The organism is Clostridium sp. OM05-5BH (assembly GCF_003481505.1).
In the GTDB taxonomy this organism is placed as follows: domain Bacteria; phylum Bacillota; class Clostridia; order Lachnospirales; family Lachnospiraceae; genus Otoolea; species Otoolea fessa.
The window spans coordinates 115,343-173,013 of the sequence record NZ_QULJ01000006.1 but is presented as its reverse complement, the minus strand read 5'-3'; the positions used below and the strand labels follow the sequence as shown (position 1 = coordinate 173,013).

Annotated in this window: 53 protein-coding genes and 2 riboswitches (2 of these 55 running past the window's edge); of the genes, 6 read left to right on the top strand and 47 right to left on the bottom strand. The window is 49.5% G+C overall.

Features of this window, described 5'->3' with window-relative positions; genetic code table 11:
- From DXB70_RS09640 to DXB70_RS09600, 9 genes are all read right to left on the bottom strand, one after another.
- Window positions 1-430, bottom strand: partial view of an RNA degradosome polyphosphate kinase gene (locus DXB70_RS09640; protein ID WP_117796048.1) — the 5' portion only. The gene continues 1,700 nt to the left of window position 1, outside the view; only the first 430 of its 2,130 coding nucleotides appear in the window; it begins with the start codon at window positions 428-430; its stop codon lies beyond the left edge, outside the window.
- A 2-nt stretch (window positions 431-432) separates the two neighbouring features.
- A complete protein-coding gene (locus DXB70_RS09635; RefSeq protein ID WP_118673199.1) occupies window positions 433-1,998 on the bottom strand; it encodes an HD domain-containing protein in 1,566 nt (521 codons plus the stop codon).
- A 1-nt stretch (window position 1,999) separates the two neighbouring features.
- Window positions 2,000-3,298 (bottom strand): ATP-binding protein, encoded by a 1,299-nt coding sequence (locus tag DXB70_RS09630; RefSeq protein WP_182426646.1) that lies wholly within the window; start codon window positions 3,296-3,298, stop codon window positions 2,000-2,002.
- A gap of 106 nt (window positions 3,299-3,404) precedes the next feature.
- Entirely contained in the window at window positions 3,405-4,529 is a 1,125-nt protein-coding gene (locus DXB70_RS09625) for a bifunctional chorismate mutase/prephenate dehydratase (protein ID WP_118468371.1), read from the bottom strand.
- 3 nt (window positions 4,530-4,532) lie between these two features.
- A complete protein-coding gene (locus DXB70_RS09620; protein ID WP_107001428.1) occupies window positions 4,533-5,276 on the bottom strand; it encodes a lysophospholipid acyltransferase family protein in 744 nt (247 codons plus the stop codon).
- A 296-nt stretch (window positions 5,277-5,572) separates the two neighbouring features.
- Window positions 5,573-6,016, bottom strand: coding sequence for a type II secretion system protein (locus tag DXB70_RS09615; protein ID WP_182427983.1), 444 nt, complete (start codon window positions 6,014-6,016; stop codon window positions 5,573-5,575).
- On the bottom strand, window positions 5,988-6,170 hold the full coding sequence (locus DXB70_RS09610; RefSeq protein WP_022360303.1) for a DUF4250 domain-containing protein: 183 nt from the start codon (window positions 6,168-6,170) through the stop codon (window positions 5,988-5,990). Before DXB70_RS09610 ends, DXB70_RS09615 begins: the two co-directional genes overlap by 29 nt.
- A gap of 20 nt (window positions 6,171-6,190) precedes the next feature.
- Window positions 6,191-6,478, bottom strand: a complete 288-nt coding sequence (locus DXB70_RS09605) for a hypothetical protein (RefSeq protein WP_243098996.1) — start codon at window positions 6,476-6,478, stop codon at window positions 6,191-6,193.
- Window positions 6,479-6,591: 113 nt separating this feature from the next.
- A complete protein-coding gene (locus DXB70_RS09600) occupies window positions 6,592-7,545 on the bottom strand; it encodes a hypothetical protein (protein WP_118673198.1) in 954 nt (317 codons plus the stop codon).
- Between the two features lie 697 nt (window positions 7,546-8,242).
- On the opposite strand from DXB70_RS09600, the gene DXB70_RS09595 reads away from it, so the two are divergent.
- Window positions 8,243-9,187: a D-2-hydroxyacid dehydrogenase gene (locus DXB70_RS09595; RefSeq protein WP_022360306.1), complete on the top strand. Its 945-nt coding sequence runs from the start codon at window positions 8,243-8,245 to the stop codon at window positions 9,185-9,187.
- Window positions 9,188-9,307: 120 nt separating this feature from the next.
- On the opposite strand, the gene DXB70_RS09590 is transcribed toward DXB70_RS09595, so the two are convergent.
- The 9 genes from DXB70_RS09590 to DXB70_RS09550 form a co-directional block, all read right to left on the bottom strand.
- Window positions 9,308-9,742: a protease complex subunit PrcB family protein gene (locus tag DXB70_RS09590; protein ID WP_022360307.1), complete on the bottom strand. Its 435-nt coding sequence runs from the start codon at window positions 9,740-9,742 to the stop codon at window positions 9,308-9,310.
- Between the two features lie 55 nt (window positions 9,743-9,797).
- Complete coding sequence (locus tag DXB70_RS09585) at window positions 9,798-10,940, bottom strand: ABC transporter ATP-binding protein (RefSeq protein ID WP_118673197.1); 1,143 nt, start codon at window positions 10,938-10,940, stop codon at window positions 9,798-9,800.
- A 28-nt stretch (window positions 10,941-10,968) separates the two neighbouring features.
- Complete coding sequence (locus tag DXB70_RS09580) at window positions 10,969-12,045, bottom strand: iron ABC transporter permease (protein WP_182448444.1); 1,077 nt, start codon at window positions 12,043-12,045, stop codon at window positions 10,969-10,971.
- Window positions 12,046-12,081: 36 nt separating this feature from the next.
- Window positions 12,082-13,410, bottom strand: a complete 1,329-nt coding sequence (locus tag DXB70_RS09575) for an ABC transporter substrate-binding protein (protein ID WP_243099940.1) — start codon at window positions 13,408-13,410, stop codon at window positions 12,082-12,084.
- Window positions 13,411-13,427: 17 nt separating this feature from the next.
- Complete coding sequence (locus tag DXB70_RS09570; protein ID WP_118673195.1) at window positions 13,428-14,222, bottom strand: sirohydrochlorin cobaltochelatase; 795 nt, start codon at window positions 14,220-14,222, stop codon at window positions 13,428-13,430.
- A 219-nt stretch (window positions 14,223-14,441) separates the two neighbouring features.
- Window positions 14,442-14,723 (bottom strand): sporulation transcriptional regulator SpoIIID, encoded by a 282-nt coding sequence (gene spoIIID, locus DXB70_RS09565; protein WP_117796058.1) that lies wholly within the window; start codon window positions 14,721-14,723, stop codon window positions 14,442-14,444.
- A gap of 88 nt (window positions 14,724-14,811) precedes the next feature.
- A complete protein-coding gene (locus DXB70_RS09560) occupies window positions 14,812-15,291 on the bottom strand; it encodes an acyl-CoA thioesterase (protein WP_107001412.1) in 480 nt (159 codons plus the stop codon).
- Window positions 15,292-15,535: 244 nt separating this feature from the next.
- Complete coding sequence (locus DXB70_RS09555; RefSeq protein WP_022360314.1) at window positions 15,536-16,750, bottom strand: cytidylate kinase-like family protein; 1,215 nt, start codon at window positions 16,748-16,750, stop codon at window positions 15,536-15,538.
- Window positions 16,751-16,763: 13 nt separating this feature from the next.
- Window positions 16,764-18,209: a sodium:proton antiporter gene (locus tag DXB70_RS09550; protein ID WP_243099939.1), complete on the bottom strand. Its 1,446-nt coding sequence runs from the start codon at window positions 18,207-18,209 to the stop codon at window positions 16,764-16,766.
- Window positions 18,210-19,030: 821 nt separating this feature from the next.
- Between DXB70_RS09550 and DXB70_RS09540 the strand changes: the two genes are divergently transcribed.
- The 3 genes from DXB70_RS09540 to DXB70_RS09530 all read left to right on the top strand — a co-directional run bounded on the left by DXB70_RS09540 (window position 19,031) and on the right by DXB70_RS09530 (window position 22,113).
- Complete coding sequence (locus DXB70_RS09540; RefSeq protein WP_107001410.1) at window positions 19,031-19,924, top strand: glycyl-radical enzyme activating protein; 894 nt, start codon at window positions 19,031-19,033, stop codon at window positions 19,922-19,924.
- 347 nt (window positions 19,925-20,271) lie between these two features.
- A complete protein-coding gene (locus DXB70_RS09535) occupies window positions 20,272-21,807 on the top strand; it encodes a BCCT family transporter (protein WP_118673193.1) in 1,536 nt (511 codons plus the stop codon).
- Between the two features lie 48 nt (window positions 21,808-21,855).
- On the top strand, window positions 21,856-22,113 hold the full coding sequence (locus DXB70_RS09530; protein WP_022360320.1) for a DUF4177 domain-containing protein: 258 nt from the start codon (window positions 21,856-21,858) through the stop codon (window positions 22,111-22,113).
- A gap of 58 nt (window positions 22,114-22,171) precedes the next feature.
- Here DXB70_RS09530 and DXB70_RS09525 read toward each other — a convergent pair whose 3' ends face one another.
- The 12 genes from DXB70_RS09525 to DXB70_RS09470 form a co-directional block, all read right to left on the bottom strand.
- Entirely contained in the window at window positions 22,172-24,430 is a 2,259-nt protein-coding gene (locus DXB70_RS09525) for an excinuclease ABC subunit UvrA (RefSeq protein WP_118673192.1), read from the bottom strand.
- A 146-nt stretch (window positions 24,431-24,576) separates the two neighbouring features.
- On the bottom strand, window positions 24,577-25,170 hold the full coding sequence (locus tag DXB70_RS09520; RefSeq protein ID WP_107001407.1) for a TetR/AcrR family transcriptional regulator: 594 nt from the start codon (window positions 25,168-25,170) through the stop codon (window positions 24,577-24,579).
- Window positions 25,171-25,374: 204 nt separating this feature from the next.
- On the bottom strand, window positions 25,375-26,130 hold the full coding sequence (locus tag DXB70_RS09515; protein ID WP_022360323.1) for a HesA/MoeB/ThiF family protein: 756 nt from the start codon (window positions 26,128-26,130) through the stop codon (window positions 25,375-25,377).
- 20 nt (window positions 26,131-26,150) lie between these two features.
- Complete coding sequence (gene thiS / locus DXB70_RS09510; RefSeq protein ID WP_022360324.1) at window positions 26,151-26,348, bottom strand: sulfur carrier protein ThiS; 198 nt, start codon at window positions 26,346-26,348, stop codon at window positions 26,151-26,153.
- 39 nt (window positions 26,349-26,387) lie between these two features.
- Window positions 26,388-28,598, bottom strand: coding sequence for an aldehyde ferredoxin oxidoreductase C-terminal domain-containing protein (locus tag DXB70_RS09505; protein ID WP_207663956.1), 2,211 nt, complete (start codon window positions 28,596-28,598; stop codon window positions 26,388-26,390).
- A gap of 15 nt (window positions 28,599-28,613) precedes the next feature.
- Window positions 28,614-29,000, bottom strand: a complete 387-nt coding sequence (locus DXB70_RS09500) for a 4Fe-4S binding protein (protein WP_022360326.1) — start codon at window positions 28,998-29,000, stop codon at window positions 28,614-28,616.
- Complete coding sequence (locus tag DXB70_RS09495) at window positions 29,000-29,452, bottom strand: rhodanese/MoeB/ThiF domain protein (protein ID WP_022360327.1); 453 nt, start codon at window positions 29,450-29,452, stop codon at window positions 29,000-29,002. The genes DXB70_RS09500 and DXB70_RS09495 overlap by 1 nt, the downstream gene beginning before the upstream one ends.
- Before the next feature lie 13 nt (window positions 29,453-29,465).
- Window positions 29,466-31,373, bottom strand: a complete 1,908-nt coding sequence (locus tag DXB70_RS09490; protein WP_118673191.1) for a molybdopterin biosynthesis protein — start codon at window positions 31,371-31,373, stop codon at window positions 29,466-29,468.
- A 74-nt stretch (window positions 31,374-31,447) separates the two neighbouring features.
- Window positions 31,448-32,677, bottom strand: a complete 1,230-nt coding sequence (gene glp, locus DXB70_RS09485; protein WP_118673190.1) for a gephyrin-like molybdotransferase Glp — start codon at window positions 32,675-32,677, stop codon at window positions 31,448-31,450.
- 249 nt (window positions 32,678-32,926) lie between these two features.
- Window positions 32,927-33,067, bottom strand: a riboswitch (molybdenum cofactor riboswitch).
- Window positions 33,068-33,209: 142 nt separating this feature from the next.
- On the bottom strand, window positions 33,210-33,920 hold the full coding sequence (locus DXB70_RS09480; protein ID WP_107001403.1) for an ABC transporter ATP-binding protein: 711 nt from the start codon (window positions 33,918-33,920) through the stop codon (window positions 33,210-33,212).
- Window positions 33,907-34,590, bottom strand: a complete 684-nt coding sequence (locus DXB70_RS09475) for an ABC transporter permease (RefSeq protein WP_022360331.1) — start codon at window positions 34,588-34,590, stop codon at window positions 33,907-33,909. The genes DXB70_RS09480 and DXB70_RS09475 overlap by 14 nt, the downstream gene beginning before the upstream one ends.
- A 210-nt stretch (window positions 34,591-34,800) precedes the next feature.
- Window positions 34,801-35,721, bottom strand: a complete 921-nt coding sequence (locus tag DXB70_RS09470) for a substrate-binding domain-containing protein (protein ID WP_117796145.1) — start codon at window positions 35,719-35,721, stop codon at window positions 34,801-34,803.
- A 127-nt stretch (window positions 35,722-35,848) separates the two neighbouring features.
- A riboswitch (molybdenum cofactor riboswitch) is annotated at window positions 35,849-35,970 on the bottom strand.
- Window positions 35,971-36,694: 724 nt separating this feature from the next.
- On the opposite strand from DXB70_RS09470, the gene DXB70_RS09465 reads away from it, so the two are divergent.
- Together DXB70_RS09465 and hypD are read left to right on the top strand one after the other, a co-directional pair.
- Window positions 36,695-37,615 carry a trans-4-hydroxy-L-proline dehydratase activase gene (locus DXB70_RS09465; protein ID WP_118293375.1) on the top strand — a complete coding sequence of 307 codons (921 nt, stop codon included), beginning with the start codon at window positions 36,695-36,697 and terminating at the stop codon, window positions 37,613-37,615.
- Between the two features lie 5 nt (window positions 37,616-37,620).
- Window positions 37,621-40,068: a trans-4-hydroxy-L-proline dehydratase gene (gene hypD, locus DXB70_RS09460; protein ID WP_117796067.1), complete on the top strand. Its 2,448-nt coding sequence runs from the start codon at window positions 37,621-37,623 to the stop codon at window positions 40,066-40,068.
- Between the two features lie 210 nt (window positions 40,069-40,278).
- On the opposite strand, the gene eutH is transcribed toward hypD, so the two are convergent.
- The 17 genes from eutH to DXB70_RS09375 form a co-directional block, all read right to left on the bottom strand.
- Window positions 40,279-41,364 carry an ethanolamine utilization protein EutH gene (gene eutH, locus DXB70_RS09455; protein ID WP_118673189.1) on the bottom strand — a complete coding sequence of 362 codons (1,086 nt, stop codon included), beginning with the start codon at window positions 41,362-41,364 and terminating at the stop codon, window positions 40,279-40,281.
- A gap of 90 nt (window positions 41,365-41,454) precedes the next feature.
- Complete coding sequence (locus tag DXB70_RS09450) at window positions 41,455-42,747, bottom strand: 2-hydroxycarboxylate transporter family protein (protein ID WP_118673188.1); 1,293 nt, start codon at window positions 42,745-42,747, stop codon at window positions 41,455-41,457.
- Window positions 42,748-42,768: 21 nt separating this feature from the next.
- Window positions 42,769-43,914, bottom strand: a complete 1,146-nt coding sequence (locus DXB70_RS09445) for an SEC-C metal-binding domain-containing protein (RefSeq protein WP_182448443.1) — start codon at window positions 43,912-43,914, stop codon at window positions 42,769-42,771.
- A 360-nt stretch (window positions 43,915-44,274) separates the two neighbouring features.
- Entirely contained in the window at window positions 44,275-44,787 is a 513-nt protein-coding gene (locus DXB70_RS09440) for a nitroreductase family protein (RefSeq protein WP_118673186.1), read from the bottom strand.
- 29 nt (window positions 44,788-44,816) lie between these two features.
- Window positions 44,817-45,320, bottom strand: coding sequence for a transcription elongation factor GreA (gene greA / locus DXB70_RS09435; RefSeq protein WP_022360596.1), 504 nt, complete (start codon window positions 45,318-45,320; stop codon window positions 44,817-44,819).
- 3 nt (window positions 45,321-45,323) lie between these two features.
- Complete coding sequence (gene glmM, locus DXB70_RS09430) at window positions 45,324-46,676, bottom strand: phosphoglucosamine mutase (protein ID WP_118673185.1); 1,353 nt, start codon at window positions 46,674-46,676, stop codon at window positions 45,324-45,326.
- A gap of 179 nt (window positions 46,677-46,855) precedes the next feature.
- A complete protein-coding gene (rfbD, locus tag DXB70_RS09425; protein ID WP_107001395.1) occupies window positions 46,856-47,710 on the bottom strand; it encodes a dTDP-4-dehydrorhamnose reductase in 855 nt (284 codons plus the stop codon).
- Entirely contained in the window at window positions 47,710-48,732 is a 1,023-nt protein-coding gene (gene rfbB, locus DXB70_RS09420; RefSeq protein WP_107001394.1) for a dTDP-glucose 4,6-dehydratase, read from the bottom strand. The genes rfbD and rfbB overlap by 1 nt, the downstream gene beginning before the upstream one ends.
- 14 nt (window positions 48,733-48,746) lie before the next feature.
- Window positions 48,747-49,640: a glucose-1-phosphate thymidylyltransferase RfbA gene (gene rfbA, locus DXB70_RS09415; RefSeq protein ID WP_107001393.1), complete on the bottom strand. Its 894-nt coding sequence runs from the start codon at window positions 49,638-49,640 to the stop codon at window positions 48,747-48,749.
- A gap of 178 nt (window positions 49,641-49,818) precedes the next feature.
- Window positions 49,819-50,577, bottom strand: coding sequence for a class B sortase (locus tag DXB70_RS09410; protein WP_182448442.1), 759 nt, complete (start codon window positions 50,575-50,577; stop codon window positions 49,819-49,821).
- Window positions 50,567-51,055, bottom strand: a complete 489-nt coding sequence (locus DXB70_RS09405; protein WP_022360603.1) for a deaminase — start codon at window positions 51,053-51,055, stop codon at window positions 50,567-50,569. Before DXB70_RS09405 ends, DXB70_RS09410 begins: the two co-directional genes overlap by 11 nt.
- Before the next feature lie 31 nt (window positions 51,056-51,086).
- Window positions 51,087-52,163 carry a peptide chain release factor 1 gene (gene prfA, locus DXB70_RS09400; protein WP_118472590.1) on the bottom strand — a complete coding sequence of 359 codons (1,077 nt, stop codon included), beginning with the start codon at window positions 52,161-52,163 and terminating at the stop codon, window positions 51,087-51,089.
- Between the two features lie 18 nt (window positions 52,164-52,181).
- On the bottom strand, window positions 52,182-53,180 hold the full coding sequence (locus tag DXB70_RS09395; protein ID WP_118673183.1) for a HemK/PrmC family methyltransferase: 999 nt from the start codon (window positions 53,178-53,180) through the stop codon (window positions 52,182-52,184).
- Window positions 53,181-53,212: 32 nt separating this feature from the next.
- Window positions 53,213-54,169 (bottom strand): DUF1385 domain-containing protein, encoded by a 957-nt coding sequence (locus tag DXB70_RS09390; protein WP_118673182.1) that lies wholly within the window; start codon window positions 54,167-54,169, stop codon window positions 53,213-53,215.
- Between the two features lie 232 nt (window positions 54,170-54,401).
- A complete protein-coding gene (gene rpmE / locus DXB70_RS09385; RefSeq protein ID WP_022360607.1) occupies window positions 54,402-54,611 on the bottom strand; it encodes a 50S ribosomal protein L31 in 210 nt (69 codons plus the stop codon).
- A gap of 316 nt (window positions 54,612-54,927) precedes the next feature.
- A complete protein-coding gene (rho, locus tag DXB70_RS09380) occupies window positions 54,928-56,739 on the bottom strand; it encodes a transcription termination factor Rho (protein WP_118638294.1) in 1,812 nt (603 codons plus the stop codon).
- A gap of 373 nt (window positions 56,740-57,112) precedes the next feature.
- On the bottom strand, window positions 57,113-57,671 hold the 3' end of the coding sequence (locus DXB70_RS09375; RefSeq protein ID WP_118492413.1) for a replication-associated recombination protein A. Its footprint extends 764 nt past the window's final position; 559 of the gene's 1,323 nt are visible here — the last part of the coding sequence; its start codon lies beyond the right edge, outside the window; the stop codon is at window positions 57,113-57,115.

Below are 57,671 nucleotides of genomic sequence, written 5' to 3'. Positions count from 1 at the left end.
GATAGACCGATTCCTCAAAATACCGATCAACGTACACCGCTTCTTCCTTCGTAAGCTTCTCATGCTCGGTGACCACGCGCAGACCGTGCTGTTTTAAGAGCGGCAGGAGCATCCGGTTGTAGGTCCGGTACTGATTCTCGACCAGCTCATGCGTTTTTCCATCGATCGCATCCAGCTGTTCCTGTGCCGTCATACCCGCAATATCCCGCTTCGTATAATTGGCGTGAACCATGTCCTTGAGGGATGCCACGCGGACCATGAAAAACTCATCCAGGTTCGACGCCGTGATGCTTAAAAATTTCAGGCGTTCAAACAGTGGGGTCGTCTTATCGCGCGCCTCACCCAGAATCCGGTAGTTAAATTCCAGCCAGCTCAGTTCACGGTTTACATAATTTTCAGGTTCTCCGTATTTCAACACTGCATCCGACATCCTTATACCCCTCTTTTCTGCCTGAGTACAGGCCGTATTCCAAAGACTTCCTCAAAGAAATCTGCCTTCTGGTCAAATGAATACTGCTCCAGCACGATACTCTCCGGACAGTCCGTCGTAATCACCAGACTGCCGTTCCGCACAGCGATGCGGCTGTCGCTCAGTTTCTGGCGGTGGCTGCGGTCCATCGAATTGGCCAGACGCAAAATTGCCGTCAGCTTCGCAATCAGAATCGTCAGCTCTCTCCGGGAGGTTCCAAGCCCCGCATACTGGGACAGATCCGACTCCAGAATGACCTCATCGTAGGCATATTCCTGAATGTTGTAGCGCACGATATTGGCTACAATCTCGCGCTCCAGATGGGAAATTCCGATGATCTCCGTATCCATGATAATTTGGTACGAGCTTTCCGAACCGCGCGTGATGCTGACAAACTTGCCGCAGTCATGCAGGGTCGCCGCGATCTTTAAAAGCAGGCGTTCCCGCGCTCCCAGACCATGGTATTTCTTCGTTGAATCAAAGATCATCTCCGCCGACCGCTCTACCTCGCGCACATGTGCGCCGTGGCAGCGGTAGCGCTTCGCCATCTGGCGCGCCGTTGAGAGAATATCTGCCTCAAAATCATGATGGAAGCGGACCAGACGGTTTTCCTGTGCGTACTCTGCCGCGATACCATCGCAGAGTGTCGTCCCCGGTGCCCAGATATAGGAAGCACCCGTCATGTCTAATATCTTCCGGTAGAGAATCGCACTTGGAATCAGCACTTCTGCGTAATCCTGCGGCAGTTCATAGCGCTCCTGAATCTCCTCCGAGGACATTCCGATCAGCTTCTCGCAGAACACGCCAAATTCCTTTGCCGTGAACCGCGCCCCGCCTTTTTCATGCATGCCGCGGCTGATCATATAGTTCATTGTCTCGCCGGTCGCAATCAGCGTCTCAATCTGATGCTCTTTTAAAAATATCTTCCGAAATGTGTATAATTCATTTTCTACCAGCTCATCGATGATCGCCGGAATCTTCCGGTAATCGACGCGCCAGTGTGCTGACATTTCACTTAAGCGCAGCACGCCGAGCAGAAGGTTCTGCGTTGATACCAGTACCTCCTCATCAAAAAGGGAGATCTGGGTGCTTCCGAATCCGACATCCATCAGCGCCGCGCCATTTTTCACGGTGCGCTGGAATTCTTCCTCCCTGGCTGCAACAGCTTTATAACTCTTAAAACGCAGCTCCGAGTTGTTCATCGTGCGGACCCGGAGTCCGGTACGCACCAGAATCCGGTCCAGTACCATCTGGCTGTTCCGCGCCTCCCGAAGCGCACTGCTCGCAAATGCCCGGTAATCCGATACCCGGTATGTTTTCATCACTTCCCGGAACTTATTCAGGACCTCGCACATTTCCTCCACGATCTCGTGGCTCAAACGTCCGTCATTGTACGTGTCTTTGCCAAGCGCCAGCGCATGGCGCACATGATCAATCTCGCGGATTCCGGCGGAAGCAGAAATCTCGAAAATTCCCAGCTCCAGTTCGAAGGAACCCACATCAATAGCGGCAAAGGTTTTAACGGTCATATTACTTGATCTCTCCTTTCAGCTTGCTGCGTAAGTTTGCAATAAACTGGGTGGCAGTACGTCCGGACAGCCCGCCGTGGCTTAACTCCCACTTGTTGGCTTCCAGAAGCAGATCTGCCTCCGGCATATGGATGTGGTATTTATCTGCCAGTACGCGGACGATGTTCTGGAACTCTTTCTTGTCCGGTGAGCCGTAGTAGATCGTGACGCCAAAACGCGCAACCAGGGACAGTTTTTCCTGCACCGTATCGTTGGAGTGCAGATCGTCGTCCAGCTCGCGCTTATCGCTGAATTTCTCGCGGATTAAGTGACGGCGGTTCGATGTCGCATAGATCAGGACATTCTGCGGCTTAATGCCGAGACCACCCTCTATGATTGCTTTCAGATATTTATATTCCAGCTCATATTCCTCAAAGGAAAGATCGTCCATATAAATGATAAATTTGTAGTTGCGGTCTTTGATCTGCTCCAGGACATCTGACAGTCCGCGAAACTGGTGCTTGTACACCTCGATCATGCGGAGTCCGCGGTCATAATACTGATTTAAGATCGCCTTGATACTGGATGATTTACCAGTACCGCTGTCACCGAAAAGCAGGCAGTTGTTTGCCGCGCGCCCCTCGATAAATGCCTCGGTATTCTCAATCAGCTTGGCTTTCTGCAGCTCATAGCCGACCAGATCGCTCAGCTCAATATGTTCCACGCGCGTGATCGGCTCGATATCGACCTGTTTTGCCTCCTCATCCATGATAATATGGAATGCTTTGTTAAGGCCAAACTTGCCAACACCAAATTCTTTATAAAATTCGGTCACGATATCCTGAAATTCCTGATCACTCTCCGCATGCTCCAGGGAAACCGATAATTCAACGATCCGATCGCGGATGCGGTGGTTGAACGCCTTGCTGTTTTCCAGCGCATTTTCGTAATGCTTCATCTCCGACCAGATGCCGTTCTCAGTCTCGTCCAGACAGGCAATATCCAGGGAAAAAAGCTCTCTGACCTGTGCAAAATCGTGACGTGCAAGCTCGCTCAAGCTGCCGCCGACCGGTCCGATGATCTCACAGGATGTGCTGTAGGCATTTTCATTGTTTGCCATGCAGAACGCCAGGAAACAATGCCACAGGTTTCCGCGGAATCCATAGGTCACTGCCAGATCGATGAGCTGACTCGCGCATGCATATGCATCCGGGCGTGCCTCGCCTTCTTCTGGTTTTAAGAGGCTGCACATGTCGTCAAATAACTGCTGATACCGCAGGTTGCGGTATAAAATCATCGTATTTTTTCTTTTTTCTTCCATTATTCTGCCTTTCCGGTTACCATCACATGCTTTTACGGCACTTTCAGTGTCAAAAATGCCTGCCCGTGGACAGCACCCCATTCTGTCTTGTCCTAAGCTAAAGAGTCTAGTAATTTCCTAATATTTTTACATTTTTCGCTTCGCGCATGATTCCGTACAGTGCATTCTGCACACCGGCATCCTCCAGGTTTCCCTCGATGTCCACGAAGAAGCGGTACTGCCAACTCTCCTCCGGGATCGGGCGGGACTCGATCATCCGCATATTGACGTCATTGAAAATAAAATTGCCGAGCATGCTGTACAGCGTACCGCTGCGGTGCGGCAGCTCGAAACAGAGGCTGATTTTCTCTGCGCCCGCCTGATAGACGCGATCCTTCGCCAAAATCAGGAAACGGGTCGTGTTGTCCGGACAGTTGTTGATCGGACCTGCCAGCTTTTTGAGCCTGTAAATCTCACCTGCCACCTCACCTGCCACTGCCGCCTGTGACGGATCCTTCTCATCGCGTACCTTCTGTGCCGCCACAGCATTATTTTCCATGCTGAGCTGCTGCCAGTCGTGCTGGTTTAAGAAGTCGCTGCTCTGCATCAGCGCCTGCGGATGTGCATAAACACGCTTCACATCGGAAAGTTCCGCATCCGGTGTGCCAAGCAGGTAGTGGTGTACCGGCAGAAATGTTTCCGCCACAATCACATTGTCGTATTTTAAAAGCAAATCATAGTTGTCCGTCACAGCACCGGCGGAAGAATTTTCAATCGGAAGCACCGCAAAATCAGATTTTCCCTCCTGAATCTCCACCATCATATCCTCGAACCGGCGTACATGATGGATATCCGCGTCTTTTCCAAAGAACTGCAGCGCCGCCGCATGACCGTAAGCGCCCTCTAATCCCTGGAACACCACGCGTTTTCCGGCTGTTTCAAGCTTCTCCACCTTATGGAAGCCCAGATCCGGACCGCCGACGCGCCCTGCGATCGTCTGATACTGATACCGGCGGCTCAGCGTCATCATCTGCAAAAACAGCTCGGCAACCGCCTGCTTGTTGAACTCGCCCTCTGCCATCGCCTGAACTGACTCGATCTTCTGTTTCTCACGCTCGGCATCGTAAACCGCCTTTCCGGTCGCGATCTTATACTCTGCCACCTCGCTGCAAAGGCGCATTCTCTCCTCAAATAACTTTTCTATCTGGGTGTCAATCTGATCCAGACGCCCTCTTATCTCCAGCAAATCCATCTCTTAGCTGTTCTCCTTTTCCATCTCTGAAAGCATCCCTGCGATCTTTTCTCTCGTATATGCGCCGACAAACTTCCGGTTCTCCGGATCCAGCTCTTTCACGATGAACGGCTCGCCGAACTCAATCACGACATGGCTCGGACAAATAAGTGGAATATGCTTCTCAAAGACCTCCGCTGTTCCCTTGATCGCCACTGGAACAACCGGACAGCCAGATTTCTCTGCAATCTTCAAGCTTCCCTCTTTAAATGGAAGCAGATCTGAAAGCTGTTCATTTTTATTGCGGGTTCCCTCCGGAAAAATCCAGACAGAAACGCCGCGGCGCACCTTCTCGATCCCCGCCAGAATCGTTTTTAAACCTTCTTTTATATTGTTCCGATCTAAAAACAGACAGTTGACATTGAGCATCCATTTTGACAAGAGCGGAATCTTCTCCATCTCTTTCTTTGCCACAAATCCCATCAGTCCCGGAACCGTCGTATAGCCAACCAGGATATCAAAATAGCTCCGGTGGTTTCCCACATAGAGCACCGGGCGATCCTGCGGAATATTTTCATATCCGCGCACCTCTACCGTCACACCTGCCATTTTGAGCAGTTTTTCAAAAATATTACGCACCATCTGGGTGCTTTCTTCCTCCACTGCGACCGGATCTACCTGTCCCTGTTTATCCATACGGTGCAATGTGCCGATGGAACCAACAAGGAAGCTGACGATCGTTCCTACTATCTTTATCGCGCGAAACATACTGATACCTCTCTTTTCTCTTGTATCTGTCCGAAACCGTCTGGTTTTTATCCTGCTATTTTCATTTCCAGACAGACTGCTTTACTGTCTCATTATATAGAAAGAAGCAGGGTTTTACAAGACTTTCCTTGTAAGACATCCTGCCTCTGTTACTGTTCACGCATACGTGCCCAGTATCGGAATTTGCCGTGGCTTCGCATTTAAATACGGCAAATTCCTGCTGCCACCACGTTTTCTTACGGCACTTTCGGTTCCAAAAGTGCCTACCTGTGAACAGTAACCTGCCTCTCTATTTTTTATGGATTCACAATCTCCGTCTTTCCGCTGATCAGCGCTTCCACCTCGATTCCACCTATCTCGCACAAGATTCCCTCATAGCTTTCCAGTGTATCGCTGTAATACACGCTGTAGATAGACACATCCTCAGAAATCTCTCCATCCAGATAGTTTTCCAGCGGATTTTCTCCCAGATCCCGGAAAGAACCACCCAGATCCATCATCAGCTCCCAGCTTTCCGGATGAATGTCCTGCTCATCCAAATCATGCAGATACATCCAGAGCGCCATGCATAGAATCCTCGCCTCGGCTTTCGCCCGCACTTCCTTCGCTTTCTGTACCTGTCCGGACATGATCGGGATCGAAACTGCAACGAGAATCGACACAATCCCGGTCACAATCAGCAGCTCTGCCAGCGTAAAGCCTGACCGTGCCCTAGCGGAACTGGTTCTTTTCTCTGTCATAGGTATATCCCACCGCCTGCAGCTTCTTCTCAAGCTCCGACCGTTCTGTATCAAACGCACTGCATAATTCATCTAAATCCGGGTAAAAATCTCTGAGCTGTGTGTTCACAAAGCTCAGGCACATAATCGGATCGTTCGGTATTTTTCCTGCCATCTTTTTCCCTTTCTGTCCTTTTATTCATACTCAAACGTAACTGTCACATAGTAACCGCGATCATTTTCCTCGATCGCCTTTACCACGCCGTGATCGGCGGGAATCCGGTCATTCAGCTTAAAAAGCCCCGACATCGCCACCGCCGGTTCAATCATATAATTGACATTAAACGGCGTCACCGACTCCGTCACCTCTACTGTCTGTCCGACTTCTACCAGTCCCGGACGTTCCATTTTAAATACAACATCTCTTGTCACGCCGTTTTCCCTCTTCTTTCTGGTCTGATCCCCGATTCTGGCTGCCGGCATATCCTCACGCCGTGCCTCTGATTTCAAATTTTTTTACACGAACCATAACCGCCAGCTTACCAGTTTTCTAGTATACGGCACTTTTTTCCTTTTATCAACTGCGCCCACATAACCTACCGTTCGTTTTTTTCACGCGCCATCCGCCGCAGCTGCCGAAATCCAAGCCATGCCAGTAAAAGCAGCAGCAGACTTACACTGATCGTCAGTCCGTAGTGAATCCACCGTCTCCAGCACGGAAGCGGGAGGTTTTCCACCGGCGCAGTCTCTGTTTCCACCAGAGTTCCCGGATCCGCTTCTATTTCTGTCATCTCTTCCACATCCGATTCCGCTTTTTCATACTCCATCCGCCTCCGGTAACGCTCATATGCCGGAAGTCTGACCGTTCCCCCGTACACTGCCCGGCAGTCCCATACGCGGCGTTTTGCCTGTACCGCCGCATTGCGACACCAGATGCCAGCCTCATCCTGATAAGCATCTCCCTCCCAGCTTGCCGACTCAATCTGCACCTCATCCTCCGATAGCCCTGCACTTGCAAGCAGTTCTTCCCTGCACGCCTCCAACGGCGGCACTTTTTCATCATGCATCACGACAGTTCCACCCAGCCGGTATGTGTCCGCCCCGTATTCGTGAAATACGACCGAAATCTCAAATCCATCCTGCCAGTGTTCGTTCTCATAAGAGGTTCTTTTCAGATCCAACATAACCGATACCGTCTTCCGGCTCTCCCGATCCTCCACCTCCATCGGCGCTCTCGCCGGGATCTCCTGTTCCCGCGTCACGGATGGATAGACCATCTCCCCCGAAACCTCCCGCGTTCTGCCGCGCACCGGCACCGCCTCTATCTCTGTCCCCACAAGCCGGTAGGTAATTTCCCCCTCTTCCAGATATTCTTCCGGCGCTTCTGGTATCTCAGCCTCTTTCAAATAGGAAGAAGAATAACGGATCCGCCGTTCTCCCGCCTTATCTTCCTGTGCGTAAGCCTGTCCGCCGGTGCCCTGCAGGCACAGCAGCACAAATGTCAGCACTGCCAGCCTCCCGCCATATCTTCTGTCTTCTCTTTTCCCCATACATTCTCCCTTTCTGCCATTCCCCGGCAAATGTCTCCTGCCAGCCGAACCGCATTCTTTCGTAAGCACGTTCTAAATTTCCGTACTCCTCTCTCAACCTTCTCCATCCTTTCTAAAATTGTTATTGTTCACGCATACGTGCCCCGTAACGGAATTTGTCGTGGCTTCGCATTAAATGAACAGTAACCTGAAATTTTCTGTGCTGAGTTTAAATCGGCATAAAATACCACATCACACACAAATATCATTCAAGATATAAGATGCCATGTTTTCTAAATGCCGATATGATACTTATATTCAGCACCACGAAATCATATGACTGCTTTTTTGTTTCATAGGACGCAGTTTCCCCTGAAACAAAAAATGCATTATGAAATTTCATAAATACCCGGATATTTCTGTGAATCACAGATGCCCTCTTTGCGGGCAGAATCATCGAATGCCGTCCGGAACCGGACTTTGAACTGCATCGTACCTTTATTATAGTCTGCCCTATCTCAAAATACAATTTATAAATCGCTCCCGCGGCATTTTCTACAAAAACACCTTTTTATCCAGCATTTACTTATAAGTGTTATATAAAAAATCGAATACGAGTTTCTTTTTGGTACGGCAAAATGACTTGACTGAACAGCAGATTTTAGGTATACTTGCATATAGGTACATTTTACAAAATAAGAGCGGAGGAAATTAAACTATGAAGTGTCTTATCATTGACAAAGTATACGCTGGTATTGCTGAAGAACTCAGCAAATACATGGAAGTTAAAACTGCAGAGAATCTGCCGTCCACCAAGGATCAGTTATTAGCTGAAATCGGTGACGTAGACGTTCTGATCATGCGTGTAGATCCGAAGATCGATCAGGAGATCATCGACGCTGCTAAGAACCTGAAGGTTATCGGCGTTTGCTCCGTTGGTCTGAACCACATTGATATGGACTATGCAAAATCCAAAGGAATCCAGATCTTCAACGCACCGGGCTTAAACGCTAACGCAGTTGCAGAGCTGACCATTTCCAAGATGTTAGATATCTCCCGTGGTACTTTCACAGCTAACTACGATGTAAAAGTAAAACACGAGTGGAACAAATATAAATTCGAAGGTCGTGAGCTTCGCGGCAAGACTCTGGGTGTTATGGGCTTCGGTCGTATCGGTAAGAGAGTCGGCGAACTTGGTCGTGCATTTGGTATGACTGTCGTTGCTTACGATCCATTCCTGAAACCGGAAGATTTCGAGAAAGAGCATGCAACTGGCATGTCCGTAGACGAGATGTTAAAGGTAGCTGATTTCGTATCTATCCACGTACCGCTGACACCAGAGACAAAGGATCTGTTCAACGCTAAGTCCATCGCTGAGATGAAGGATGATGCAGTTGTTCTGAACATGAGCCGTGGTGGTATCGTAAACGAGAAAGACATGTACGAGGCTCTGAAAGCTGGCAAGATCGGCGGCTACGCAGCAGACGTTATGGAGAACGAGCTGGCTGGCAGCGGTCTGACAGGTGATGATACATTCGCAAGCCCGCTGTTTGAGTGCGATAACTTCATCGTTTCCCCGCACATCGGTGCTCAGTCCGTAGATGCTTCCAGAGACATCGGACTTCACATCATTTCCAAGGTAAAAGAGGCTCTTTCCCTGTAATCAGGAAACCAGTCTTATACTCATATAGGAAATCCTGCGGAAATCGTTCTGCAGAAACTGCATAAAGACAGGAACCGGATGATACTCTCGCCGGTTCCTGTTTTTTTGTTTCATAGGAAACTACTGGAATACCACTGGCTCCTCCAGCAGTTCCGTCCGCAGCACAATATACGGATACGACGGCTCTTCCCCGGTCGGCTCGCTTCTCTCCGGTCCTTTTAACTCGGTCTTGACGATGATCGAATTGTCCGTCAGGTACAACTCCGGAACCGTAATGCTGTAGCCGCCGGTCTCCTGCTTGCCGTACCCGGCAGCTATGTAGAGGTCATTTCCGCTTGTGTAAGTCAGGCGGAAGGAATCGTTCTTCTTTTCTTCTATGATCTGCGCCAGCTCCTGCGGCGTCTCATCGGGACCTATGACGGCAAATTCCAGATCTCGCAATTTTTCTGCCTGTTTTTCACCGCCGCATGCAACCGCATAGACCCCCGCCAGAAAGATTCCCATCACAGCCATAAGGCTTAGAAGCCATTTTTTCCTGCTTTTCTTACTTTTCATCAAATAAAAAACCTCCCGCTCCCCTGCACGCAGCCACGCGGCAAAATGCTTTGATTTACTGCATTTTATGAAGCGGAAGGTTGTGATATTCAATCTTTTTTCCTTTTTCTCTGGCATACGCCAGCAGCCGGTCGTTCGCCGCCGCCCAGCCCCCATACTGCCTGCGGCACGCAATCACGCACTGGCACGCATCCAGACATTCTCTGGCTTCTTGTTCCTTTTCCTCTGATATTTCTTCAAATGCGGGGACTGCAATCAATCTGGACGCCAATGTACAAGCCGCCGGATAATCTAAGTCGGCTTCCGATACGATCCCTGCCGCAAACGTAGTTCCAGCTCTCTGAAGCTGCCAGAAGACAGCGCGCCCGCTTCCTCCTCCTGCCAGCACAAACACCTCTGGTGCCCCCTCCGGACGTGGAAGCTCCATACTGCCGCCTGTCTGACGGAAGCGCCCTTCCTCGACCTGGAACAGCTCGGAAAGATGTTCCGGAGTCAGCATCTCTTCCGGGCGTCCAAACCGGCTTTCCTGCCCCGGGCTGACGCACAGCACCCAGTCAGAGACGCGCTCCGCCAGATCAAGTTCATGAATGGATAAAATGACTGCCACCTTCTTGCGGCGCGCCAGCTCCTGCAAGACCGACATAAATTCCAGCTTATAACGGATATCCAGATAGGAAGTCGGCTCATCGAGAAGCAGCAGTTCCGGCTCCTGACAGAGCGCCCGCGCCAGCATCACCCGCTGCCGCTGACCGTCGCTGAGCGTCTGGAAGTCCCGCTCCCGAAGCTCTGATACCTGCACTGCCTCCATCGCCTCATCAACTGCCTTCCAGTCCTCCTCCGAGAGGACACCAAACCGCCCCGTGTACGGATAACGCCCGGCTGCCACAACATCCCGGCAGGTCATCCACTCTGCATGGACCTTTTCCGTAAACATGACCGCCATCCGCCGTGCGCGCTCCGTTCCCTTCATTCCCAGAAGGTCCGCGCCGTCCAGGTAAACCGCGCCTCCCAGAGGGGGAAGCTGCGCGGCGACACTCTTTAAAATGGTCGATTTTCCGGCTCCATTCGGTCCGACTAAAGTCAGGATCTCACCCTTCCTTATCCCGATCCGGACTGGATTTAAGATCTGTTTTCCACCGTATCCAACCTGTAAGTCCTCTGTATAAAAGTAGATCTTCTCCTCAGTTTCTGGATTCATGGTATTTTCTCCTCTGCTTCTCTATGCTTCAGGTACTCTTTCGATGTTTCCGCATCATCACAAAAATCACGACCGGCGCACCGAAGACAGCTGTTACCGTGCTGATACTCAATTCCGTCGGGGCAAAGACCGTCCGCGCCAGCCAGTCGCTGAACAGGCAGAACACGCTTCCGCCCAGGAAACAGCCCGGAATCAGCACCAGCGGTCTTGTATCGGCAAACAGCCAGCGTATCAGATGCGGAACCGCGATTCCAACAAAGGAAACCGGACCGGCAAATGCCGCTACGCAGCCAGATAAGATGCTGGACAAAATCACCATAAAGAAACGCAGATGTGCGACATTGACTCCCATGCTTTTCGCATACGTCTCCCCCATCTGGTATGCGCCGATCGGCTTGGATAACAGAAACACCGCTGCCGCTGAGACAAAGGTCACGCCCGCCATGACTGCCACATTTTCCCATGTCATACCAGAAAAACTTCCGCGCGACCAGTTATGCAGGTTGACAATATCCGCATCGCTGGCGAAGGTCACAACAAAATCCGTGATTGCCGAGCAAATATAGCCGATCATCACGCCCCCGACGATCAGCATCGCCATCTGTTCCATCTTCCGCGCGACCAGGAGCACAAACAGCATAGAGAGAAGCGCTCCGGCAAATGCCGCTGCCACCAGCATCCCCGAATTGATCGTAATATTCCATTCCAGAAATCCGACCATCACAAGTGCTACCAAAAGCTTTGAACCAGAAGAAATTCCCAGCACAAAGGGACCCGCGATCGGATTGTGGAAAAAGGTCTGTAACAGATACCCTGACAGTGCCAGCGCCCCACCAAGGATCAGCGCCGCCAGCGCGCGCGGCAGACGGATCTCCCAGATGATCGTCCACGCCATTCCACGCAGCTTAGGCTCCCGCAATTCCTGTAAAAATTCCATGATCGGAACCGATACACTGCCTGAACAGGCACTCCAGATAAGCGACAGGAGCAGCAGCATAATCAGAAGCAGAAATGCGCCTGCGATCCGCACCTGTCTGCCTGCCTGCGCCAGGTTTCTTTGTCCTTTTTCCTGTTTTTGTCTGTTTGCTTCTGGTACTGAACGCATCGTTTCTCCTATCTATCTTTATTACACTTTCCATCCTCACGACTGCAATTTATACAGATATGTCCCATCTTCCTGGCTTCCGCTGAAAATCGCATGGATATCTTCCAGCATCGCTCCAACTGACATGGATTCCTGATAGAGATTCTTCGTCGTGCACCAGACATTTCCCGCCTGTACCGCCTTGAAATCCTTGAGAACCGGCGCTTTTGCCAAAAGCTCCGAAATTGAGTGAATCTCCCCATCGATTGTACTGTTATAAATCAGATAATCGGATTCTTTCGCGGCTGCATAAAATTCTTCCATCTGCATATTGACGGTCGAAGACCGCTTTCCGTCATCCCCCAGATGACCGAATATGTATCTGCCGCCCGCTAATTCTATCATTTTCGGTATATAATCAGAGGAACGGCGCACGTTCACGCTGCCCTGGTTCGTAATATAGAAAAATGCCGCCGACGGCTTTTCCGCCTGTGCCGTCTGCTCTGTTTTTACGCTCCCGCCTGCGTTCTCCGCATCCGAACCTTCTTCTGTAACACGCTGCAAAGCCGCTTCCTGCTTTGCAAATGCCGCTTCCGCCTCTTTTTCTTTTCCGGTCAGCACTCCATACAGGCGGATCCATTCCGTCCGCCCCAGCGGATGTGCTTCGTAGCTGGAATGATCCACAAGCACCGGGATTCCGAAACTTTCCAACTTTTCTTTTACCTCCGGCGAATGGAGAATCATCGTATTTTCTATTGCCAGACCGCAGCCCTCCGAGACGATCCGCTCATAATCCGGTTCGCTGTACTTGCCTGCGTAGAGAATTGACCCATTCTCCATCGCCTCCTTTGCCTCCGGGATGTACCAGCCCGACGCATCGGTTCCCGAAAACCGGATATCCGGGAGCGCTCCCAGCATCCGGAACATATCCATGGTCGCGGTCGCTACCAGATAAATCTGTTTGACCGGGCGCTTAAGCACCTGGATCGAATCCGGAAGATCTTCCGGCACCTTTCCGCCCTCTGGAATCAGAAGAAAACGGCTTCCATCCGCAACCGAAACTGCTTCGTACTGCATCCCGTTCGCATCCTCATAGGTATCGACCGCAAACTGGGTCGCATAGGCAAGCTCCATCCGCGATTTCCAGGTCAGGGACGCACTGATCGCCTCACCCGGCTGTGGAAGTGATGCCTCCGCCACCTGTGCATCCACGTTTTCTGCCGGCTGGGACACTTTCGTACCTTTACCCGCCTCATTGGATGTCTCACTGGCGGATGTAGACGACGCTGCCGCCACCGCACTCTTTCCCGTATTTCCACAGCCGCTCAAGAGCAGCACCCCCATAAGCGACAGCCCTGCCATCCTAAGTAACCTTTTCTTTCCCATTATCCATCCTATTTTCTTCATTTTTCCCACTCTGCCTCTCTCACGTGCGCCACATACAGCTTCCGGATCGCCTCAACCTCTCCCAGTCCCCGGATGCGGCATTCCACCTGGTATCCGGCGCGTTCCAGGCGGCTCTTCCAGGAATCCTCCTCTTCACCTGCCATATCCTGATTCGCATGGTCGCCTGCAACCACCATGAGCGGCTGCAGTACTGCCCTCTGATAGTGTTTCTGCGCGCCCAATTTCTCGATCACCGCCTGTAAATCCGGCTGCGCCTCCACGGTTCCGATGTAATAATTTGCATAGCCGCCCGCGATCATCCTATCCTGCATCTTCTGATACACCTGATTGGAAGCCGCGTTCGTCCCATGCCCCATCAGACAGAGTGCCGTTTTTCCATCGTCATATCCGCCCAATTCTCCTGCCATCGCCCGGATCACCGCATCCAGATCCGCTTCACTGGCAAGAAGCGGTGCTCCCAGCGCCAGCCGTTCAAAACGCCCCTGATTCGCTTCCACTTCCGCTTTTACATCCATGTATTCAAATCCATCCATCAAATGGGTCGGCTGCACAATCAGATTTTTAATCCCATCGGCTACCGCCCGGTCAAGTGCCTCCTTCAAATTGTCGATCGACCGTTGATCCCGCTTTTTCAATTTATCAATGATCCTCTGGCTGGTAAATGCCCGGCGCACCTCATATGCCGGAAATGCCTCCGCCACTGCACGCTCAACCGCTCCGATCGTCTTTTCTCGGCTGTCATTGTAGCTTGTCCCGAAGCTGACTACCAGGATTGCCTGTCTTGGTTCCATCTATCCATTCTTCCTCTTTGTTTTTTATCTTTCAATTCAGAATTTTCCCGTTCCTCCTACGCTGCCATATGCCTGAATCTGGCTGACATATAGCTTTATGAATCGAAGCTACTATAGCATATTTTGAAATAGTTTGCAATGAAGCAGAAAAAATGGCACTCCGCCCGTCCAGGCGGAATGCCCCTTTTTCTGCTTTCAGCTCCAATTTTACCAGCTTTTCTATTTCTCGTCCCGGCTGCACGCGCGCAGCTGGTGCTCATGCTCATATTTTTCTTTCGTCGCCATCCCGCCCCGGATATGGCGTTCCGCTTTGTTGATGTCCAGTACTACACGCGCCCGGGATGCAAGCGGCGGATTGATATGGGAAAGGCGCTCGGCCACATCTTTATGCACGGTAGATTTACTGATCCCAAATTTCCGGGCCGCCTGCCGCACTGTCGCATTGTAGTCTATGATGTAATTAGCGATCGCAACCGCCCGTTCCTCGATATATTCCTTCATGGGAGTTCCCCTGAGAACGTTTTTTACATCTTATTACATCTGTTTCCGGTTTATGCAAATTCCCTTTCCCAAACAAAAACACTGCCGATTAGTAGTTCTCCGCACGGCGGTGTTTCCGCAAGTCGTTTCTCTTCACGCCAGCTTCCCACTCTGCCTTCTCCTCATCGGTCTCGACAAGCAGTCCCGGAACTTCCATCGGATGCTCGTTTTCATCCAGCGCTACCATAACCACATAAGCGGTATTAACCAGTTTACGCGCGCCGCTTAAAGACTCTACGAATGTATCGACACGCACTTCCATGGAGGTTCTTCCAACGTAAGTCAGCTTACCCTCGATAATCAGGGTATTGTTCAGATGGACTGCCTCTTTGAACTGCAGGTTATCAACCGATGCAGTTGTCGGATTGCAGTGCGCGTGGCGGCGCGCAACAACGGTCGCTACAACGTCGATCCATTCCATCAGCTGACCGCCAAACAAACGACCAGCACCATTTAAGTGACTATTTAATACAAGCTGTGTCTGGATAACAGCTGAATCCGCTACGCGGCGCATAATTCTTTCTTCCATAATTTATTTCTCCTTTCGAGAAGGATGCCTCTTCCAATCTCCCGCTTTCGAAGGACTTCCCTGTGATATGGTACCTAGTATACTGGCTTTCCCTCAAATTTGCAAGTATTCCGCTGTAAAAATTCTGAATCTTTTTAGTTATACATCCTATTGGCAGTAAACTATAAATGTAAAAAAACGACCGAAGAATCTGGGAGCAGCGTCTGTTGTCTTTCGCTGACTCCCATCATCTTCAGCCGTTCTCTTATTTATCCTCTTCCCGTGCCGTGATCATCCGATAGATGAAATCCACGGTTCCATCGATACCGTAGCTGGCACTGTTGATACAGAGATCATAGTTGTTGGAATGTCCCCAGTTTCGGTTTGTATAGTAATGATAGTACTGGCTGTGGACATGATCCAGATGCTTTAACATATGGCGTGCCTGCTTGACCGTCAGGGAGCTGTCAATCTCCATCGCACGTTTGATACGCTGCTCAAACGGCGCCGTGATGTAGATACTGATATGCGGGATGTTGTTATTTGCCATGATGGCATCTCCGCATCGTCCCAGAATAACAAAATCTTCCTTCTTCGCCATGTCAACCAGAAGGTCGCTCTCGTTGAAGAAGACCGCATCACGCTTCGGCAGTCCGTGGAAACGGCTGAACTCGCGCATGCGCTGGCGCAGGGTCAGATGGCGCTCCGGGATGAATGCCTCACTCGGGTTTACATTGGCATCCTGATCGTGCGCCGGCTCTTTCTTGATTCCCGGCTTGATTCCGTAGCTGACAGAATCCTGTATAGAATCCTTCTGAGCCTCGAGACGTTTCAGAACCGCTTCAAAGATCTCCGCGTCGTAGAAATTGATTTTCAGCTTATCTGCCAGCTTAAATCCGATATTTACACCGCCGCTTCCGTAGGTCCAGCTGATACATACGATCAGGTGATCATTTTCGGAAAAACGGTTTTTCAGGTTAAATGTATTCAGCTTCGCCAGCTCTGCGTTGATAACGTCGCCGCTCGCGAAACTGGTCGGCAGACTCATGACTTCGGTCAGAATCCGGTTGTACTCGGTCATGACGAGCTTCCGCTCTTCCTTATTCTCGATGGTACGCGCCATGTTTCCGATCAGGGCAATCTCACTTCGAACCAGGTTACCCTGCGGGCGTGTCAGCATCAGATGAGTCAGCTCATCCACGCAGCGCTTCCGGTCACGGTTGAAAACACGTCCCAGAGAAGAACCTAACTGTGCATAAACCTCCGCATCCAGATCGTAAATACTCTCCGCCAGTTCACGGATTCGTTTTTCATCTCTTCCAGGCACCGTGCTGCCCGGCTTCTTCCCTGCTGAATCCTTTTCGGCTGCATTTTCCGCACCCGTTACTTCATTCGCATACTGGGCGCTGTCCTTTTCAAGCGCCTGCTGCGTCTGATTTTCCATATTATCTGTATTGGTATGTTCCTGATTGTTGCTCATCGTCACTCACCCCCTATAAAAAGAATAACAGCATATCAAGTGCAAAGACCGGAACCAGAATACCGAACGACCAGAGCAGATATCCGAAGAAGGACGGCATACGCACACCGTTTTCATCCGCAATCGACTTAACCATGAAGTTCGGTGCATTTCCGATGTAGGTGTTCGCACCCATAAATACCGCACCACAGGAGATCGCCATCAGCATCTTGATCGGAACCATTCCTAACGTCGTCACCATGCCCTCCGTAAATCCAAGCGCACCTGCCGTTGTTAAAAATACCAGATAGGTCGGCGTGTTATCCAGGAAGCTGGACAGCAGACCGGTCGCCCAGAACATTTCAAACGGCTCGGAGATGCCCAGATTCGCGCCATTTGCTTTCAGAATCATCAGGGCTGGCTGCATCGTGATGAAAATACCGATAAACAGAACCGCAACCTCCTGAATCGCGCCCCAGGTAAAGTGGTTCTCACGGCGGATCTCAACCTTCGTGGTCTTGAAGGACAGGAAGGCCGCCACCAGAATGATCACAATCTCAATGATGGCCGGATAGCTTAATTCTACCTCTCCAAACAGATGGATGCCAAGCACCTTTCCGGCTGCATCCTGGAACTGCGGCATGGACGGTAAGGTACCGCTTAAAATAACGGCTGCCACGATCATAACCAGGAAAATCAGGTTGTGCGCGCCGCGCAGCTTTACTTCGGTACCCGGTTTGCTGATATCCGGTTTCAGACCGCTCGCGATATCCTGACGATATGCCCTCTTATCAATAAAATAGAAGATTGTCAGCAGCACCAGCATATTGAAGAATAAGATCGGCGCCAGATGTAAGCTCCAGAAGAACGGTACGCCGCGCATGAAGCCCATCAGCAGAGGCGGGTCACCGATCGGGGTCAGACATCCGCCGATGTTGGATACAAGGAAAATAAAGAAGATAATGATATGACGTTTCTTCTTTCTCCATGCATTCATCTTGACAACCGGACGAATCATCAGCATACTGGCACCGGTCGTACCGATCCAGCTTGAAAGCAGGGTTCCCAGTGCCAGTAGTCCCACATTGACACGCGGAGAACCTGCCAGGTCACCGGACATCGTGATATTACCGGCAACGCAGAAAAGTCCAAATAACAAAATAATAAAGGTCAAATAGTCATTGACCAGGCATTCCAGAACCGTTTCCAGTGCTGTCCCCGCACTGTAACGCATCGCAAACGGAATGATAAAAAGAATTGACCAAAGAGCAACCGCATGAGGCTGGTGCTCTTCCCACCATTCTGCCTTCACAAGCGGCAGAATCGCAATACAGAGAAGCAGTCCCGCAAATGGAATACACATCCAGAGCGGCACAGAGGATGCCGATGCACCGCCTTCCTGTTCTGCTGCCAGAGCCGTCATCGGATTTGCCATCAAAAATAATCCCAGGCTCGCGCAAAACGCACTCAATCTTTTCACCTTCGTAACCTCCCAACTTTTTTCTTTTTTGTTTTACATTTTTCCATTTCAGCCACCCATTATAACAAGTTTATTTCCTAATTACAACCGTGTTTTTCACGTTGTAAGCGTGATTTTCCGTAAATTTTTCGTTAAAAGTACCTTATATTAATTCTTACTAATAAGTGTTGTAAGTCTGTGCTCATAACATAAACAAATACCTCTTTTGTGTATAGAAATTATGTATAATACTGTAATTTCACGTTAGTGCCTTTTTGTGTAATAGGGGATTCCAAGGAATTTCCTATTACACAAAAAACCGCCCGCCGATATCCCGACAGACGCTTCCTACATTCATATATAACTTTCTCTTGAAATATACTCTCTTTCCAGAGTTCATATTTCAATTCCATATCTTCCCCGCTATCTTCCATCTTTTTCCTGCAGCTGTTTTCGCGCTTCATTTTAAGCCAGCCGCCCGATCTCTCGCGGTATTCCTTCGTGGTTTTTTTTTCGATATGTGCCAGTTGTCAAATCTGCCGCTGTATAACCTGCTCTTTCGCAGCGTTCACACATATTCTCTCTCGAACCTGTTTTATTATAACGCTTATTTGTAAAATTTATTCCCGTTTTTTTGTCAAATCTTTGTAAAAAAATCAAGCAGCAAATTGGAGAAACTGTCTCATTTACTTTTTATCTTCTTTATGCTATAGTTAGCCTGTATTTTGCATTCAGATGTATTACGAATCCATTCGGAAATTCCGGTGCCATCCCGTGCTGGAATACTCAATGTCTTATCGTGTTTTATAAATATCAGAAGGATTTTCAGGAGTATTGTATTCATGCAGGCGAATATATTTAAAATCAAACGAAATGAATTGGCTGACGGTTCCGGGCTGCGAACTACGATTTATTTTAAAGGATGCCCCCTGCGCTGTGTCTGGTGTTCAACACCGCAGGCGCATGAGCGCCCGACCCGGATTCTCTGGGACAGCAAGCACTGTCTCTACTGCAATCTCTGTGTCAGCGAATGTCCCACCGGAAGTCTGGCATTTTCAGACAACCGTCTCACCTTTACCCCGGACACCTGTACATTCTGCCGTGCCTGTACGGATCACTGTCCGTCCCGAATGCTTCATTTCGTCGGTCAGATGATGGATATGGATGAAATCATGGAAAAAATTCTTGCCGACCGGGAGCTCTATGGAAATGGCGGCGTCATTCTCTCCGGCGGCGATCCGCTGATGCAGCCGGAAGCAGCCACCGCTGTCCTGAAAAAATGTAAAGAACACGGCATCCGCACCGCGATTGAGACGACCGCTTTCGCCAAACCGCTGGCTTTCTCCCGCTTCATCGCCAACGCGGACATGATTATCATCGATTTAAAACATTATTCTGAAAAGAAATATGTCCAGTTCACCGGTGTCTCAAATCATTCGATTCTGGAAAATCTGGACTTTGCCATCTCTATCGGAAAAAAAGTGGCGGTCCGCATTACCATTACCCCCGGCATCAACGACACGCTCATCGATGCCCGCAGGTATGCCCACCTTTTGTCTGAGCACCACATCAGACATGTAATTCTGCTCTCCTATTCAAATCTGGGGATCATTAAATATGAAAAATACACGCAATCTCCGACGCTTGCCCGCGAGCAGACCTTCTCCGGCCAGGATATGGAGAATTATGCGAATATGCTGCGCGGACTGGGATTTGATGTGCAGATTGAGCAGTAGGGAAGCGGCAGGTTTTTTCCATTGCCGCCTCCCATACATTTTTCTATCGATTCGTTACTGTTCACGCATACGTGCCCAGTAACGGAATTTGCCGTGGCTTCGCATTTCAATACGGCAAATTCCTGCTGCCACCACGTTTTCTTACGGCACTTTCGGTTCCAAAAGTGCCTACCCGTGAACCGGTAACATCTATTTCCTTGTTTCTCTATTTTTTCCCAAATTTTTCATTGATTTTTTTTCCACCCAATGCTATAATGTGTTCAATATTTAATTTATTTATCAAAAAATGAACATGAACCATTTGCAAAAATCCTCATTTTTACAAATGATTTAAAAGGAGGTTTCCCATGCAAAATCCACAATCCCAAACAGTGCCAGAGCCGAAACGCCTGGACTGGACCACGATGGTCGTCCCATTTCTTCTTATTATAATACTCTGTCTCTGCTTTCTGGCTGCGCCGGATGCATCCAAGGCAGTGTTGGAAAATCTCCGGAGCTTTCTCGGGGAAAACTTCGGTGTCGGCTACCTTGCTATCGGACTCGGCATTTTTCTTCTGTCAATCTACATCGCCTTTTCCCGCTACGGAACCATCCGGCTCGGAAAACCGGATGAGAAGCCGCTCTATTCCAATTTTGCCTGGGGTTCGATGATGTTTACCTCCGGACTTGCGGCGGACATTCTCTTTTACTCCCTGTGTGAGTGGGTTCTCTACGCCAATGACCCGCATCTGGCAGAAATGGGCAGTATTCAGGACTGGGCGAGCACATACCCGCTCTTTCACTGGGGTCCGATCCCGTGGGGCTTCTATGTCGTGCTCGCCGCTGCCTTTGGCTTCATGCTTCATGTGCGCGGCTGCCATAAACAGAAATACTCCGAAGCCTGCCGCCCGATCCTCGGAAAACACACAGACGGGCTTGCCGGAACCCTGATTGATCTGATGGCGGTCTTCGCACTGCTGGCCGGCACAACCACGACTTTTACGCTGGCGACCCCTCTGATGAGCCAGATCGTCTCCGAACTCTTCGGATTCGGCGACACCCGCCTCATCACCATCGCGATTCTGGCAGTCACCTGCCTGGTATATACCGTTTCCGTCGTGCGTGGCATGAAGGGCATCCAGAAGCTCGCGGCGTCCTGCGTCTACCTCTTCTTCGCTCTTCTGGCGTATGTGCTGCTGTTTGGCGGTGAAGCTCGCTATATCATCGAAACCGGCTTTTCCTCCATCGGAAATCTGGTACAGAACTTTATCGGACTCTCCACCTACACCGACCCACAGCGCACCACCTCATTTCCGCAGACATGGACAATGTTCTACTGGGCATACTGGATGGTCTGGTGCGTCGCTGCCCCGTTCTTCATCGGAACCATCTCTCGTGGACGTACGATCCGGCAGACAATCCTCGGCGGCTACGTGTTCGGGCTTGGCGGCACGTTTGTGAGCTTTATTATCCTCGGAAACTACAGCCTGGGACTCCAGGTGTTCGGAAAACTGGATGTCATGGGGCTTTATGCCGCCAGTGGCGACCTCTATTCCACAATCACTGCCATCATCCGCACGCTTCCGCTCGCCCCGATGGTTCTCGTTCTGCTCGCGGCGGCGATGATCGCCTTCTATGCCACCAGCTTTGACGCGATCGTACTGGTTGCCTCCGCCTACTCCTACAAGAACCTGACAAGCGAGGACGAACCGCACATGGCGATCAAAACCTTCTGGTCCCTGAGCCTGATTCTACTGCCGATGGTCCTCATTTTCAGTGATAATTCAATGGCAAACCTGCAGACCGTGTCCATCATTGCAGCATTTCCGATCGCGTTTATCATTCTCCTGATCGTGGCGGCGTTTTTTAAGGATGCGAAGAAATATCTTTCCAGGGAAATATAATTGTGATATCATTAAGTCAGTTTAAATATGCAAAGGAGGAGTAGCATTATGGCATGGGATGATGTTGCAGGAAAAGCTGCAGGAAATAATGGGGACAAATATGTTGTTTTACAGGTTGTTTTAACAGAAAAACTACTTGGCACTGGTTCAGGCACAGCAAGTCTTACTAATCTGCAATCAGAAATTAATAAACAAGCGGCCAAAGGATACCGGCTTCACACGATCTCAACAACATCTTCTGGCTCTAAGGGTTTTCTTGGCGGCGATAAAATTCAAGCTACCATGGTATTTGAACGAATTGATTAAGTGTTGTTAAAAATATCCCGAATGCACTTTCCGATGCATTCGGGATATTTTTCTTTATCTATAAGCTCTCCCGCAGATACTCCCGCGTCACACTCCGCTCCGCTTCCAGCATCTCCTTCGGTGTCCCGGCAAAGAGCAGACTGCCGCCTGCGAGTCCGCCGCCCGGTCCAAGCTCCACGATATAGTCGGCGTCCTTCATCACATCCAGGCTGTGCTCGATGATAAACAGTGTATTGCCCTGATCGGTCATCCGGTTAAAAAGCTTCATCAGACGGCGGATATCGTCGAGATGCAGCCCGTCGGTCGGCTCATCCAGAATGAATATCTGTCCCCGCTCATCCAGCTTGCTCGCCAGCTTCACACGCTGCAGCTCGCCGCCGGAAAGCGTCGTCATCGACTGATTCAGGTGCAGGTAACCGAGTCCGACCTGTACCAGCGTATCGAGTTTCTTCACAAAATCCGCATCTTCAAAGAACTGGATCGCCTGACGGACGGTCATATCCATGACTTCCGCAATATTCTTTCCCTTGTACTGATATTTCAGCACTTCCTCCGAATACCGCGTTCCGTGGCAGACCTCGCAGACCGTCTCGATCGAGTCCATATATGCCATATCCGATATAATCACACCTTTACCCTGACACGCCGGGCAGGCGCCCTTGGAATTGAAACTGAAATATGCCTGTGCGACATGGTTCGCTTTCGCAAAAAGCGCCCGGATCGCATCCGCGATATCCAGATACGTCGCCGGGGTCGAACGCAGATTGATACCGATATCCTTCTGCCGGATCGAGATCACCTCGCCTGGATACTGGCTCGTAAAATATTCCATCAGGGAGCTTTTTCCCGAACCAGCCACACCAGCGATGACCGTCATCACGCCAAGCGGCAGTTTTACGCTCAGATCTTTTAAGTTATGAAGCTTCGCGTGCTCAACCTGATACCATCCGTTCGGCTTGCGGTACTCCATCTTCATCGGCGTTTTCGTCCGCAGCATCCGCCCGGTCACAGTGTCCGCTTTCAAAAGGTTCTCGTAGCTTCCCTGATACATGATCTGTCCACCGTTTATGCCCGCTTCCGGTCCCATATCCACAATGTGATCCGCCAGAGCGATGACTTCCCGGTGGTGTTCCACAATCATCACGGTATTTCCGTGCTCTTTCAGCTTGATCAGCGAATTTTTGAGATTCTGGATATCGCGCGAATGCAGTCCGACGCTCGGCTCATCCAGCACATACATCATATCGGTAAGCGGCGAATTGATGTAACGCGCGATCTTGATACGCTGCGCCTCGCCGCCGGAGAGAGTGTCGGTTCCACGGCTTAAAGAAAGATAGCTGAGTCCGATCTCAATCAGCGCATTCATCCGCTTCAGGATCTCGGTCTTGATATCGCGCGCCAGCGGATCGTCGATCTGGCGGATAAACTCTGCCGCCTCCGGGATCGGCATATCCGAAACCTCGCAGATATTTTTTCCGTTAATCAGGCAGCTACGGATCTTTGCATTCAGTCTCGCCCCGTGGCACTCCGGACACGTAAAGGTGCTGACAATGCGATCCAGCTCCTTCTTGTGAAGCTGTCCTTCCTTAGATGTAATGATACTGCGGTACATACGCGGATAAATGCCCTCGTACTTCGCGGACTTCGGCCAGTTTGCCGGCGGGTTTTTCAGGCGGATCTGCGGCGAATAGAGAAATAAATCCATCTCCTCCTTCGAATAATCCTTGATCTTCTTGTCCAAATCAAACAGACCGCTGTACGCGTACCGCTTCCACCGCCATGCACCGGTCGTGAACGCCGGCCACTGGATAACGCCCTCATCGTTTAGGCATTTATCAAAATCCACCAGCTTGTGGATGTCCAGCTCCGTCACAACACCCAGGCCCTCACAGCGCTCACACTTGCCGCTCGGATGGTTGAAGGAAAAGCTGTCCGAATAGCCGACAAACGGTTTGCCCACACGTGAGAAGAGCAGGCGCAGCAGCGCATAGATATCGGTGTATGTGCCGACCGTTGAGCGGGAGTTTGCCACCGGCTTTTTCTGATCGATCACGATCGTGACCGGAAGATTCTCCATGCGCTCAACCTCCGGACGACCATATTTCGGCAGAAACTGCTGGACAAAACTTGGAAATGTCACATTCAGCTCCCGCCGCGACTCTGCCGCAATCGTATCAAGGCAGAGCGATGATTTGCCCGAACCGGACACACCGGTAAAAACTGTGATTTTCTTTTTCGGAATTTTCAACGACACATGTTTCAAGTTGTTTTCCGTTGCATTCACAATGCTTATGTACTCCTGATTTTCTCGTTCCATCTGGCATTTTTCCTTTCTTAAGCTGCATTTTCCCGTCCCAGGTTCCTTTATTTTAAAGGTACTCAATGCTATCCTGATCTGTACGCGGCTATCACGCACAAAAGCAGACAGAAAATACCCCTAAGAAGCATTTTCCGTCTGCTTTTTTATTTGACTTCCTGCTTTACACGCACTCCGCCGAACAGCAGAGGCATTGTCTTTCTTGTATACTCTCCAAGCGCATAGCCACCGTCTGAAATGCAGTAATCATAGATGATTGCCCTCTCGCAGAGTGCATACATATGTGCAATCTCGTAATATGGCATACTGCGGGTAATCTGCCCCCGGCGCTGCCCCTCATCGACCAGCTGATTTACCATCTTATAGTAAAAACGGTTCTGGTTTAAAAGATGCTTATCCCCCTTTGTCACCACCTGTGAGGAATAGAGTGACGCCAGAAGCCCTACCGGGATATCCGACTCTATCAGATCATGTACACTGAAGCAGAGCGTCATAAGCTTGTCAAAGCTGTCCATCTCCGGATCCAGCGCCTGCATTACCTCTTCATACTTTGCATCAAAGATCTCTGGGAGAGATGCCAGAAGCTCATCCTTTCCACTATAATAATGATAGAAGCTTCCCTTTGATGTTCCAGACTGCAGGATAATCTCATCGATCGTCGTCTCCTCATATCCCTTCTCATGAAACAATTTCCATGCAACACGGGCAATTTTTGCTTTTGTGTTATTACCCTTCGCCATTTACCTTTTACCTCTTAACTTCTCAATAATCGTAATTTCAGGGAAACATTCCTGGTTATCTAATTTACCTTTTTGTTTACCTGAATCCAGCCGAAAGCAGAGTGGATAATCTTCCTCATCTGCTTTCGGCAATCTAATTTATTTTATCATTCTTTTCCTGTGAAGTAAAGAGATTGTTCATAGTGTCTATTTTTAATATCGTTTTCACATCCGGTGAACTTTGGTATGTGCATGGCAACTGCACTGGGGATGCACTGGAACTTCTATCAGATCCGTGGACCACGTTTTGGCATCAATGAACAGCATTTTTCCAATCAGCGGCTCTCCCTTGCCCAAAAGAAGCTTCAATACTTCTGCCGCCTGCATACACCCGATCATGCCGGGAATCACGCCAAGCACACCATAAGCAGCCGAATTCGGGTTTCCGGATGGGTCCTCTGCCTCCGGACAGAGACAGCGCAGACATGGTCCGTCCGATGCGAATACGGTAACCTGTCCCGCAAATTCACAGATAGCTCCATATACATCCGGCTTTCCCAGCTTCATACATGTGTCACTCAGCAGATAGCGGGTTGGAAAATTATCCGAAGCATCCACAATCACATCAAACTTTGCAAGAATTTCTTCTGCATTTTCAGCTGTAATCCCCTCTGGGTATAATTCTACCTGCACCGAATGATTCCGGCTCTGAAGCTGCTCCGCCGCCAGTTCTGCTTTTGCCTTTCCAATGTCCTGTTCCCGGTAAAGGATTTGACGCTGCAGATTGCTGACATCCACCCGGTCAAAATCAGCAATCCCGATCGTACCGACTCCTGCTGCTGCCAGATAGAGGCTGACGGGAGATCCAAGTCCCCCCGCCCCGACTACCAGCACCCGGCTTTCCGCCAGCTTTTTCTGTCCTTCTTCTCCTACCTCCGGCAGGAGAATATTTCTTTTATAGCGTTCTTTGTCTATCTCCAAACCAGCGTCTCCTTTCTGAATCAACCGCCCCCCAGTAAATGATAAATCTTCAAATCATCTGCTTCTTCAAGTGTTACTTTATCATAGTCTTCTGGCCAGACCAGCTGCCCATTTACCTTCACGACCAGCTTGGGCCAGGTAAATTTCATGTGTTCCATCACACCCCTGATTGTCAGTCCTTCATGCCAGTCCGGATATGGACGGTTATTCAGTACCATTATATCCACTTCCCTTCTGCAACGTATTAATGAATAGTCTTACTGAAGCGGCTCAACTACTTCCAAAAGCTCCGGAAGATCCATGCCAAGCTCTTTCAGGTGTGCAATTGTCGGAACACCGTTTAAATTCCAGCCGCGCTTCGGATATACCGCATCAATCAGCTTCTCATATTCCCCTTCTCTGTGCTTTCTGGTCGCAGCCATCTTTTCCTTTAAGGACATTTTTTCGACTTCTTCTTTTGTAAAACCAACCAGCTCTACCAGCTGACCATCGTAGCGCTCCTGACGGGACAGATATTCTTCTTCCGTAACCGGTCCCTGGGAGCGGTATGGAATCGCATCGTTCGCACGCAGTCCCTTGCCCAGACGAATGTTGAAAACACGCTGGAAATTGTAGACACGCTCGGACATTTTAATCATCTCATCCCTATCAATCTTGACCCCAGTAACACCATAATAAAGATCCAGATAGTTATCTACGTGCTCCGGTACCTTCGCCGGTTCATCGGTCAGGCTGTTGTCAGCCGGTACAATATCATTCCACGGCAGCTTGCAAAGTCCCAGAAGACCAAACCAGGTTCTAAACATCGGATAGTAATACAGCGCCTCCGCCTTATCCTCAAAGGTAGGAATCTGGTTATTTACCTGATCCATGAAAATCAGCCATGCTTCATCATGCTGCGGTCCCTTATTGGTCAGACCATAGCCGCCCTGCTGCGCCAAGGATTCTTTGGAAGCATACTCTGAATATTCAAGTCCCTTCTGTTCCATCGCAATATCATTCATGAAATCCATATCGCCCCAGCCCTGCGCTGCAAAATACTCTTTCTGCTTGTGGCTTCCAAGTGCCGCAATCTTGCCAAAGCCTTCGTTTCGCGCCATCTGGTGCAGCAGCTCCAGCTCCGCCTCTGCATTGCCCCATACAAGCTCCAGACCGCCGGTTCTCTCCTTATTCAGGATACCATTTTCATAGCATTCCATCAGGAAGGCAGTCATGGTGCCAAAGGAAATCGTATCAATGCCATATGTATCACAGTAGAAATTCACTTCCAGGATTACCTGCGGATCGGTTACGCCGCAGTTCGGACCAACACCGGCTGCTGTCTCATACTCCGGACCATCCACACATACTTTATGTCCCTTATACGGACCTGTCTTTAATTCAAACTGATCGGCTGTTTTAGCACACGCCATCGAACATCCATACCAACATCCGTCCGCTCCGCCCTGGGTCAGCCATTTATTTCTCCATACCTCCGGTGCCATCTCATCGATCTTATCCGTTCCGCCATATTTATAATTGCGCGTCGGCAGAATATCATAATCGCTCATGATACGCAGGGAGTATGCTGTTCCGGATTTACGCATTGAATTCTGTTTGTCATCCTGTGTCGCCACCTCACGATGGAATTTCAGGCCATCCCGGTTCAGGATACTGATATCATATACATGGTTCAGATTTGCTTTTACGCCTTTAAAATGGCATACCAGCGCTTTAATGTGCTTGTCCGCAAAGACACGTCCGATACCACCACGTCCAGCCTGTTTTAAGCGGACTACATTTCTTTTCGGATCATAGAATGTAAAATTCAACATAGAGAGGTTGCAATGATCCGCCGCTGAACCAGAACATACGACCGCCACGTTTTTGCGATCATTGTCATCCTCCGCATACATGGTTGTCAGCTCTTCTCCCAGTACATGTGCATCTTTATGCTCTAACGGTGCTTTTTCAATTGAAACGGTTCCCTTATTGCCATCGATGACAATAATCACGTCTTCCTCCGCTTTTCCAGTCAGCTCGATCACATCAAATCCGGAGAATTTTAAGAATGGGCCAAAATATCCGCCGACGTTTGAATCAATCGGGATATCTGTCATCGGTGAAATGCTGCATACCAGGCATTTTCCGGTACCGCCGTACTGCGTAATTCCGGCAATCGGTCCTGCCGACATGGTGATGGCATTTTCCGGAGAATTCCACTTTGTATCCGGATTCGTTGCATCCCACAGATAACGCAGGCAATAACCTTTTCCGCCGGTAAATTTTTCTTTGACCTCCTGAGGAATGTCGATCATATCGATGGTGTTATCTGTCACATTGATTCGAAGACGCTTATCCGTATATCCATGATACAGCGGCTTGGGCTCATATGTAACCTGATTGAGAACCGTGTGGGCCTCTTTCATTTTTTTGATTTCTTCCATATCTGCGTCCGCATAACGCGGAAGATCACACATTTTAATCATGCCTTTCTCCTCCTTTTACTCTTCTACCAGACGGATCGCTCCGGTCGGACATGCTTTTACGCACAATCCGCACGCCGTACATTTGGACGGCTCCAGATAATCATCACACTGTACCATAACATTCTCCGGACAGAATCCAACGCACATCAGACAGCCGGCACATTCTTTCTTATTCAGCCGGTAAACGCCTCTCGCATCCTCCGTAATCACACCTGTATTGCACACTTCAGAACATTTTCCACACTGTGTGCACACAGCAATATGATGGCTTCCATCCTCCTTGTCGGTAATGCGGATGCAGGATTTCATTGGATCCGAAACCTTGTAAAATGCCTTCGAACAGGCTTCTTCGCACTGGTGGCAGCCAATGCAGAGTGATTCATCTTTCTCTAATCGTCTCATCACAGTTCCTCCTTTTTGCCTAATTTCATTATTTCATCCGAAACAGATACATATCCGTCCCGAATCACTTCCAAAAATATGGCTCCTGCCGAAAGACGGCAGAAAACTCCTTTTTCATGGTAAATACACTCTGGAAAACACTTTTTTCCATACCCGGAGACGCGGAACACCGCCCCTCCCGCCGCCAGAAGATCCCCCGTATTTAACTGGGTGGTATCGATTCCCTCCGTTATCAGGTTTGCCTTGTAGCGGCGGAAGCAGAGTCCCGGTTCTGTCTGCTTCTCCATCCAGTCCCGGGCTTCTCCCGCCAACAGCGAAGTCTGCCTTTCACCTCCCGCTGCATGCCGGTCACCCTCCATTCCGATCCCCCTTCGGAACCAGGCGCTCTCCACGGCTTCTCCCGGCTGTCCCCTCTGCCGGAACACATATAATTCACGCACAACTGCTCCCATCTAATCCCCTCTTTTATAAATATAAAATTTCTCCGGTTCTTGCCAGCCCATAACCACCGAGCTTCTCCACTCTCTCTGCAAACTCCCGGCTTTTCAAAACCGCCAGAAAATGCTGTATCGGTGGAAAATCCAAAAATCTGACTGGAATCGCAAAGTCATACTCTTCCCGTCCAATCTCAATAAAATCAAGTCCCATTGCCCTGGCTGCCGACTGGATTCCCATGCCCGCGTCTGCATCGCCGCCGGACACGGCAGCCGCCACTGCCATATGCGTTGCCGCCTCTCTGTCATATCCGTGAATCTCTTCCGGTGAAATACCGGCTTCCTTCAGCTTATAATCAAAAAGGACTCTTGTCCCCGCTCCTCTCTGTCGGTTGACATAATTCAAGCCACGTAGATCTTCAATTTCATGGATTCCAAGCGGATTTCCTTTTTTTACGATAATTCCCTGAATTCGCTCAACACCTTTGACAAGTGCCATTTTTTCACCCGCAAACAGTTTTTTCAGGATCGCAATATTATATTCTCCTGTCTCTTCATCCAGCAGGTGGGTCGGAGCCAAATGCGCTTCTCCCCGCTTTAATGCCATTAAACCGCCCATACTGCCTACATGCGTACTGGAAAGGTAATTACCCGGGTACATACACGGCAGCAAATCTGCCATCACATCCAGAATCAGATCATGGCTTCCGATTGCCACTGCCGTACTTCCAATTTCCTCCAGGGAACGGTATAGCTCTACGTCAACGGTATCTCCCGCCTCGACCCCCTCGCTGTTCTGAGGAATCACACAGAACCCGTCTGCCCGCACCAGGCTCATCGCTGCTCCCGCCCCGCGCGCCAGTGGAGAAGCGACGAGCTTGTCGCCCACTTCTCCTACTTTCACCCGCACATACTCTTTATGTTTCAGGGATGATACAAGGCGTTTAGATATGACAGCCCGCACCGTCGTGCCGCCTGTTTCTGTACGTCCTGCCAGTTTCTGCAGCACAGGAATTACAAAATTTTCAAAGTTGATATAGGCGGATACCGGATATCCCGGAAGTCCGATCACCGGTTTTCCATTGACAATCGCCAATATTACCGGTTTTCCCGGCTTGATTGCCACCCCGTGTACCAGAACCTCCCCCAATTCCCGAAGTACATGAACCGTAAAATCTTCGGTTCCAGCACTGGAGCCGGCATTGACAATTACCATGTCATAGTTTTCAACCGCCTCTGCCACCTTTGCTTTCAATGTTTCATATTCATCCGCAATCGGCGGAAAACGATGGGGCGCACCGCCATGTTCCGTTACCAGTGCCTCAAACACTCTCGAATTCGATTCGATGATGTCCCCATCCCTGGGTTCCTGTCCCGGCTCTATGATTTCGGTTCCCGTCGGAAAAATCGCTACCGACGGCTTTTTCAACACCTCAATCTCTGTAATTCCGCCAGACAGGAGAACACCTATATCAATCGGGCGTATCTCATGATAACCGGGCATCAGCATCTCACCCGCTACGATATCTTCTCCGATCGGGCGCACATGCTGCCATGATGCAGCTGCATCCGTAATCTGCACCGAGCCATCCTCCTGCTCCAGCAGATCCTCCGCCATGATAACTGCATCGCATGGTGCGTGAATCGGATCGCCCGTATCCACCACTGTAAAATCTGTACCTGGATATAGGGTAAGTGGTTTCCGCTCCGATGCTCCTTTTGTTTTCTCTGCCTCAACCGCGATTCCATCCATCGCCGCCGCATTGTAAAGCGGAGAACAATATTTCGCATAGACTGCCTCTTTTGTAATCCGGTGCAGACTTTCCGTCACGGGAATCCATTCTGCCTTGGGTCTTAATAATTCCTCCAGTGCTTTCTGGTAAAGGGCTTTTGCCTCCTCCACCGGTGTATTATTCAGATATAAATTTCTCTTTCCCATCTCTGCCTCTATTCTGTTTCCACCAGGCTCTGCCGATCCTTTATTCTCCGTCGCCCTTCTGGAAGCAATTCATTTTAAAAACGGTATACCTTCACCTGCTCACCTTTCTTCAGTCCCTCCTGATTCATATCAATCAGAACGTAGCCGTCTGCCTCTGCCATCGTCGAAATCAAGCCTGATTTTCCAAATACCGGTTCTGCCTCCAGCCCCTGCGGAGCCATTTGAAGCTTTACCAGCAGGCAGGTTGTTTTTCCGGGTGCCCCCGCCAGGTTCGTTGTCATAAAGGCTTCTAGCGGAGGTTGATCTGGCTGACCGGTTACCTGCTTCCAGAGCCACACAAATAATAAGTGGAAAACGGTAAGCGCTGCTGCCGGATGCCCAGGAAGTCCTCCTAACAGCGTATTTTTCTCTTTATCATATCCCAGAATCGTCGGTTTTCCCGGTTTCAGTGCCAGCCCATGGGTAAATACTCCCTCCTTGGAGATGCGGTTTAATATCTCCATAGTCATGTCCTTCTTTCCCTGGGAACTTCCTCCAGAGATCAGAATCAAATCACAGGCTTTGACCGCCTCCCTGATTTTGTCCTCTAAAAGTACCTCTTCATCCCTCACTGCCTCTGCCGAAACAAGCTCCAGACCTGTCTTCTTCACATAACAGGACAGCGCCCATGTATTAATATCCCGCACCTGTCCCGGTCCAGGAACCTGATCGATCCTGACCAGTTCGTCGCCCGTCGATAGAACTGCCACCTTCCACGGTTTAAAAACCGGAACCTGAACCACGCCAAGCGCTGCCAATGTTCCCGCCTGCGCCGGGCCAATCCGGGTTCCCGCTTTAAGGACTATATCCCCGGTTTTTACATCTTCTCCCGGAAGCACGATGCATTTCCCATACGGAACATTTTCATACAGGGCAACCTCATCTGTTCCGAACCGTTCACTGTATTCTATCATCACCATGGCATCTGCCCCTTCCGGAACCATGCCGCCGGTCGGCACATAGGCACAGGTACCCGGTTCAATCTTTGATACCGCCGGATGTCCTATCTCTACTTCTTCCAGCACCTTCAGAAAAACCGGGATACTTTCCGTTGCGCCCGCCGTGTCCTTTGAACAGACTGCATACCCGTCTACACTGGAACGGCGGAATGCCGGAATCATTTCCCCAGAGACAATATCTTCTGCTAAAATACGGTCAGATGCATCTGCAAGCGCAACGTGCTCCGTTTCTGGCAGGCACTCTTTTGCCGCTTTAAGCAAACGTTCCCGCGCCTGCGCCAGCGTATCAACTTTCAATAACTTCATAATTCCTCCCTTGCGGCATGATTCTTCTTCGCGAAGGTATGCATCCACGCGAAGTGCTTCTGATTCATGGACCGCCTCTCCGAATGAAACAAAAAAACGAATACAGAAAACATTCCGCTCTCTGTATCCGTTCCTGATGATGCAGTCTGCCTCTTATGGCTTTCTGCTGATATGCACTTATCTACATCAGGCTTTGCTTGCGCTGGCGGAATTTACTGCTCTTTTCCAGAACTTCCGGGTCTTCATCCCGGTCATCCGAGAGCTATTCCTTTCCAATGCATCGCCTGATGCGGGGAGGCACCCGCGTTTCCCCGGATACCCATTGGCTTTTCTTCCATCCTGTCAATCGGTTCACAGCTTAGGCAGAAAAGCTCGAAATCAACTCTGTATAACTGCCGCTCTCGTGCGACAATTCTCTTTCTCATGATTTTCTACCTGAAATTATACCACATTTTCACAAACTGTGTCAATCATCCCAAGCAAAACTCTTTCCATTTTTTTCATATTCAGCGCAATCGCCTCACATTTTTATTCATATTTCTGAATTTTTTTCATTTTCACGATATGAAACCTCTGTATCTGCCAGATATCGGCGTATGGACGGATGCGACGGGTGAAGAAGGATTTCTTCCGGTGTTCCAGACACCAGAACATTCCCCTGCTCCATAAAATGTACCTGGTCACAAATCTTGCGGACATGCACCAGCTGATGGCTGATTAGCAGCCATGTCATCTTATTTTTCGTCTGCTGCTCCCGCATCAGCTGTTCAAACAATTCTGTACTGTCAGGATCCAGGTTGGAAAGAGTTTCATCAACAATCACAAACGCAGGGTCAAATACCAGGGCCCTGATAAATGATAATTTCTGCTGTTCCCCGCTGCTCAGGGAACGGGCATACTGATTTTTTTTCTGCAAAAGCCCACATCGTTCCAGCCAGGCATCCATCTTCGCCTCATCTGGGCGGATTCCCCGTATTTTCAGCGGATAGATCAGGTTCTGATACACCGTATCATGCAAAAGATACGGTCTCTGTGTTGTCATCGTGATATCCCGGGGTGTCAGTCCCTCGTAATCAATCCTCCCGCCATCTGGAACCAATATCCCCTGTATCAGCTTGGAAAGTGTTGTTTTTCCGCAGCCATTGGTTCCTATCAGACCATGAACCTTCCCGCTCTCCAGATACAGTTCCTCGATTTGAAGCGTAAACTGACCCATCTTCTTTTGCAGCTTAGAGATTTTCATCCGGTGTCTCCTCCTGTCTGAAATGTTCTGCCAATGTCTGTACCGCAAATGCCAGAAGCATCAGGATCACTCCCAAAAATACCCCTTCATAATAATCGCCTGCACCTTTCAGGGTTGAAATCGCAGTCGTCATTGTCCGGGTGCTGTTTTTTATATTTCCACCTACCAGAAAGACCGCCCCGACCTCACTGATGGAACGCCCATATCCAGACACAACCGCAAAATAAATTTCATTTTTCATTTCACGCAGCAGAAGCCGCGCGGTCTGATGCCGGTCAGCTCCCATCGTCCTGGCAAACGCCCGGATCGAAGGCGCCGTGCGGACCGCATATGAATATACCATTCCACAGACGATCGGAGTGATGATCAGAACCTGGGCTGCCACCATTCCTTTGATCGTAAATACCCATCGAAGCGCCCCAAACGGACCTTTTTTTCTCAAAAGCATATATGTGAGCAGTCCGATGACAACCGGAGGTGCTCCCATCAAGGTCCGGTTCACGCGGACTACCAGCTTTTTTCCTGGAAATTTCGTCTGCTCCAGCACAAGTCCCAGAAAAATTCCAAGCATGGACGCAATCAAGGTTGACCAGAAAGACATCACCAGCGTTACCCGGATAGAATCTATCACTCCGACCGTACCAAAAAATTTTGAAAACAGGTTTCCCATATTTTTTCTCCCAGCATATTCACTGAAACACCTTATATTCTGCAGGCGTTCTCATTTTCTCAATTCTTAATGACAGAAAAACCGGAAAAAGTGCATCCTCCCTTCTCCGGTTTCCTGTTTATACATTATAAATTCTGCAAGGTTCAACTGCCTGCTTTATTCGTTTAAATACGCTAATTCCAGCACTACCACATATCATCCGGCAGTATTCTACTTCTGCTCTGCATTCGGGAAGAATAACGGCTCGCCGTACTCCTTTACGCCGTATTCACCGATCAGCGTCTGGATTTCCGGAGAACAGATCCACTTGATAAACGTATTCGCCGCCTCGTTGTTGACATCCGGATATTTCTCCGGATTTACTGCGATAACGCCATACTGGTTTAAAAGTTCCTTGCTGCCTTCACATACAATATCCATATCCGGGAAATCTGCCTTCTTGGCAAGCCAGGTACCGCGGTCAGACAGGCAGTAGCCGCCTTTTTCATCTGCCATCGCCAGTGTATCAGCCATTCCAGCGCCTGCCGATACATAATTTGGATTGCTCTCGTAATCTGTAATTCCCAGCTTCTCCCAGATTCCGGTCTCCTTGTTATGGGTACCAGAGTTGTCTCCACGGGACACAAATGTCAGCTGCTCGTCCATGATCTGTTTAAATGCAGCGTTGATATCATCCGTCTTTGTAATCGGACCATCCTTCGGTCCTACGATCACGAAATCATTATACATAACCTGGAAGCGCTCTACACCGTAGCCGCTCTCCACGAATTCTTCTTCTTTTGCTTTAGAATGAACCAGTATCACATCGACTTCACCATCTTTTGCTTTCTGAATCGCATCACCGGTTCCTACTGCCGTCCACTGTAAGTCAATACCTGTATCCTCTAAAAAGATTGGCTTTAAGTAATCCAGAAGACCTGTATTATCGGTACTGGTCGTCGTTGCCATCAGAAGCGTCTCTCCGGATGCTTCCTTGGTCTCCTCTGCACTGCTTTCCTCAGCAGCCTCTGCGGTTGTCTCTGCGGCGCTTTCCGCCTCCGTCGTCTCTTTTGCGCTTCCAGAGCAGGCTGTCATAGACAATGCTGTCATAGCCGCCATTGCTAATGCAATGATTCTGTTTGTCTTCTTCATAAAATTGTTCTTCTCCCTTCTTTTGTTTAAGAATACTCTGAAAAACATTTCATCGGAACGAGACTCTGGCAGAGGATGCGCCGCCTTTTACCAGCTGCCTTTCTTCCTAATAAGCAGCAGGTCCTACTTCTCTTTCCAATGCATTTCTTTCCAAATGCGGGAGGCATCCGAGTTTCCCCTGATACCCATTGGCTGTAAACCCTGACAATATACTGTGTTAGGTTTTTCAGCTCGAAATATAGTTTTCCTGGCTTCTGCTGTCCGGGTTCTTCTAATACTTCCCGAAACATCCTTATACATTTTTACTATACCATGTCAAAATTCCTCTTGTCAACCGGGCAACTTTCACATGAGCGAAATTATTTCATTTTTTGTTACTGTTCACGCATACGTGCCCAGTAACGGAATTTGCCGTGGCTTCGCATTTAAATACGGCAAATTCCTGCTGCCACCACGTTTTCTTACGGCACTTTCGGTTCCAAAAGTGCCTACCTGTGAAACAGTATCCATTATTTCAAGCTTCGTATTCATTTTGTTTTCTACTGCTCTTTTCTACGTGTTATTCTGGTTTTTTAGCTTTTTTTCACTTCTATCTTGATTTTCACTTTTCATATTTGTGCGACGCCTTTTTAACTGTGCTTAATTTTTTGTTTTTGTTTTGTATTTTATGAATATTCACACCATTTTATCTTTTCTACAATTTTCACTTTCTTTTCACGCATAATATCCTCACTTTTGCCGATTGTAAGCCCCATTTTTCTATGGTATCTTATATGTTATATTAATTTTCTTTTATAGTCATTCCGCACTCCGCTTGTTTCAGCGTGATCGGATGATTATTTTTCAGATTCGTCTGTTAAAAATTAAATTAATACATTTTTTTCAATTTACTCTTGTATTCTTGAGATGGTTGTAGTATTATAGACTCAGAACTAGAACACAGTCTAGTTTTTTTGCAAAGGAGGGGGAAAGAATGGCAGAAACTCCTTACATATTTAACATCCAGAAATTTTCAACGCACGACGGCGATGGTGTCCGCACCACGATCTTCTTCAAGGGATGTCCCTTACGCTGCATGTGGTGCCACAACCCGGAGAGTCAGCATTATTATAAGGAACTGATTTTTCATCAGCACAAATGTACCACCTGCGGCCGATGCGTTGCAAAATGTAAACAGGGAGCCAATTCCATCGTAGACGGCAAGATTGTATTTGACCGTTCCAAGTGTACCGCCTGCGGCGTCTGTACCGACTGGTGCATCACAGAGGCCCGGGAGTTGGCCGGTAAGGAATACACGGTAGATGCACTTGTCAAGGAAGCGATGAAGGACAAAATCTTCTATGAGCAGTCCGGCGGCGGTGTAACACTCTCCGGCGGCGAGGTTATGGCTTCCCAGCATATGGACTATGTGGAAGAAGTCTGTCGCAAGCTCCACGAGAACGGTGTCAGCATTTTCATCGACACCAGCGGCTACACAGATTATAAGAATCTGAAGCGGATTCTTCCTTACGTAGATGTTTTTCTCTACGACATCAAGGTGATGGATCCGGAAGACCACAAGAAATATATCGGCGTTGACAATTCACTGATTCTTGAGAACTTAAAGAAATTAAGTGATGAGGGCGCTGGTCTTTACATCCGGCTTCCGATTATCCAGCAGGTCAACGCAACCGATGAACACATTGAAAGTGTCATCCATTTCCTGAAGGAAAATAATATTCACGCACGTCAGGTAAACCTTTTACCTTATCATGACATCGGAAAGGGTAAATACGCCAGCCTCGACATGGAGTACCATGAGGATGAGATGAGCGTACCGGTGTCCGAGCTTATGGAACACTTTAAGTCCATGTTCGAAGAACAGGGATTCAACAAAGTCAATATAGGAGGATGATTTAAATGGCAGAGAAAATTGATACTTCATTCGTAATCAACACACCAGAAGGTCTGTTAAAAGACAACGACCGCGGATGTACCGAGAGAATTAAAAGACTGAGAAGAATCAGCCATTCCACCCAGCCGCATCTGGATCTGGAAAGAGCAAAAATTGAAACCGATGTTTACAAAGAGTACGAAGGTTCCGTATCTGTACCGGTTTTAAGAGCTCTCGTTCTGAAAGAGTACTTCTCCAGAAAAACTCTTTACTTAGGCGAGGATGAGCTGTTAGTTGGTGAGAAGGGCAAAGACCCGCAGTGTTCACCGACTTTCCCGGAGCTGTGCTGTCACACCATCGAAGATATGCACATCATGAATGATCGTAAACTGGTTAACTTCACTGTTACCGAAGACGATCTAAAGCTTCAGGAAGAAGAGATCATTCCGTACTGGAAGAACCGTGCAGTCAGAGAGCATCTCTTAAAAGCTATGACCCAGGAATGGAGAGACTGCTATGAGGTTGGTATGTTTACCGAGTTCATGGAGCAGCGTGGACCGGGCCATACAGCCGGCGGCAAGAACTTCTACATCAAGGGCTACGGCGATTACAAGAAAGAGATCGCGCAGGCTATCAAAGATCTTGACTACTTCAATGATCCGGAAGCTTATGACAAAGAGCAGGAGCTTCGCGCTATGGATATCTGCTGCGATGCTATCATTATCTTAGGTAAGAGATATCATGATCTGGCTCTTGAGAAGGCTGCTGAGGAGAAGGATCCGGTCAGAAAAGCAGAGCTTGAGCAGATTGCAGCTAACTGTGCCGTTGTTCCGGAGCACAAACCGGAGACCTACTGGCAGGCACTTCAGATGTACTGGTTTACACACCTTGGCGTTACAACCGAGTTAAACCCGTGGGATGCATTTACACCGGGTCGTCTGGATCAGCATCTGATTCCGTTCTATGAGAAAGATACCGCTGCAGGTACTCTGGATGATACCAGAGCTCTTGAGCTTCTTGAGTGTCTCTGGGTTAAACTGTTCAACTCTCCGGCTCCGGTTAAGGTTGGCGTAACCTTAAAAGAGTCCGGTACATACGTAGACTTCGCAAATATCAACTCCGGCGGTGTGAAGGAAGATGGTACAGACGCAGTTAACGCTGTTTCTTACTTAATCCTTGACTGTATGGAAGATATGAGACAGAACCAGCCAAACTCCAACGTACAGATTTCCAAGGTTACTCCGGATAAGTTCTTAAAGAGAGCTTGCGAGATCGCTCGTCAGGGTTGGGGCCAGCCGGCATTCTACAATACCGATGAGCTGATTCAGGAGCTGGTAAATCAGGGCAAATCTCTGGTTGACGCCAGAAACGCAGGATGCTCCGGATGTGTTGAGACAGGTGCATGGGGAACCGAGGCTTATTGGCTGACCGGTTACTTAAACATCCCTAAGTGCTTACAGCTCGCTCTGTATGATGGCTACGATGTAATGTTCAAAAAACAGATCGGACCGCACACCGGCAAAGCAGAAGACTTCAAATCCTATGACGAACTGTGGAACGCATTCAAGACACAGCTTGAGTACATCATCGATGTTAAGATGCGCGGCAACCTGGTTATCGAGAGAATCTACTCTCAGATGATGCCGGCTCCGTTCCTTTCCATCTGTACCGATGACTGTATCAAGAAAGGTAAAGACTACAACGCAGGCGGCCCGAGATACAACACAAGCTACATCCAGGGTGTTGGTATCGGCACTATTTCCGATGCACTCTCCGCTATCAAGTTCAACGTATTTGACAATCAGAAGTTTACCATGAAAGAACTCATCGACGCTATGAACGACGATTTCAAGGGCCATGAGGACATTCTGAACCTGGTTAAGAATAAAACTCCGAAATACGGCAACGATGATGATTATGCAGATGACATCATGGTAAGTGTATTCAATGAGTACAAAGATTATATTACCGGCAGACCGACCACCAGAGGCGGTGTATATCATGTAGATATGCTTCCGACCACCTGCCACGTATACTTCGGTGATGTTATGATCGCTACTCCGAACGGCCGTCTGGCTCATAATCCTCTGTCTGAGGGTATCTCTCCTGAGAAGGGTGCTGATATCAACGGACCGACCGCAGTTGTTAAATCCTGCTCCAAGATGAACCACTGTGAGACCGGCGGTACTCTGCTGAACCAGAAGTTTACTCCGGCTGCTATCGCAGGCGAGAAGGGTATTGACAACCTGGCTGCTCTGATTCGTTCCTACTTTGCTATGAACGGACATCATATGCAGTTTAACGTTATCGACCGCCAGACTCTGATCGAAGCTCAGAAGAACCCGGAGGAATACAAGGAACTGATCGTCCGCGTAGCCGGATACAGTGACTACTTCCGTAACCTGGATAAACCGCTTCAGAATGAGATCATTGAGAGAACCGAGCAGAGCTTTGGAGGCTGTGGCTGCTGTTAATTGCTCGCAACAGTTTGACAACTCTAAAAATCTTCATTGCAACATATTAATGCCTTCTATGAAAATGATATAGCCCCAAAAGGGCGGAAAGCCCCGGCAGCGAAACTGCCGGGGCTTTCTTATTTCTTTATCCTTATCTCAATATCAGATATTCCGCTCTACTCTGTTATCATTTTTGTCCTTCTTAGATAATTTTAGCCAAATTTGCTATTACTCGCCACCTAATGCGGGAATCTTCTCAGCTGAGATAAACGCCAGGGCAACTGCCAGACCGCCTGACAGCACCTTGCTGATCATATAGGCTGTTACCCAGTTTCCCGGTATCAGGGACGCTACCAAGGTCATCTGACCGCCTACTACATAGGCACCTGCCACAGAGAAAGCGGCATTTAATACTTTTCCGCGCTTATCCATCTTGGAAAACAATGGCAGCATCGCAAGGCTCTGTATAAAGGAAAGGAACAGTCCGACAACTGCCTCCTCATTGATACCCAGGACCGCCCCAATACGCTGGATCGGCTTTTGGAGACGTTTTAACGCCACCTGCGACAGCACCAGACCGCCGCACGCTGCGATGACCATACGGAGTACCATAAAAAGCATTTCCTCAATCAAGGCATCCTCGACAACCGCATACTTCGGCATGAAAATTCCGAAGACTGCCACACCAAACAGGAGAAAACTAAAAATACGGATCGCATTTCCGAGGAAAATCATGATCTTCATCGTCAGCGCCGGAACCAGCACAAATGCCGCAATCAGCACCACGCACAGCACCAGCACCGGAATCATATTAAAAAAGAGCTGACGGACAGGCAGACCCAGCATCAGACCTCCGACCGCCAGACCAGACGGTATGGCAATCAGTCCGAAGATGAACCCCCGCATCAGCTCTCCTATTTCATCTTTTCGAACGGCTGCCAGAAAAACCGGCAGCTGGTATCCGACCGTCATACCCAGACTGCCTGCTACCATCGCACCGGTAAATGCCGCCAGCGCTGGTGTCGCCGCCAGCTTCTGTGCCATGCCAAGCGCCCCCATATCCGGCGCCAGAAGGCAGCTTGGAATGAGCGCCGTATCAAACGGCATATGCTTTGCCGCCTCTGCAATCGATTCCGCGTGGGTCTGCACATATGTAACTCCGATCGCAAAAAATCCGACCGTGGACATCGCCAGACCGCCCATGGTGGCAAGCCCCTTTTCAAAATTCGGCATCAGCCCCAGCTTTCCTCCCAGCATCTCATCCACAAGACCGGCTGCCGCAAACACCAGCATGATCGCAATGAATATGTTCATAAGCCGTACCTCCCAGCTTTTCCCTATTTCTCTGTTTCCACTTATTTTCCCTCTATCAGGTACATTTCTCTGTCAATCACCGTTCTTTTTCTACCTCGCCAGCAGCTGTATCAGCACACCCCCGATCGTCAGCATCAGTGCCCCGCAGGAGCGCGTCACAATCTGTGCAAATGGAAGCAGTTCCATCCGTTTCGAACTGCTGAGCACCGCCACATTTCCGGAACCGCCCATGTTCGTCGTACACATCCCCGCTGCGATCGATGATTCCAGCGGATAAAATCCCATCTTGATGCCGATCAGTCCGGCGGTCAGTGTGATCGCCCCGACAATCAGCACGACACTGAGCAGATAAAATGGAGTGATGGTGTGCAGAATCGTCTTTAAATCAATCAGCGTCGCTCCGATTCCAGTCAGCGCCGCCGCCGTCCAGCTGTGGATCGCGAACTGTCCCCACTCTCTCGCCGCGTCCTCCAGGCGATCTGAAAGGATTCCCGTTCCCTTCACAATCACAACTGCCACAATCATCCACGCATATGTCGGTACAATCGAAATAAAATGATGGCAGAGCGCCCCCAGTTCATAAAATGCCATCGAAATGATAAGTCCCGTACATAAGAGTGCGAAGGTCGGTTTCATCGGAGGCTGTTTCTTCACTTCGTGACCGTCATTGACAAGGCAGCCATTTCCGGTCAGAGATGGCTTTCGCTCGCCGATATTATTGGCTAAACCGCCAAAAATGATCGCCACACAATTTCCCAGCACCGTCGCCGGTGCGATCCGCGTCAGGATCTGTCCGGCGTCCGTCCCCAGAACCGACGAATACATTGCCGACAGAGGCACTGCTCCCGCCGTCATGCCGCCGCTCGTCATCGGAATACCGATATACAGGATGCCTTCCAGAAAACTCTCCCCCATCACCATACCGAGCAGACCTGAAAGTATCACGCCGACTGCCAGCGATATGACAGCTGTCGGAAGCAGTTTCACCGTTGCGCGGATCAGAAGCCCGCGGTCGATATTGAAAAGACTTCCTGTGATCAGCGCTGAGATATAGAAGACCAGAAATCCTTCTTTGTTGACAAAATTGTCCAGGATCTCATGCGTCTGCTCCGGAATCAGCCCCAGCGCCTGGATGACCGCCGCCCCCAGAATACAGATGACCGAGCCGCCCAGGTACGTTTTCACAACCGGTGTATGATTTCCTAAAAAACTGAGTCCCTCGCCCAGCACCATCAGCGCAATCATGCCGCCGACCAAGCCTGCCGGAAGACAGTCCATATACATACAGACCACCACCAGCGCCAAGATGCCTAGATACAGAGGGATGGAAAAACCAGCGATCGTATTAGCTTTGCCAGATATTTCTTTCCTCTCTTGCTGCATTTTTCATTTCACCTCTGAGTATTAATTTCTTCCACAACACTTCTTATATTTCTTCCCAGATCCGCAAGGACACGGATCATTCGGATAAATCTTCTCCACCTTTTTCACAGTTACCGGTGCTGGCTGGGACATTTCCGGCACCATCGCCGGCATGCCGCCGATCATACCTCTCTCACTTAATTCCCACGGTTTATTTCCGCGGTTTTCTTTTGTTCTCGTATTGTTGAACGCATCCATGAGAAGTCTTAAAAATTCGCCCATCTGCTGCTCGCTCTGGAAGACAATCCCTTCTTCATGCATCTTATTCATCAGTTCTGCCGGTGATTTTCCTTCATAACTGCTGGCCCACGTCTCAAAGCACCATCTAGCCGCTTTCTCATACGGCACATCCAATTTTTTTATGAAATAGGACTCCAGCTCCTTATAAGCCAGTACACCTGCCTCATACCCTTTCTGACAGATTTCATCCAACTGCTGTGCAGACGGAATATAGAATTTTTTATTCTGCTGCTGTTTCAACAAAGCAGTGAGTCCATCACCCTCAAATACCGGAAGATGTACATACAAGCCTCTCTCGGAATAAAGTGGATTCTCTTTCGGCAGATCCTGCATTCCCAGTTTCTCCATCGGGAAAATGCAGGATTCTGTAATGTCCTCCGGCATTTCCTGCAGCATCCCGATCATTTCTTCGATCGTGCCTTTCACCTTCAATTTGTACAGTTCATACAAAATTTCCAACGGCGCAATCTCATAATAATCGATAAAGAAGCTGATACACTTCATCAGCCAGCCTTTTTTGCTCTGAACCGCCCGGAATGCCTCATCGTCAATCCCGCTAAAACCCTGTGCAATCTCTTCAAAGACAGTAAAGCAGTCACTCACTTCCTCAAAACTTCCAAGTACATATTTATATAACTGCATTCCATCCATAATCTCTTCTGCAGAAATTTTCTGTGGCTCGGTACAGGCTTTGCAAAAAAGCACCATCTGCTCTTTCGTCAGGCATGAAAGTCTACCCCGGAGTGCCTCTTTTGTCGTTAAATATTCTACAATTCGGTCAATCAGGTCATCCTTTTTAAGCCGGGAACAGTTCTTTAACTCGTAGCTTCTTGCTTCGTTTAATAAGTCTTCTTTGGTCCATTCTTTTAAATATTCTCTTAATAACATACCATTTCCTTTTCTCATCTTACATCGTTTCATGCTTCTCTTCATATTTTTTTATTATACTTTTAAATGCACATGGATTGCAAGATATATCGTTACATATTTCTGCTTCGCGCGAGTGCGCATCATTGGCATTACACAAAAATACAGCCTGTCTCCAAGCTTCTCAGGAAACAGACTGTATCGATTAAGGATTATGGTAAATAAAGGATTGTCGTAACTGTTCAGTAGGTCTGCGCATTTACTGCGCTGACCGTACGAAAACATGGGCCAGCAGGCAAAAATCCCATTGCCGCAGGCAATTTTTAATGGATTTTTGCGCGTGACTGTGAAGGTACTGAACAGTTACGGATTGTCTATATTTTACAGAAATACTGCCAGCTCTTCTAGCGGCTTGCGATCTGTATGCAGCCTGGACGGATGAGCTGTCTCTGCCGGATATCCAAGCGGCAGATAGACCGTCGGCTGTAAGCCCTTCATCTCTGGGAACTGCTCCAGCAATTTTTCTGGATTAAACATACCAACATACGTTGTTCCCAGTCCCAGTTCTGCTGCCTGCAGCATCATCTGGGAAACCGCCAATGTCACATCGATCTCTCCATGGTTTTTCCCGTCCCCTTCCCTTTTCCAGGAAATCTCTGGATCATAGGCTGCTACAATCACAACCGGCGAATGAAAATGACACGCCGTACATGCATCCGCTTTCGCCAGAGCCTCCTCACTCTGCATCACGAAAAAGCGCTGTGGCTGTAAGTTATGTGCCGTCGGGGCTTTGCGTCCTGCCTCCAGCACTTTCTGTAATTTTTCCGCCTCAACCGGGCGGCTGTCAAATTTACGAAGTGAATAACGTGCATCACATAATTCTTCAAATTTCATAGTAATCAAAACTCTCCTTTGTATTGCGACTAATAACTACGAATCCGATCCGAATCCTCCTCTCCCGTTTTCTCGATCTTCCGGATCTCCACCACATAGCTGCTCTTATCGTTGACCTTCACTTCCACCTGGTCACCCACATGGTGTCCTTCGATCGCTTTTCCGAGCGGCGACTCGATGCTGATCCGGTTTTCCAGAGAATTGCCCCGGATGCTCGTTACCAGACGGTATACTTCTTCCTCGTCGTCATCCTCAAAATACAGGGTAACCGTATCATTCATTCCGACCTCATCCGGGCGGGATTCTTCCGATACGATCTTGGCATGCTTCAGCATATTTTCCAGATAGCGAATACGGCTTTCATTCCGGTTCTTATCCTTCTTAGCAGCATAATATTCGAAGTTTTCGCTCAAGTCACCCTGTGCGCGCGCCTCCTTGACCGCCTCGATCGCCTCTTTGCGGACCACCAGCTTCCGATGGTCGATCTCTTCCTGAATCTTCTTTACATCACTTTCTGTCAACTGCTCTCTCATGTCTTACTCTGCCAGTCCCTTTTTCTCTATCATTTCTACAACCTGTGCTACATATTTTCCGCAGATTTCATCCGTCGGTGCCTCGACCATCACGCGGATCAGCGGCTCCGTACCACTCGGACGAACTAAGATTCGACCGGTATCGCCCAAGGCATCCGATACCTTCTGAACCTCCGCCTGCACGTCGCGGTCTGCCTGCGCCGCCTCTTTATCCTTGACTCTGACATTTTTCAGAACCTGCGGATAAATCTGCACCTCATCAGCCAGCTTTGCAAGTGTCTCTTTCTTCTCCAGAATCACTTCCATCAGCTTTAATGATGTCAAAATGCCATCTCCGGTCGTCGCGTGCTTGCTGAAAATGATATGGCCCGACTGCTCGCCTCCCAGACAGTGACCGTTCTGGGACATATTTTCATAGACATACTTATCGCCAACCGCCGTCTTCTCATAAGAAATACCCTCGCGCTCAAATGCCTTATAAAGACCGAAGTTCGACATAACCGTGGTGACAACCGTATTGTTGACCAGCGTGCCCTGTTCTTTCATGTATTTTCCACATACATAGAGGATCTTGTCGCCATCTACCAGCTTGCCCTCACTGTCCACTGCCAGGCAGCGATCCGCATCTCCATCATAAGCAAATCCAACGTCCAGATGATTTTCAACCACATATTTCTGCAGTCCCCCGATGTGGGTGGAACCGCAATTTGTATTGATATTCAGACCATCCGGCGTGTTGTTGATGACATGTGTCTCCGCGCCCAGTGCGTCGAATACGTTTTTCGCAATCGCGGAAGCGCTTCCGTTTGCACAGTCAAGACCTACCCGCATATTTTTGAAAGACCGTGTTGCCAGGGAAATCAGATAACCGATATAGCGGTTGCGTCCCGCCGCATAGTCAACGGTGCGTCCGATCGCATCGCGTTTGGCAAATGGAATTTCGCCCATCTCGCCATCCAGATACGACTCAATCTTCTCGATCGTCTCCTCATCCAGTTTCTCGCCGCGTCCATTGATGACTTTGATTCCGTTGTCATAGTATGGATTGTGGCTTGCGGAGATCATGATACCGCAGTCAAACTCCTCGGTGCGTACAACATACGATACACTCGGAGTAGTTGTCACGTGAAGCAGATAGACATCTGCGCCGGAAGCGGTCAGTCCCGATACCAGCGAATACTCAAACATATAGCTGCTGCGTCTCGTATCCTTGCCGATCACGACCCGGCAGCGATCTGCTTTCGTCTTCTGTCCATAGTACCAGCCCAGGAAACGACCTACTTTATAGGCATCCTCCACGGTCAGCGTCACATTTGCCTCGCCGCGGAATCCGTCTGTTCCAAAATATTTACCCATTTTGAGAGTTCCTCCTACATCATCAAATACAGAGTCCAAAGGTCATGTACATTTATGGAAATCCCCCACTAACATACATGACCTTCTACGATTTTGATTCCAACCTGAAGAAAATCCTGCAGCCAACGGCGCTTCACACTTTCTGCCGCTGCTGCTTTCTATGTCTGATTGCACATTTTTTACTGAATTTCTTTCAGATAGCGACCTACCGCATCCTGCCAGGACGGAAGGCGCTCAAATCCGTTGTCCGAAAGTTTTTCTTTGCTGATCCGGCTGTTCATCGGGCGTTTTGCCTGACCCGGATAAGCAGCTGTATACTCGGCAGTGCTGACCGGCGTCACCTTGACGTCCATGCCCGCCTGCTTAAAGATCTCAACTGCAAATTCATACCAGCTGCAAAGTCCCTCATTCGTCGCATGGTAACGACCATATTTGTCACTCTGAATCATATCAACCAACAGACGCGCCAGATCGTATGTGTAAGTCGGGGAACCGATCTGATCATCCACAACACTGACTGCCCCGCGCTCTTTGCCAACGCGCAGCATCGTCTTGATGAAGTTCTTGCCGTTCACGCCAAATACCCACGCGATACGGACGATGAAAAACTTCTTTACCAGCTCCTCGACTGCCAGCTCGCCCTCATACTTCGACTGACCGTAGGCGTTGAGTGGTTCCCGGTGGTCATCCGGCTCCCACGGGCGGGTGCCCTGACCGTTGAATACATAATCGGTGCTGATGTACATCATTTTGATGTCCAGACCTTTGCAGACCTCAGCGATATTTCTCGTTCCATCTGCATTGACTTTACGGCAGAGTTCCATGTTCTGTTCCGCTGCGTCTACTGCAGTATATGCAGCGCAGTGGATCACTGCATCCGGCTTTGCCTCGGTGATCACGCGGCGGCATGCCTCTGCATCGGTAATATCCATCTCATCGACATCCACGCCGATGCCAGTAAGACCCTGTTTTTTCAGCTCATTCATCACGTCATAGCCAAGCTGGCCTTTGACGCCTGTCACTAATACTCTCATTATAATCTATCTCCATACATTTTTTCGAAGTACTGGCTGTACTCACCGCTTAAAATGTGTTTCCACCAATCCTGATTGTTCAGATACCAGTCGATCGTCTGACGAATGCCGGTGTCAAAATTGTATTTCGGCTTCCAGCCAAGCTCCGTCTCGATCTTGGTCGGATCGATCGCATAACGGCGGTCATGGCCCGGACGATCCTTGACGTAACGGATCAGGCTTTCCGGCTTGTCCAGCGCTTTCAGGATGGTTTTGACAACCTCCAGGTTGGTTCTCTCATTGTGTCCGCCGATATTGTAGATCTCACCGACGCGTCCCTTGTGGAGAATCAGATCGATCGCCTCACAATGATCGGATACGTGCAGCCAGTCGCGAACGTTCGCGCCGTCGCCGTATACCGGAAGTTCCTCGTCTGCCAGCGCACGGCTGATCATCAGCGGAATCAGCTTCTCCGGAAAATGATATGGACCGTAATTGTTGGAGCAGCGGGATACTGTCACTGGAAGTCCGTAGGTTCTATGGTATGCCAGTACAAACAGATCCGCACCCGCCTTGGAAGAAGAGTACGGGCTGGAGGTATGAAGCGGGGTTGTCTCCGTGAAGAAGAGATCCGGGCGGTCTAACGGCAGATCGCCGTATACCTCATCGGTCGATACCTGATGATAACGTTTAATTCCATAGGTGCGGCAGGCATCCAGCAGGGTGGTCGTTCCCATGACATTGGTACGGACAAATGCCTCCGGATCCGTGATGGAACGGTCTACATGGCTCTCTGCTGCAAAGTTTACTACGATGTCCGGCTTTTCTTCCTCGAAGAGTTTAAACACGAAGTCGCGGTCTGCGATATCGCCGTGTACAAATTTGTAATTTGGTTTGTTTTCAACCGGTTTCAGTGTCTCTAAGTTGCCCGCATAGGTCAGAAGATCCAGATTGATGATCTGATACTCCGGGTATTTATTTACCATATGGTGTACGAAGTTTCCGCCGATGAATCCGGCTCCGCCTGTCACGATAATCTTCATTGTTTTAACTCCTTTTAATTCTGATGTATTTTATCAACATATTTCCCATCCAGTACGTCTTTCAGATATTTGCCATACTGGTTTTTCTTGTATACCTCGTATGCCTCCAGCACTTCTTCCTTGCTGATCCAGCCGTTTAAGTACGCAATCTCCTCCAGGCACGCGATCTTGCGGTGCTGGTGGGTCTCTACTGTCTTAACGAAATTGGTTGCCTCAACTAAGGACTCATGTGTACCGGTATCGAGCCAGGTAAAGCCCTGTCCCAGAAGAATGACATCCAGATCGCCATTTTCCAGATAGATGCGGTTCAAATCGGTGATCTCAAGCTCGCCTCTGGAAGACGGTTTTAACTGTTTCGCATACTCTACTACCCGGTTGTCATAGAAATACAGACCCGTTACACAGTAATTGGACTTCGGTTTCTCCGGCTTCTCCTCGATGGAGATCGCCTTGCCCTGATCGTCAAATTCTACGATACCGAAGCGCTCCGGATCATCGACATAGTAGCCGAATACAGTCGCGCCCTCTTTCTTGGCAGAGGCAGCACGCAGGCGTTTCACAAGTCCCTGACCCTGGAAAATATTGTCGCCCAGAATCATCGCTACGGAATCATCCCCGATGAACTCCTCGCCGATGATAAATGCCTGTGCCAGTCCATCCGGACTTGGCTGCACGGCATAGCTTAAATGTAAACCAAACTGATGTCCATCGCCCAACAATTCCTTAAAACGCGGTGTATCATCCGGTGTCGAAATAATCAGAATATCCCGGATTCCCGCGTTCATCAGAACGGAGATCGGATAGTAAATCATCGGTTTGTCATAAATCGGAAGCAGCTGTTTGGAAGTTACGCGTGTCAGCGGGTAAAGGCGTGTGCCTGAACCGCCTGCTAAAACGATACCCTTCATATCTTGTTCTCCTCATATGTTTTATTTTCACGCCTCTTTTCTAAAAAAAGGCAGATCTCATCACTATAAGTAATATACCACATTTGCCTGCTGCTTGCAAATTTATTTGCCTTACACTTCTTCTATGTTTACACGCGATTTTTCCTCTACTGTTCTTGCATTCTACAACCCATGAGCATCATTCATCCACTGCATACACAATCGTCCGCGCATCCGAAAATTCATAACTGCACGTCACAAAGGAATACAAGTGGGAAACCTCCTCGTCTGGAAGTTCGCGAAACCGGCATCCCTCCGTCATTTCTTCTATATAAGGATGCATCTCCGACCGATCCGCAAATTCCGTCCTACGCCGTTCCCCCTGACTGCCCGCAGTGAGCGCTGCAATCAGACGGAGTGTCCGCCTTTTCCCATCTGGGAAATAGAGATAAGCCGTCCGATGCTTCTGGAAGAAATCTTCGTCTTTCAGGCGGATCAGCTCGGAAAACCGGCTTCCGTCCTTCATATGATGCCCGTAAAAAATCGAATGAAAATCCGATGCATCCGGTGCACTCTCGCAGTCCAGAAAGACAGTCCCGGCTGGATCTGGTTTTCCATCCAGCCCGATGCTGCGGTACGATTCATTGTCGGTTGTCTGGACAATCGGTTCGTCGATGTGAGTACCGGGAATGCGAATCCAGGCGATGACGTCGGCATTCTGGCATTTTAAGGCTGCGAAATCTGGCTGCCATATCGGCTCTGACGCATCTGAATCAGATTTTCCAGATAAATTCTGCTCTACATTTCCTTCAGATTGGGAATCTCTGTTTTCCGCCCTTCTAACCGCATCCCCCACACCATCCGCCAGAACCAGACATCCAATCACGATCAAAAAAGCACAGAAGATGCGGCGTGCCCAGCGGGCAGCGCCGTCTCCTGTGCGCTTCTTAGTACCCAAATTTTCCTTCCAGCGATTCATCTTCGCGGATCCAATCTTCTACATCAACTTTTCGGTACTCATTTTTCGTATCACGGATATAGACATGTTCAATTCCGGCATTGATTACCATGCGCTTGCACATCGAACAGCAGCTCGATTTTTCCACATACCCGCCGGTTCTCGCATCGACACCGGTCAGATACAGCGACGCGCCGATCATGCGCTCTCTGGAGGCACTGATCAGGGCGTTGGCCTCGGCATGGACACTGCGGCACAACTCGTACCGCTCGCCGCGCGGCACATGAAGCTCCTCGCGGATGCAGCGACCGATATCGGAACAGTTTTTCCGTCCGCGCGGGGCGCCCACATAGCCGGTCGAGATAACCTCATCGTTATTCACAATCACTGCCCCGTAGTGCTTTCGCAGACAGGTACTCCGCTGCGAAACCATTTCCGCCAGATCCAAATAATAATTGACTTTATCTCTTCTTTCCATATAGGATCCCCCTTCCGTTTTCTCTAATTCTTTAGATGCCCTCATTCATCTTCGCCAGCTTCGCCGCCTGATCGGCTGCAATTAAGCTGTCAATGATCTCATACAGATCGCCGTCCATGATCGAATCGATCTTATACAAGGTCAGTTTGATGCGGTGCTCGGTCACACGTCCCTGCGGGAAGTTATAGGTACGGATCTTCTCGGAACGGTCACCGGTACCGATCTGGCTGCGGCGTTCTGCCGCTTCCTCGTTCTGGCGTCTCTCCAGCTCCAGATCATATAGCTTGGAACGCAGAAGACGGAACGCCTTTTCCTTGTTCTGTAACTGCGATTTCTCAGTCTGGCTGTAGATCACGATACCGGTCGGAATATGGGTCAGACGTACCGCGGAGTCAGTCGTGTTGACACACTGTCCACCGTTTCCGGACGCACGCATAACGTCAATACGGATATCTTTATCATCGATGACAACGTCCACATCCTCTGCCTCCGGCATCACGGCAACCGTCGCGGTCGAGGTATGGATACGTCCGCCGGACTCGGTCTCCGGCACACGCTGTACACGGTGGACACCGCTCTCGTACTTCATCTTGGAGTAAGCGCCCTGGCCGGTAATCATGAAAACGACCTCCTTGAAGCCGCCGATTCCATTTTCACTGACGCTGACAAGCTCAGTTTTCCAGCGGTTGCGCTCTGCAAAGCGCACATACATACGGTACAGTTCGGACGCAAATAATGCCGCCTCATCGCCGCCTGCACCTGCACGGATCTCAACGATAACGTTCTTTTCATCGTTCGGATCCTTCGGAAGAAGCAGAATTTTTAATTCCTGCTCCAGCTCTTCAATGCGCTTTTTCGCAGTATTTAACTCTTCCTTCGCCATCTCGCGCATCTCCTCGTCGGATTCCTCATCCAGAAGCGCCAGACTGTCCTCTACGTCCTGTTTTGCCTTCTTATACTCTTTATATGCCTCCACAATCGGAGCCAGATCCGACTGCTCCTTCATCAGCTTGCGGAAACGATTTGTATCGCTTGCCACTTCCGGGCTGCCGAGCTCTTCCATCAGCTCTTCATAACGGATCAGCAAATCATCCAATCTGTCAAACATGATATCCTCCTCTATCGTCTAACGGTTCCACCGTGCCTTTACCACGCGGTTAAGCCCCGGCTCATCCTTTATCACTTCTATCTCCCGATACCCGGCGATGGTCAGTATCCGGCTGACCGCCCCCGCCTGGTCATATCCTATCTCAAAATATACGCAGCCGCCCTTGTTCAGATGTTTGCTGCACTCCAGCGCCAGAACCCGGTAAAAATACAGACCGTCCTCGCTGCCGTCCAGCGCCAGCCGCGGCTCATGGTCGCGTACCTCCGGTTCCAGACCGTCGATCACCGCCGATGGGATATACGGCGGATTCGACACAATCACATCGTACATGACATCCGCCTCCACCGCCTGAAACAGATTGCTCTGCAAAAGTGTCAGGCTGTGTTCCTCGATCTCTGCCTGCAGGCGCGGTCCCTTTGCCAGCCACGTTTTCAGGCGGATGCACCACGGATCCTCCGATACCTGAAACGATTCTGACCGCGCAGTTCCCTTCTGAATCAAAAAGAGACGTCTCGCATTTTTCTTTGCCACGCGCAGCGCCGCCTCGGAAATATCCACCGCCGTCACGTTCTGGTAGCCGCCAAGCACGGCAAGGCTGATCGCGATACAGCCGGATCCGGTACACATATCCAAAAGTTTCAGATCCTTTTCCGGGTAATCCCGAAGAACCCGCTCAACTAACGTCTCCGTATCCTGGCGCGGAATCAGGACATTTTCATCGACAGAAAATGTCATTCCCATAAAATCCTGCATTCCCAGAATCTGCTGCAGTGGAATGCGCTCTGCCCGTTTCTGAAGCATTTCCTGATAGCGCCCATAGCCCTTTTCCAGGCGTTCCGCATGGATCGGACGGTTCTGATCCAGATAATAATGCACCCGGTCAATCCCGAACGCCGCTTCCATCAGATACCAGGCATCCGTCCCTGCGTCCGGCACACCCGCCTCACTTAAGCGCGCGCCGCCCTCATCCAACAGCTCTCTCCAGGTCAGGTCTGTTCTTCCGTTTTCCTCGCTCATCGACTCATCCCCTCTGTCGTACCGTGTTCTATTTATGACTCTTCCAGCTGCTTTTCCCAGCCTGGGAAATTCTCCGTCAGATATTCTCTCCAGTCAAAAACTGCCTCGGTCGCCGCGATCGCCACCTCAATCATCGAGTCATCCGGCTCCTTCGTCGTCAGACCCTGCATCCACATACCCGGACGGCTCACCAGATCCATAAACTTCGAATTGCTCCGTCCAGCGCACTGCAATACCTCATATGATATACCCGCAATGACCGGAACCAGAATAATACGGCTCAGAATCCGCATCCAGATCGTATCGACCCGGATCACCATAAACATCAGAATACTGATCACCATGACAATCAATATGAAACTGGTACCACAGCGCTTGTGCTCCTTCGAGCTCTCGCGCACATATTTTACCGTCAGCGGATGTCCGTGTTCCACACAGTTGATGCACTTGTGCTCCGCCCCGTGGTACATAAATGTCCGCCGGATGTCCTCCATCCGCGAAACAAGTTTAATATAAATAATAAAAATCGCGATCCGGATCACACCTTCCAGCACTGCCATCAGATGATCCGATGTGATAACTCCCTTAAACAGGTTCGCAATCCCCAGCGGCAGGAGCATAAAAATACCAATTGCCAGGATAAACGAAATTACCAGAACTGCTGCCATGATCGCACTCTCCAGCTTCTCGCCGAACACACGGTCTAAAAACTGTTCGAATTTTCCCGGCTCTGCATCCTCATCATCCTCAAAAAAGCTGGCAGAATACGTCAGACTCCGCATGCCGATGATCATCGAATCTGCAAACCGGAACGCGCCGCGCACAAACGGGAGCTGTAAAATCTTCGCTTTTTTCGTGATACTCTGGTATGTGTCTTTTTTTACTTCTATCTCTTTGTCAGGCCGGCGGACTGCCACTGCATAGTCCTCGCCTTTCATCATCATGATTCCTTCAATTACCGCCTGACCGCCAATTCCTGAATACTTCATGCTGTCCTTTCAAAATAAAATAAAAAAAGAAGAAAAGTAACTGTTCAGCAGGTCTGCGCATTTACTGCGCTGACCGTACGAATACATGAGCCAGCAGGCAAAAATCCCATTGCCGCAGGCAATTTTTAATGGATTTTTGCGCGTGACTGTGAAGGTACTGAACAGTTACGAAGAAAACAAAAAGGCTGAGTTTAATGTCGCCACTAAAACCCAACCTTTACATGGTTCAAACTTATTTGCCTGCGTTGATGCCGTACTTGCGGTTGAACTTATCGATACGTCCGCGGGCAGCGGCTGCTTTCTGCTGGCCTGTGTAGAATGAATGACACTTGGAGCAAACCTCTACGTGGATGTCTTTCTTGGTAGAACCAGTTACGAACTCGTTACCACAGTTGCAAACTACTTTTGCCTGATAATAGGCTGGATGGATTCCTTCTCTCATTTCTTTCACCTCTCTGAATTTTTCATTGCGATTTCCGACCGCTTTTTTAATTGCAAGCCGTCTTAAAACGGCTCTATATAAAGCTCCGCACATCCAGGCACGCTATTCCATCATTTAAGCGTTCCTTCCACTCGTAAGGACGACTCACGCAGATGTCAGAACTACCGTCTGTTAATACAGCCTTATAATTATATCATGGTGTGTACTTTTTAGCAAGCAATTTTATCTATTTTTCAATACTATTTTTCTTCTTACAGTCCTGTTTTCCTGCCTGGAAGAAAGTCCTCACAGATGCGCTATTGATGAAACATGATTTTTAGTAAAATGATCCCTTTTTCCGCGTGATCTCCACAAATTCCGTATTGTTCTTCGTCTTGGCAAACAGATCCAGGATCCGCTCGACGGTATCCTCCGGTTTCTGCGTGTTGGTCGCCTTGTGGACGATATCAACCGCTTCCGCCTCGGCGGACGAAAGAAGCAGATCATCTCTTCGCGTACCGGAACGCAGGATATCGAGCGCCGGGAAGATGCGCTTCTCGGAAAGTTTGCGGTCAAGCACCAGCTCCATGTTGCCGGTTCCCTTAAATTCCTCGTAAATAACATCGTCCATACGGCTGCCCGTCTCAATCAGCGCGGTCGCCAGAATCGTCAGGCTGCCGCCCTCGCGTATATTTCTCGCCGCACCGAAGAAGCGCTTCGGCATATGCAGCGCTGCCGGATCCAAACCACCTGAAAGAGTTCGTCCACTCGGCGGAACCACCAGGTTGTAAGCCCTCGCCAGACGGGTGATACTGTCTAAAAGAATCATAACGTCCCTGCCGTGCTCGACAAGGCGCTTCGCCCGTTCTACTACCATCTCCGACACACGTTTATGACGCTCCGGCAGCTCGTCAAACGTCGAATAGATGACCTCGACATTTTCTCCCGTTACCGTCTCACGGATATCTGTCACCTCCTCCGGACGCTCATCGATCAGAAGGATGATCAGGTGCATTTCTGGATGGTTCTTTGTGATGGTCGTCGCCACCTGCTTTAACAGGGTGGTCTTTCCGGCTTTTGGCGGGGATACGATCATGCCTCGCTGTCCTTTTCCGATCGGGGACAGCAGATCCATCACGCGCATCGCCATGGAAGTCTTAACCCCCGGATATTCCAGGTGCAGACGTTCATTTGGGAAAATTGGCGTCAGATTTTCAAAATTCGGACGTTTTTCCACCACGCTGGTCGGGTATCCATTGACCGAATTAATATATAATAATGCGGCAAATTTCTCCGTCGCCGACTTCACACGACGGCTTCCGCGCACGATATCACCAGTTTTCAGATTAAAACGGCGGATCTGGGACGGCGCCACATAAACGTCATTTTCACCCGGCAGGAAGTTTTCACAACGGATAAATCCAAATCCATCCGGCATAACCTCCAGGATTCCGTTCGCCTCGATGCCGCTGTCCAGCTCCTGAAATTCATTTTTCAGATCCTCCATGCGTGCATTTTCCACCTCGGTACGGGTGCTTTCCATCTGCTGCACCGGCGCGGTACGTTCCGGCTGACTGTACTCGGAGGCTGCTTCTGCCATCTGCGGTGCCGGTGCGGTATGTTCCGGCTGGCTATACTCGGTTCTTGCGCTCATCGCTTCATTGTAATTGTTACGCGGCACATAGGAATTTCTCTGATACCCCTCTCGCTGCGTGTACTCGCGTCTGCGATTATCCTGATAACGGGTATTATTATTCTCACGGCGTGTATAGGAGCCGTATTCATTCCGGCGGTATCCGCCTTCGCTGCGGCGCTCATAACTGTAATTCTGCCCTCCCGCAGCCCGTTCTCCGTTGGCAGATCTCCGCGGCTGCGAATACGTCTGTGCCGATGTATTCTGCCCTGCATCAGTTCTGCGCGGCTGCACGTGCATTTCCGTTCTCTCTGCCGGTTCCGCCGATCCAGCCGGATGCTCACTGACAGAAGCCTGGGGCGTTTCTTCTTTCTGTCCCTCTTCCACCGGCTTCTCAAGTTCGCACAGCCTGTCTATGATCTCCGCCTTTTTCAGGGTGCTGATCCCCTTTAACCCCTGTGCCTTCGCCATTTCCCGAAGCTGCACCAGAGGGAGTGTCTTTAATTTTTCTCTCATATAATTCTCCTTGCCCTGTTTAATTGTGTCATATTCTCTGGGATTCAAAAATCAGAAATAAGAAACGTGTGGATGTCTTCCAGGTACTTACACGAAACCGGACAGGCAGATACCTGCCCGGCATACCTTTTTAACATAGCCTTTTATGCTGTGACTGCTCTTTATCCTGCAGCCACCTTGGTTTTATTATAAACGGTTTTCATAAAAATTCAAGTAGACATTTTCTTCATACATATCAATTCAGGAACATAGTAACTGTTCACAGGTAGGAATTTTCTGAACTGAAAATTCCGTACGATACAGTTCCGGCAGCAGATTTTGCCGATTTGGAATGCGTAGCATCGGCAAAATCCATCTGAAAAGAAGCTTTTTCTCATTCAGAGCCCTTCAGGAAGCGCAGCCACTCCCCAATCTTCTTCTCATACCCATTTTCTGACGGGCGGTAAAATGTGCTGCCCTCCAGTCCATCCGGCAGGTACTGCTGCTTCACATAATGATTCGGATAATCATGTGCATACTTGTACCCATCGCCATGCCCCAGCTTCTCCGCCCCGCTGTAATGGCAGTCGCGCAGATGGGACGGCACCGTAAAGTTGCCCTTTAATCTGACCGCCTCCTGTGCCTCATCGACCGCCACATACGCCGCGTTGCTCTTCGGTGCGCTCGCCACATAGGTAGCCGCCTGCGACAGGATAATCCGCGCCTCCGGCAGACCAATCCGTTCCACTGCCAATGCCGCGCTGACCGCAACCTGAATCGCCTGCGGATCCGCATTGCCGACATCCTCCGACGCACAGATCATGATACGCCGCGCAATAAATTTGATATCCTCGCCTGCATCCAGCATCTTCGCCAGATAATAAACTGCCGCATCCGGATCGGTACCGCGCATACTCTTGATAAACGCTGAGATCGTATCGTAATGGTTATCC

Excerpts from the sequence above, each read along its gene's own strand:
- DXB70_RS09635 (WP_118673199.1), bottom strand. The coding sequence starts at position 1,998 with ATGACCGTTAAAACCTTTGCCGCTATTGATGTGGGTTCCTTCGAACTG.
- DXB70_RS09630 (WP_182426646.1), bottom strand. The coding sequence starts at position 3,298 with ATGGAAGAAAAAAGAAAAAATACGATGATTTTATACCGCAACCTGCGG.
- DXB70_RS09625 (WP_118468371.1), bottom strand. The coding sequence starts at position 4,529 with ATGGATTTGCTGGAGATAAGAGGGCGTCTGGATCAGATTGACACCCAG.
- DXB70_RS09620 (WP_107001428.1), bottom strand. The coding sequence starts at position 5,276 with ATGTTTCGCGCGATAAAGATAGTAGGAACGATCGTCAGCTTCCTTGTT.
- DXB70_RS09615 (WP_182427983.1), bottom strand. The coding sequence starts at position 6,016 with ATGACAGAGAAAAGAACCAGTTCCGCTAGGGCACGGTCAGGCTTTACG.
- DXB70_RS09610 (WP_022360303.1), bottom strand. The coding sequence starts at position 6,170 with ATGGCAGGAAAAATACCGAACGATCCGATTATGTGCCTGAGCTTTGTG.
- DXB70_RS09605 (WP_243098996.1), bottom strand. The coding sequence starts at position 6,478 with ATGCCGGCAGCCAGAATCGGGGATCAGACCAGAAAGAAGAGGGAAAAC.
- DXB70_RS09600 (WP_118673198.1), bottom strand. The coding sequence starts at position 7,545 with ATGGGGAAAAGAGAAGACAGAAGATATGGCGGGAGGCTGGCAGTGCTG.
- DXB70_RS09595 (WP_022360306.1), top strand. The coding sequence starts at position 8,243 with ATGAAGTGTCTTATCATTGACAAAGTATACGCTGGTATTGCTGAAGAA.
- DXB70_RS09590 (WP_022360307.1), bottom strand. The coding sequence starts at position 9,742 with ATGAAAAGTAAGAAAAGCAGGAAAAAATGGCTTCTAAGCCTTATGGCT.
- DXB70_RS09585 (WP_118673197.1), bottom strand. The coding sequence starts at position 10,940 with ATGAATCCAGAAACTGAGGAGAAGATCTACTTTTATACAGAGGACTTA.
- DXB70_RS09580 (WP_182448444.1), bottom strand. The coding sequence starts at position 12,045 with ATGCGTTCAGTACCAGAAGCAAACAGACAAAAACAGGAAAAAGGACAA.
- DXB70_RS09575 (WP_243099940.1), bottom strand. The coding sequence starts at position 13,410 with ATGGGAAAGAAAAGGTTACTTAGGATGGCAGGGCTGTCGCTTATGGGG.
- DXB70_RS09570 (WP_118673195.1), bottom strand. The coding sequence starts at position 14,222 with ATGGAACCAAGACAGGCAATCCTGGTAGTCAGCTTCGGGACAAGCTAC.
- spoIIID (WP_117796058.1), bottom strand. The coding sequence starts at position 14,723 with ATGAAGGAATATATCGAGGAACGGGCGGTTGCGATCGCTAATTACATC.
- DXB70_RS09560 (WP_107001412.1), bottom strand. The coding sequence starts at position 15,291 with ATGGAAGAAAGAATTATGCGCCGCGTAGCGGATTCAGCTGTTATCCAG.
- DXB70_RS09555 (WP_022360314.1), bottom strand. The coding sequence starts at position 16,750 with ATGAGCAACAATCAGGAACATACCAATACAGATAATATGGAAAATCAG.
- DXB70_RS09540 (WP_107001410.1), top strand. The coding sequence starts at position 19,031 with ATGCAGGCGAATATATTTAAAATCAAACGAAATGAATTGGCTGACGGT.
- DXB70_RS09535 (WP_118673193.1), top strand. The coding sequence starts at position 20,272 with ATGCAAAATCCACAATCCCAAACAGTGCCAGAGCCGAAACGCCTGGAC.
- DXB70_RS09530 (WP_022360320.1), top strand. The coding sequence starts at position 21,856 with ATGGCATGGGATGATGTTGCAGGAAAAGCTGCAGGAAATAATGGGGAC.
- DXB70_RS09525 (WP_118673192.1), bottom strand. The coding sequence starts at position 24,430 with ATGGAACGAGAAAATCAGGAGTACATAAGCATTGTGAATGCAACGGAA.
- DXB70_RS09520 (WP_107001407.1), bottom strand. The coding sequence starts at position 25,170 with ATGGCGAAGGGTAATAACACAAAAGCAAAAATTGCCCGTGTTGCATGG.
- thiS (WP_022360324.1), bottom strand. The coding sequence starts at position 26,348 with ATGGTACTGAATAACCGTCCATATCCGGACTGGCATGAAGGACTGACA.
- DXB70_RS09505 (WP_207663956.1), bottom strand. The coding sequence starts at position 28,598 with ATGATTAAAATGTGTGATCTTCCGCGTTATGCGGACGCAGATATGGAA.
- DXB70_RS09500 (WP_022360326.1), bottom strand. The coding sequence starts at position 29,000 with ATGAGACGATTAGAGAAAGATGAATCACTCTGCATTGGCTGCCACCAG.
- DXB70_RS09495 (WP_022360327.1), bottom strand. The coding sequence starts at position 29,452 with ATGGGAGCAGTTGTGCGTGAATTATATGTGTTCCGGCAGAGGGGACAG.
- DXB70_RS09490 (WP_118673191.1), bottom strand. The coding sequence starts at position 31,373 with ATGGGAAAGAGAAATTTATATCTGAATAATACACCGGTGGAGGAGGCA.
- glp (WP_118673190.1), bottom strand. The coding sequence starts at position 32,677 with ATGAAGTTATTGAAAGTTGATACGCTGGCGCAGGCGCGGGAACGTTTG.
- DXB70_RS09480 (WP_107001403.1), bottom strand. The coding sequence starts at position 33,920 with ATGAAAATCTCTAAGCTGCAAAAGAAGATGGGTCAGTTTACGCTTCAA.
- DXB70_RS09475 (WP_022360331.1), bottom strand. The coding sequence starts at position 34,590 with ATGGGAAACCTGTTTTCAAAATTTTTTGGTACGGTCGGAGTGATAGAT.
- DXB70_RS09470 (WP_117796145.1), bottom strand. The coding sequence starts at position 35,721 with ATGAAGAAGACAAACAGAATCATTGCATTAGCAATGGCGGCTATGACA.
- DXB70_RS09465 (WP_118293375.1), top strand. The coding sequence starts at position 36,695 with ATGGCAGAAACTCCTTACATATTTAACATCCAGAAATTTTCAACGCAC.
- hypD (WP_117796067.1), top strand. The coding sequence starts at position 37,621 with ATGGCAGAGAAAATTGATACTTCATTCGTAATCAACACACCAGAAGGT.
- eutH (WP_118673189.1), bottom strand. The coding sequence starts at position 41,364 with ATGAACATATTCATTGCGATCATGCTGGTGTTTGCGGCAGCCGGTCTT.
- DXB70_RS09450 (WP_118673188.1), bottom strand. The coding sequence starts at position 42,747 with ATGCAGCAAGAGAGGAAAGAAATATCTGGCAAAGCTAATACGATCGCT.
- DXB70_RS09445 (WP_182448443.1), bottom strand. The coding sequence starts at position 43,914 with ATGTTATTAAGAGAATATTTAAAAGAATGGACCAAAGAAGACTTATTA.
- DXB70_RS09440 (WP_118673186.1), bottom strand. The coding sequence starts at position 44,787 with ATGAAATTTGAAGAATTATGTGATGCACGTTATTCACTTCGTAAATTT.
- greA (WP_022360596.1), bottom strand. The coding sequence starts at position 45,320 with ATGAGAGAGCAGTTGACAGAAAGTGATGTAAAGAAGATTCAGGAAGAG.
- glmM (WP_118673185.1), bottom strand. The coding sequence starts at position 46,676 with ATGGGTAAATATTTTGGAACAGACGGATTCCGCGGCGAGGCAAATGTG.
- rfbD (WP_107001395.1), bottom strand. The coding sequence starts at position 47,710 with ATGAGAGTATTAGTGACAGGCGTCAAAGGCCAGCTTGGCTATGACGTG.
- rfbB (WP_107001394.1), bottom strand. The coding sequence starts at position 48,732 with ATGAAGATTATCGTGACAGGCGGAGCCGGATTCATCGGCGGAAACTTC.
- rfbA (WP_107001393.1), bottom strand. The coding sequence starts at position 49,640 with ATGAAGGGTATCGTTTTAGCAGGCGGTTCAGGCACACGCCTTTACCCG.
- DXB70_RS09405 (WP_022360603.1), bottom strand. The coding sequence starts at position 51,055 with ATGGAAAGAAGAGATAAAGTCAATTATTATTTGGATCTGGCGGAAATG.
- prfA (WP_118472590.1), bottom strand. The coding sequence starts at position 52,163 with ATGTTTGACAGATTGGATGATTTGCTGATCCGTTATGAAGAGCTGATG.
- DXB70_RS09395 (WP_118673183.1), bottom strand. The coding sequence starts at position 53,180 with ATGAGCGAGGAAAACGGAAGAACAGACCTGACCTGGAGAGAGCTGTTG.
- DXB70_RS09390 (WP_118673182.1), bottom strand. The coding sequence starts at position 54,169 with ATGAAGTATTCAGGAATTGGCGGTCAGGCGGTAATTGAAGGAATCATG.
- rpmE (WP_022360607.1), bottom strand. The coding sequence starts at position 54,611 with ATGAGAGAAGGAATCCATCCAGCCTATTATCAGGCAAAAGTAGTTTGC.
- rho (WP_118638294.1), bottom strand. The coding sequence starts at position 56,739 with ATGAGAGAAAAATTAAAGACACTCCCTCTGGTGCAGCTTCGGGAAATG.